The 53,295-nt window shown below is 62.6% G+C and carries 66 protein-coding genes (2 of these 66 running past the window's edge); 48 read left to right on the plus strand and 18 right to left on the minus strand.

Annotation, left to right across the window (positions count from 1 at the left end; all coding sequences use genetic code 11):
* From metC to ABDB84_RS16300, 21 genes are all read left to right on the plus strand, one after another.
* Positions 1-141 carry the 3' portion of a cystathionine beta-lyase gene (gene metC / locus ABDB84_RS16200; RefSeq protein WP_345920801.1) on the plus strand. It extends 1,056 nt beyond the left edge of the window, so the window shows 141 of its 1,197 coding nt (coding positions 1,057-1,197); its start codon lies beyond the left edge, outside the window; the stop codon is at positions 139-141.
* 8 nt (positions 142-149) lie between these two features.
* Entirely contained in the window at positions 150-1,646 is a 1,497-nt protein-coding gene (locus ABDB84_RS16205) for an aldehyde dehydrogenase family protein (RefSeq protein WP_345920802.1), read from the plus strand.
* 79 nt (positions 1,647-1,725) lie between these two features.
* Positions 1,726-3,066 carry an aromatic ring-hydroxylating dioxygenase subunit alpha gene (locus ABDB84_RS16210; protein ID WP_345920803.1) on the plus strand — a complete coding sequence of 447 codons (1,341 nt, stop codon included), beginning with the start codon at positions 1,726-1,728 and terminating at the stop codon, positions 3,064-3,066.
* A complete protein-coding gene (locus ABDB84_RS16215) occupies positions 3,066-4,505 on the plus strand; it encodes a glutamine synthetase family protein (RefSeq protein WP_345920804.1) in 1,440 nt (479 codons plus the stop codon). The genes ABDB84_RS16210 and ABDB84_RS16215 overlap by 1 nt, the downstream gene beginning before the upstream one ends.
* The gene (locus ABDB84_RS16220; RefSeq protein WP_345920805.1) at positions 4,505-4,834 is read left to right on the plus strand and encodes a 2Fe-2S iron-sulfur cluster-binding family protein; all 330 of its coding nucleotides are present in this window, start codon (positions 4,505-4,507) and stop codon (positions 4,832-4,834) included. The genes ABDB84_RS16215 and ABDB84_RS16220 overlap by 1 nt, the downstream gene beginning before the upstream one ends.
* 384 nt (positions 4,835-5,218) lie before the next feature.
* Positions 5,219-7,585 carry a TonB-dependent receptor gene (locus ABDB84_RS16225; RefSeq protein WP_345920806.1) on the plus strand — a complete coding sequence of 789 codons (2,367 nt, stop codon included), beginning with the start codon at positions 5,219-5,221 and terminating at the stop codon, positions 7,583-7,585.
* A 13-nt stretch (positions 7,586-7,598) separates the two neighbouring features.
* Positions 7,599-8,195, plus strand: coding sequence for a MotA/TolQ/ExbB proton channel family protein (locus tag ABDB84_RS16230; protein WP_345920807.1), 597 nt, complete (start codon positions 7,599-7,601; stop codon positions 8,193-8,195).
* Between the two features lie 16 nt (positions 8,196-8,211).
* Positions 8,212-8,622 (plus strand): ExbD/TolR family protein, encoded by a 411-nt coding sequence (locus tag ABDB84_RS16235; RefSeq protein ID WP_345920808.1) that lies wholly within the window; start codon positions 8,212-8,214, stop codon positions 8,620-8,622.
* Positions 8,619-9,314, plus strand: coding sequence for a TonB family protein (locus tag ABDB84_RS16240; RefSeq protein WP_345920809.1), 696 nt, complete (start codon positions 8,619-8,621; stop codon positions 9,312-9,314). The genes ABDB84_RS16235 and ABDB84_RS16240 overlap by 4 nt, the downstream gene beginning before the upstream one ends.
* The gene (locus tag ABDB84_RS16245; protein WP_345920810.1) at positions 9,311-10,165 is read left to right on the plus strand and encodes a putative hydro-lyase; all 855 of its coding nucleotides are present in this window, start codon (positions 9,311-9,313) and stop codon (positions 10,163-10,165) included. Before ABDB84_RS16240 ends, ABDB84_RS16245 begins: the two co-directional genes overlap by 4 nt.
* Positions 10,155-11,021: a phytanoyl-CoA dioxygenase family protein gene (locus ABDB84_RS16250; RefSeq protein WP_345920811.1), complete on the plus strand. Its 867-nt coding sequence runs from the start codon at positions 10,155-10,157 to the stop codon at positions 11,019-11,021. The genes ABDB84_RS16245 and ABDB84_RS16250 overlap by 11 nt, the downstream gene beginning before the upstream one ends.
* Before the next feature lie 14 nt (positions 11,022-11,035).
* Positions 11,036-11,818 carry an SDR family NAD(P)-dependent oxidoreductase gene (locus ABDB84_RS16255; protein WP_345920812.1) on the plus strand — a complete coding sequence of 261 codons (783 nt, stop codon included), beginning with the start codon at positions 11,036-11,038 and terminating at the stop codon, positions 11,816-11,818.
* Between the two features lie 165 nt (positions 11,819-11,983).
* Positions 11,984-12,766, plus strand: coding sequence for a sulfite exporter TauE/SafE family protein (locus ABDB84_RS16260; RefSeq protein WP_345920813.1), 783 nt, complete (start codon positions 11,984-11,986; stop codon positions 12,764-12,766).
* Between the two features lie 20 nt (positions 12,767-12,786).
* Positions 12,787-14,469, plus strand: coding sequence for a nitrite/sulfite reductase (locus tag ABDB84_RS16265; RefSeq protein ID WP_345920814.1), 1,683 nt, complete (start codon positions 12,787-12,789; stop codon positions 14,467-14,469).
* A 3-nt stretch (positions 14,470-14,472) separates the two neighbouring features.
* A complete protein-coding gene (locus ABDB84_RS16270; RefSeq protein ID WP_345920815.1) occupies positions 14,473-15,087 on the plus strand; it encodes a DUF934 domain-containing protein in 615 nt (204 codons plus the stop codon).
* Position 15,088: 1 nt separating this feature from the next.
* Complete coding sequence (locus tag ABDB84_RS16275) at positions 15,089-15,844, plus strand: phosphoadenylyl-sulfate reductase (protein ID WP_345920816.1); 756 nt, start codon at positions 15,089-15,091, stop codon at positions 15,842-15,844.
* Between the two features lie 276 nt (positions 15,845-16,120).
* Positions 16,121-17,056: a sulfate adenylyltransferase subunit CysD gene (gene cysD / locus ABDB84_RS16280; RefSeq protein WP_345920817.1), complete on the plus strand. Its 936-nt coding sequence runs from the start codon at positions 16,121-16,123 to the stop codon at positions 17,054-17,056.
* Positions 17,057-17,218: 162 nt separating this feature from the next.
* Entirely contained in the window at positions 17,219-18,505 is a 1,287-nt protein-coding gene (locus ABDB84_RS16285; RefSeq protein ID WP_345920818.1) for a sulfate adenylyltransferase subunit 1, read from the plus strand.
* A gap of 39 nt (positions 18,506-18,544) precedes the next feature.
* Positions 18,545-19,246 carry an FKBP-type peptidyl-prolyl cis-trans isomerase gene (locus tag ABDB84_RS16290; RefSeq protein WP_345920819.1) on the plus strand — a complete coding sequence of 234 codons (702 nt, stop codon included), beginning with the start codon at positions 18,545-18,547 and terminating at the stop codon, positions 19,244-19,246.
* A gap of 688 nt (positions 19,247-19,934) precedes the next feature.
* Positions 19,935-20,255 carry a BrnT family toxin gene (locus ABDB84_RS16295; protein ID WP_345920820.1) on the plus strand — a complete coding sequence of 107 codons (321 nt, stop codon included), beginning with the start codon at positions 19,935-19,937 and terminating at the stop codon, positions 20,253-20,255.
* Positions 20,227-20,730 (plus strand): hypothetical protein, encoded by a 504-nt coding sequence (locus tag ABDB84_RS16300; protein ID WP_345920821.1) that lies wholly within the window; start codon positions 20,227-20,229, stop codon positions 20,728-20,730. Before ABDB84_RS16295 ends, ABDB84_RS16300 begins: the two co-directional genes overlap by 29 nt.
* Before the next feature lie 267 nt (positions 20,731-20,997).
* On the opposite strand, the gene ABDB84_RS16305 is transcribed toward ABDB84_RS16300, so the two are convergent.
* The 8 genes from ABDB84_RS16305 to ABDB84_RS16340 all read right to left on the minus strand — a co-directional run bounded on the left by ABDB84_RS16305 (position 20,998) and on the right by ABDB84_RS16340 (position 28,167).
* Positions 20,998-21,297: a PAAR domain-containing protein gene (locus ABDB84_RS16305; protein WP_345920822.1), complete on the minus strand. Its 300-nt coding sequence runs from the start codon at positions 21,295-21,297 to the stop codon at positions 20,998-21,000.
* Positions 21,298-21,316: 19 nt separating this feature from the next.
* On the minus strand, positions 21,317-22,708 hold the full coding sequence (locus tag ABDB84_RS16310) for a phage late control D family protein (protein WP_345920823.1): 1,392 nt from the start codon (positions 22,706-22,708) through the stop codon (positions 21,317-21,319).
* A gap of 214 nt (positions 22,709-22,922) precedes the next feature.
* A complete protein-coding gene (locus ABDB84_RS16315; protein WP_345920824.1) occupies positions 22,923-23,417 on the minus strand; it encodes a hypothetical protein in 495 nt (164 codons plus the stop codon).
* A 138-nt stretch (positions 23,418-23,555) separates the two neighbouring features.
* Positions 23,556-23,765, minus strand: a complete 210-nt coding sequence (locus ABDB84_RS16320) for a DUF6587 family protein (RefSeq protein WP_345920825.1) — start codon at positions 23,763-23,765, stop codon at positions 23,556-23,558.
* A complete protein-coding gene (gene feoB / locus ABDB84_RS16325; RefSeq protein ID WP_345920826.1) occupies positions 23,762-25,600 on the minus strand; it encodes a ferrous iron transporter B in 1,839 nt (612 codons plus the stop codon). Before feoB ends, ABDB84_RS16320 begins: the two co-directional genes overlap by 4 nt.
* A gap of 8 nt (positions 25,601-25,608) precedes the next feature.
* Entirely contained in the window at positions 25,609-25,848 is a 240-nt protein-coding gene (locus ABDB84_RS16330) for a FeoA family protein (RefSeq protein ID WP_345920827.1), read from the minus strand.
* A 138-nt stretch (positions 25,849-25,986) separates the two neighbouring features.
* On the minus strand, positions 25,987-27,612 hold the full coding sequence (locus ABDB84_RS16335; RefSeq protein WP_345920828.1) for a methyl-accepting chemotaxis protein: 1,626 nt from the start codon (positions 27,610-27,612) through the stop codon (positions 25,987-25,989).
* A 153-nt stretch (positions 27,613-27,765) separates the two neighbouring features.
* Positions 27,766-28,167 (minus strand): SoxR reducing system RseC family protein, encoded by a 402-nt coding sequence (locus tag ABDB84_RS16340; protein ID WP_345920829.1) that lies wholly within the window; start codon positions 28,165-28,167, stop codon positions 27,766-27,768.
* A gap of 411 nt (positions 28,168-28,578) precedes the next feature.
* Between ABDB84_RS16340 and nifA the strand changes: the two genes are divergently transcribed.
* The 4 genes from nifA (at position 28,579) to ABDB84_RS16360 (ending at position 32,943) form a co-directional block, all read left to right on the plus strand.
* Complete coding sequence (nifA, locus tag ABDB84_RS16345) at positions 28,579-30,285, plus strand: nif-specific transcriptional activator NifA (RefSeq protein WP_345920830.1); 1,707 nt, start codon at positions 28,579-28,581, stop codon at positions 30,283-30,285.
* 161 nt (positions 30,286-30,446) lie between these two features.
* Entirely contained in the window at positions 30,447-31,793 is a 1,347-nt protein-coding gene (locus ABDB84_RS16350) for a (Fe-S)-binding protein (RefSeq protein ID WP_345920831.1), read from the plus strand.
* On the plus strand, positions 31,790-32,350 hold the full coding sequence (locus tag ABDB84_RS16355) for a GNAT family N-acetyltransferase (RefSeq protein WP_345920832.1): 561 nt from the start codon (positions 31,790-31,792) through the stop codon (positions 32,348-32,350). The genes ABDB84_RS16350 and ABDB84_RS16355 overlap by 4 nt, the downstream gene beginning before the upstream one ends.
* Positions 32,347-32,943: a DUF938 domain-containing protein gene (locus tag ABDB84_RS16360; RefSeq protein ID WP_345920833.1), complete on the plus strand. Its 597-nt coding sequence runs from the start codon at positions 32,347-32,349 to the stop codon at positions 32,941-32,943. The genes ABDB84_RS16355 and ABDB84_RS16360 overlap by 4 nt, the downstream gene beginning before the upstream one ends.
* On the opposite strand, the gene trxA is transcribed toward ABDB84_RS16360, so the two are convergent.
* Positions 32,944-33,327 (minus strand): thioredoxin, encoded by a 384-nt coding sequence (trxA, locus tag ABDB84_RS16365; protein WP_345920834.1) that lies wholly within the window; start codon positions 33,325-33,327, stop codon positions 32,944-32,946.
* A 108-nt stretch (positions 33,328-33,435) separates the two neighbouring features.
* Here trxA and ABDB84_RS16370 point away from each other — a divergent pair, with 108 nt between their 5' ends.
* Positions 33,436-33,801, plus strand: a complete 366-nt coding sequence (locus ABDB84_RS16370) for a hypothetical protein (RefSeq protein ID WP_345920835.1) — start codon at positions 33,436-33,438, stop codon at positions 33,799-33,801.
* A gap of 18 nt (positions 33,802-33,819) precedes the next feature.
* Here ABDB84_RS16370 and ABDB84_RS16375 read toward each other — a convergent pair whose 3' ends face one another.
* On the minus strand, positions 33,820-34,062 hold the full coding sequence (locus ABDB84_RS16375) for a hypothetical protein (protein WP_345920836.1): 243 nt from the start codon (positions 34,060-34,062) through the stop codon (positions 33,820-33,822).
* Positions 34,063-34,250: 188 nt separating this feature from the next.
* On the opposite strand from ABDB84_RS16375, the gene ABDB84_RS16380 reads away from it, so the two are divergent.
* Positions 34,251-34,766, plus strand: coding sequence for a hypothetical protein (locus tag ABDB84_RS16380; RefSeq protein ID WP_345920837.1), 516 nt, complete (start codon positions 34,251-34,253; stop codon positions 34,764-34,766).
* Positions 34,767-34,844: 78 nt separating this feature from the next.
* On the opposite strand, the gene ABDB84_RS16385 is transcribed toward ABDB84_RS16380, so the two are convergent.
* On the minus strand, positions 34,845-35,273 hold the full coding sequence (locus ABDB84_RS16385; protein ID WP_345920838.1) for an Ohr family peroxiredoxin: 429 nt from the start codon (positions 35,271-35,273) through the stop codon (positions 34,845-34,847).
* A gap of 46 nt (positions 35,274-35,319) precedes the next feature.
* The gene (locus ABDB84_RS16390; protein WP_345920839.1) at positions 35,320-36,849 is read right to left on the minus strand and encodes a protein adenylyltransferase SelO; all 1,530 of its coding nucleotides are present in this window, start codon (positions 36,847-36,849) and stop codon (positions 35,320-35,322) included.
* Between the two features lie 283 nt (positions 36,850-37,132).
* On the opposite strand from ABDB84_RS16390, the gene ABDB84_RS16395 reads away from it, so the two are divergent.
* The 20 genes from ABDB84_RS16395 to ABDB84_RS16490 all read left to right on the plus strand — a co-directional run bounded on the left by ABDB84_RS16395 (position 37,133) and on the right by ABDB84_RS16490 (position 50,191).
* The gene (locus tag ABDB84_RS16395) at positions 37,133-38,737 is read left to right on the plus strand and encodes a flavin monoamine oxidase family protein (RefSeq protein WP_345920840.1); all 1,605 of its coding nucleotides are present in this window, start codon (positions 37,133-37,135) and stop codon (positions 38,735-38,737) included.
* 294 nt (positions 38,738-39,031) lie between these two features.
* A complete protein-coding gene (nifB, locus tag ABDB84_RS16400; RefSeq protein WP_345920841.1) occupies positions 39,032-40,609 on the plus strand; it encodes a nitrogenase cofactor biosynthesis protein NifB in 1,578 nt (525 codons plus the stop codon).
* A 36-nt stretch (positions 40,610-40,645) separates the two neighbouring features.
* Complete coding sequence (locus ABDB84_RS16405) at positions 40,646-40,846, plus strand: YfhL family 4Fe-4S dicluster ferredoxin (protein ID WP_345920842.1); 201 nt, start codon at positions 40,646-40,648, stop codon at positions 40,844-40,846.
* Between the two features lie 58 nt (positions 40,847-40,904).
* Positions 40,905-41,306 (plus strand): HesB/IscA family protein, encoded by a 402-nt coding sequence (locus ABDB84_RS16410; protein ID WP_345920843.1) that lies wholly within the window; start codon positions 40,905-40,907, stop codon positions 41,304-41,306.
* Positions 41,307-41,340: 34 nt separating this feature from the next.
* Entirely contained in the window at positions 41,341-41,925 is a 585-nt protein-coding gene (locus tag ABDB84_RS16415; RefSeq protein WP_345920844.1) for a hypothetical protein, read from the plus strand.
* Positions 41,922-42,758, plus strand: a complete 837-nt coding sequence (locus tag ABDB84_RS16420) for a 4Fe4S-binding leucine-rich repeat protein (protein ID WP_345920845.1) — start codon at positions 41,922-41,924, stop codon at positions 42,756-42,758. Before ABDB84_RS16415 ends, ABDB84_RS16420 begins: the two co-directional genes overlap by 4 nt.
* Entirely contained in the window at positions 42,751-43,182 is a 432-nt protein-coding gene (locus tag ABDB84_RS16425) for a nitrogen fixation protein NifZ (protein ID WP_345920846.1), read from the plus strand. The genes ABDB84_RS16420 and ABDB84_RS16425 overlap by 8 nt, the downstream gene beginning before the upstream one ends.
* Positions 43,175-43,420: a nitrogen fixation protein NifZ gene (locus ABDB84_RS16430; RefSeq protein WP_345920847.1), complete on the plus strand. Its 246-nt coding sequence runs from the start codon at positions 43,175-43,177 to the stop codon at positions 43,418-43,420. Before ABDB84_RS16425 ends, ABDB84_RS16430 begins: the two co-directional genes overlap by 8 nt.
* Positions 43,421-43,436: 16 nt before the next feature.
* Complete coding sequence (locus tag ABDB84_RS16435; RefSeq protein WP_345920951.1) at positions 43,437-43,799, plus strand: DUF3024 domain-containing protein; 363 nt, start codon at positions 43,437-43,439, stop codon at positions 43,797-43,799.
* Complete coding sequence (locus tag ABDB84_RS16440) at positions 43,796-44,977, plus strand: cysteine desulfurase family protein (RefSeq protein WP_345920848.1); 1,182 nt, start codon at positions 43,796-43,798, stop codon at positions 44,975-44,977. The genes ABDB84_RS16435 and ABDB84_RS16440 overlap by 4 nt, the downstream gene beginning before the upstream one ends.
* Before the next feature lie 25 nt (positions 44,978-45,002).
* A complete protein-coding gene (nifT, locus tag ABDB84_RS16445) occupies positions 45,003-45,218 on the plus strand; it encodes a putative nitrogen fixation protein NifT (RefSeq protein ID WP_345920849.1) in 216 nt (71 codons plus the stop codon).
* A 1-nt stretch (position 45,219) separates the two neighbouring features.
* Positions 45,220-45,483 (plus strand): hypothetical protein, encoded by a 264-nt coding sequence (locus ABDB84_RS16450; RefSeq protein WP_345920850.1) that lies wholly within the window; start codon positions 45,220-45,222, stop codon positions 45,481-45,483.
* 129 nt (positions 45,484-45,612) lie between these two features.
* Entirely contained in the window at positions 45,613-46,770 is a 1,158-nt protein-coding gene (locus tag ABDB84_RS16455; RefSeq protein WP_345920851.1) for a DegT/DnrJ/EryC1/StrS family aminotransferase, read from the plus strand.
* A gap of 22 nt (positions 46,771-46,792) precedes the next feature.
* The gene (locus ABDB84_RS16460; protein ID WP_345920852.1) at positions 46,793-47,620 is read left to right on the plus strand and encodes an SIR2 family NAD-dependent protein deacylase; all 828 of its coding nucleotides are present in this window, start codon (positions 46,793-46,795) and stop codon (positions 47,618-47,620) included.
* A gap of 22 nt (positions 47,621-47,642) precedes the next feature.
* Positions 47,643-47,939 (plus strand): 2Fe-2S iron-sulfur cluster-binding protein, encoded by a 297-nt coding sequence (locus tag ABDB84_RS16465; RefSeq protein ID WP_345920853.1) that lies wholly within the window; start codon positions 47,643-47,645, stop codon positions 47,937-47,939.
* Positions 47,940-47,982: 43 nt separating this feature from the next.
* The gene (locus ABDB84_RS16470) at positions 47,983-48,219 is read left to right on the plus strand and encodes a hypothetical protein (protein WP_345920854.1); all 237 of its coding nucleotides are present in this window, start codon (positions 47,983-47,985) and stop codon (positions 48,217-48,219) included.
* Between the two features lie 81 nt (positions 48,220-48,300).
* On the plus strand, positions 48,301-48,654 hold the full coding sequence (locus tag ABDB84_RS16475; protein ID WP_345920855.1) for a ribonuclease HepT family protein: 354 nt from the start codon (positions 48,301-48,303) through the stop codon (positions 48,652-48,654).
* A gap of 205 nt (positions 48,655-48,859) precedes the next feature.
* On the plus strand, positions 48,860-49,156 hold the full coding sequence (locus tag ABDB84_RS16480) for a hypothetical protein (RefSeq protein ID WP_345920856.1): 297 nt from the start codon (positions 48,860-48,862) through the stop codon (positions 49,154-49,156).
* Positions 49,157-49,377: 221 nt separating this feature from the next.
* Entirely contained in the window at positions 49,378-49,734 is a 357-nt protein-coding gene (locus ABDB84_RS16485) for a hypothetical protein (RefSeq protein ID WP_345920857.1), read from the plus strand.
* Positions 49,735-49,741: 7 nt separating this feature from the next.
* Entirely contained in the window at positions 49,742-50,191 is a 450-nt protein-coding gene (locus tag ABDB84_RS16490; protein WP_345920858.1) for a hypothetical protein, read from the plus strand.
* 263 nt (positions 50,192-50,454) lie between these two features.
* Here the strand turns inward: ABDB84_RS16490 and ABDB84_RS16495 are convergent, their stop codons facing one another.
* From ABDB84_RS16495 to ABDB84_RS16505, 3 genes are read right to left on the minus strand one after another with little or no spacing between them, the layout of a single operon-like run.
* Entirely contained in the window at positions 50,455-50,850 is a 396-nt protein-coding gene (locus ABDB84_RS16495; RefSeq protein ID WP_345920859.1) for a hypothetical protein, read from the minus strand.
* Between the two features lie 55 nt (positions 50,851-50,905).
* On the minus strand, positions 50,906-51,523 hold the full coding sequence (locus tag ABDB84_RS16500) for a glutathione S-transferase family protein (RefSeq protein ID WP_345920860.1): 618 nt from the start codon (positions 51,521-51,523) through the stop codon (positions 50,906-50,908).
* Complete coding sequence (locus tag ABDB84_RS16505; protein ID WP_345920861.1) at positions 51,520-51,819, minus strand: DUF6156 family protein; 300 nt, start codon at positions 51,817-51,819, stop codon at positions 51,520-51,522. Before ABDB84_RS16505 ends, ABDB84_RS16500 begins: the two co-directional genes overlap by 4 nt.
* A gap of 41 nt (positions 51,820-51,860) precedes the next feature.
* Between ABDB84_RS16505 and ABDB84_RS16510 the strand changes: the two genes are divergently transcribed.
* Positions 51,861-52,028, plus strand: coding sequence for a hypothetical protein (locus ABDB84_RS16510; RefSeq protein WP_345920862.1), 168 nt, complete (start codon positions 51,861-51,863; stop codon positions 52,026-52,028).
* Positions 52,029-52,037: 9 nt separating this feature from the next.
* Here ABDB84_RS16510 and ABDB84_RS16515 read toward each other — a convergent pair whose 3' ends face one another.
* The 3 genes in view from ABDB84_RS16515 to ABDB84_RS16525 are tightly spaced (at most 5 nt apart) and all read right to left on the minus strand, a layout consistent with a single transcriptional unit that may run on beyond the window.
* Positions 52,038-52,469, minus strand: coding sequence for an ArsC/Spx/MgsR family protein (locus ABDB84_RS16515; RefSeq protein WP_345920863.1), 432 nt, complete (start codon positions 52,467-52,469; stop codon positions 52,038-52,040).
* Positions 52,469-53,260, minus strand: coding sequence for an ankyrin repeat domain-containing protein (locus ABDB84_RS16520; protein ID WP_345920864.1), 792 nt, complete (start codon positions 53,258-53,260; stop codon positions 52,469-52,471). Before ABDB84_RS16520 ends, ABDB84_RS16515 begins: the two co-directional genes overlap by 1 nt.
* A gap of 5 nt (positions 53,261-53,265) precedes the next feature.
* Positions 53,266-53,295: the final stretch of a SagB family peptide dehydrogenase gene (locus ABDB84_RS16525; protein ID WP_345920865.1), read on the minus strand. Its footprint extends 1,569 nt past the window's final position; only the last 30 of its 1,599 coding nucleotides appear in the window; the start codon falls outside the window, past its right edge; it ends in the stop codon at positions 53,266-53,268.

Raw genomic sequence — 53,295 nt, forward strand, 5'->3', positions numbered from 1 at the left:
CCGACCTGGCCGGCCACGCTGCGCAGCGCCAAGCCCTGGACCGAGCCGGGCCCGGCCTTGCGCATCCACGCCGGGCTGGAAGATCCGGATGATCTGATCCGCGATCTCGAACGCGGCTTTGCGCGCCTGGCCGGCGTCTGAGCGCGATCATGACGATCTCAGCTGAAACCCGCAGCGCCGTGCAGGCTTTTCTGGGCAAGTCGCCCAAGCGCTTGCTGATTGGTGGCGAATGGCGCGCCGCCGCTTCGGGCAAGACCTTCGAGACGCGCAATCCGGCGACCGGCGAACTGCTCGCCGAGGTGGCCGAGGGCGCCAGTGCCGACATCGATCTGGCCGTGGCCGCTGCGCGTGCCGCCTTCGAGGGGCCGTGGCGGCGCATGAAGCCGGGCGAACGGCAGCGCATCATGCTGCGTCTGGCCGATCTTGTCGAAGCGCATTTCGACGAGCTGGCCTTGCTCGACACCCTCGACATGGGCGCGCCGATCCGCCACACCCTGGGCAGCAAGCATCACCTGGTGAGCATGCTGCGCTATTACGCCGGCATTGCCACGGCGATCTACGGCCAGACCGCCGACACCTCGCTGTGTGGCGAGATGTTTGCCGCCACGCTGAAGGAGCCGGTCGGCGTCGTCGGCGCGATCATTCCGTGGAACGGGCCGATGTGGGCCACCATCTTCAAGACTGCGCCGGCCCTGGCGACCGGCTGCACGGTGGTGCTCAAGCCGGCCGAAGACGCACCGCTGTCGCCGCTGCGCTTTGCCGAGCTGGCGCTCGAAGCTGGCTTGCCGCCGGGCGTGCTCAACATCGTCACCGGCTTTGGCGGCGATGCGGGCGCGGCGCTGGCGGCGCACATGGATGTCGACAAGCTCTCCTTCACCGGTTCGAATGTCACCGGCCAGCAGATCGTGCGTGCCTCGGCGGGCAATCTCAAACGCTTGTCGCTGGAGCTGGGCGGCAAGTCGCCGAACATCCTCTTCAACGATGCCGATTTGTCGCGCGCAGCGCCCGCTGCCGCCATGGCGGTGTTCGCCAATTCCGGCCAGATCTGCACTGCCGGTACGCGTGTCTATGTCCAGCGCGGCATTCACGACGAGCTGGTGGCGGAAATGGCGCGCATCGGCGCAGCGCTGAAAATCGGCAATGGCGCTGATCCGGCGACCGATCTCGGCCCCCTGGTGTCGCAACGCCAGCTTGACCGCGTGCTCGGCTACCTCGACAGCGCGCCGGGCGAAGGTGCGCGCCTGGTCAGCGGCGGCGCGCGGCTCAGCGATGCCGAGCACGCCGCCGGCTTCTTCGTGCCGCCGACGGTGTTTGCCGGCGTTTCGGATCAGATGCGCATCGCACGCGAAGAGATCTTCGGCCCGGTCGCCTCGGTGATGCCTTTCGACGATGTCGACGAAGTGGTCGCACGCGCCAATGCCACGCCCTACGGGCTCGGCGCGGGCGTGTGGACGCGCGACATCGGCCGCGCCCATGCCATGGCCAAGCGCCTGCGCGCCGGCTCGGTGTGGGTCAACTGTTACAACGCGATGGACCCGTCCATGCCCTTCGGTGGTTACAAGATGAGCGGTTACGGCCGCGAGTCCGGCACCGCCCAGCTCGACGATTACATGAGCATAAAAGGTTTGTGGATTCAACACGATTGACCACCGGCTTTAATGATTGGCGCTGCACTTCGCGGCAGCGTCGATTCTCACGACACGTTTCAAGAAAGGAGCGTCTGGCATGATCAGCGCTGAACAGAACGATCGAATCACCCGCGTTGCTGCGGCCGACCCTTGCGGCAAGCTGTTGCGCCGCTACTGGCAACCGGTAGCGCTCGTCGACGAACTGGCTGGCCCGCGCCCGGTCAAGGCGGTACGCCTGATGGGGCAGGATTTTGTCCTGCTGCGTGACGAATCCGGCCAGCTGGGCATGATGGACCGCGACTGTCCGCACCGTGGTGCCGACCTCGCTTATGGTCGCCTCGAAAACGGTGGCTTGCGCTGCCCCTTCCACGGCTGGCTGTTCGACGTCAAAGGCAATTGCCTGGAGACGCCCGCCGAGCCCGAGGGCAGCAAGCTGTGCACGCGCATCAAGCAGCGCAGCTATCCGGTGGTGGAACGCAGTGGTGTGATCTTCGCCTACATCGGCAGCGGTGAGCCGCCGGCTTTCCCCGACTTCGACTGCTTCGTCGCACCCGACAGCCATACCTTCGCCTTCAAGGGCTTGTTTGAATGCAACTGGCTGCAGGCGCTGGAAGTGGGCATCGACCCGGCGCACGCCTCCTACCTGCACCGCTTCTTTCAGGACGAAGATACCTCGGGCAGTTACGGCAAGCAGTTCCGTGGTGCCTCGGCGGATTCGGACATGCCGATCACTCAGGTGCTGCGCGAATTCGGTCGCCCCGACATCAGCGTCGAATCGACCGACTACGGTTTGCGCCTGACCGCACTGCGCCGCCTCAACGAGACGCGCGAGCATGTGCGCGTGACCAATGTGGTGTTCCCGCAGGCCTTCGTGATTCCGATGAGTTCGGAGATGACCATCTCGCAATGGCATGTGCCGGTCGATGACACGCATTGCTACTGGTACGCCATCTTCACCAGCTTCACCGGGCCGGTGAACAAGCAGCAGATGCGTGAGCAGCGTCTGGCACTGTACGAATTGCCCGATTACATGCCGCGCCAGAACAAGCGCAACAACTACGGTTTCAATATCGAGGAACAGCGCAGCGAGACCTACACCGGCATGGGGCAGGACATCAATGTGCATGACCAGTGGGCGGTGGAGTCGCAAGGGCCGATCCAGGATCGCACGCGCGAACATCTGGGCACCACCGACAAGGGCATCCTCGCTTATCGCCGCCTGCTCACTGCTGCTATCGACGCCAACCTCGCGGGTGACCAAGTGCCGATGATGCTCAGCCCCGAAGCCGCTGCGGCCATGAGTGGCCCGGCCTCGATTGATGGCATCGGCGCTGCCGGTGATCCGCAAGCTTACTGGCGTGAAGCGGATGCCAAGCGCCGTCGCGAGTCGAGCTGGGCGGCGCCGCGCATGGCTGCACTGAGCGGACGAGACGCGTGATGGCAAGCTTCGTCGAACGTTTCGATCTGTGGTCGGACGAGCAGAAGTCTGCCGCGCGGACGCTTGAAGCGCGCCTGCAGGCGCGCGAGGTCGAAGTCGTGCGCTTCGTCTTTCCCGACCAGCACGGCGTGCTGCGCGGCAAGAGTCTGGTCGCCGAGGAAGCGCTGTCTGTTTTGCGTGATGGCGTAAAAATCACCTCGACCCTGCTCGCCAAGGACACCTCGCACAAGACCGTCTTCCCGGTGTTCACGCGCGGTGGTGGTTTCGAATTCGAGGGCATGCAGGGCGGTGCGGATTTCAGCATCATCCCTGATCCGCTGACTTTCAAAGTTCTGCCCTGGGCCGAGAAAACCGGCTGGCTGCTATGCGATCCGTACATGGCCAATGGCCAGCCTTCGCCGCTGGGCACGCGGCAGATTCTGCAGCGCGCGGTGGCCGAGCTGGCAGGTGAGGGCTTGGAGTTTGTCGCCGGCCTGGAAGTGGAGTTCTACGCCTTCCGCCTCGAAGATGTGCGCCGCGGCCTGCATGACTCCGGCCAGCCGGGCACGCCGCCCGAGGTCTCCCTGCTTACGCACGGCTACCAGTACCTTACCGAATTGCGCGACGATGCCGCCGCGCCGCTGATGGATCTGCTGCGCGTGCAATTGCAGGCTCTGGGCTTGCCGCTGCGCTCGCTCGAAGTCGAGTTCGGCCCCAGCCAGTTCGAGCTGACTTTCGGCCCGACCGTCGGCGTATTGCCCGCCGATACCATGGTGTTGCTGCGCAATGCAATCAAGCAGGTGTGCCAGCGTAACGGGTTCCACGCGAGTTTCATGTGCCGGCCGAAGATCCCGAATGTCATGTCCAGCGGCTGGCATCTGCATCAGTCGCTGCGGCGCATCAGCGACGGGCGGAACGCCTTCGTGCCGGACGACGGTGAGGAAGCGCTGAGTCCGACCGGCCAGCACTACCTCGGTGGCTTGCTCGAACACGCCTGTGGCGCGGCGATGCTGGCCTGCCCGACGATCAACGGCTATCGCCGCTATCGACCGATGTCGCTGGCGCCGGACCGCGCCATCTGGGCACGCGACAATCGCGGCGCCATGCTGCGCGTGATCGGCGGCGCTGGGCAAGCGGCCACACGTATCGAGAACCGCGTCGGTGAGCCGGCGGCGAATCCCTATCTGTACATGGCCTCGCAGATTTTCTCCGGGCTCGATGGCCTGCGCCGCCAGCTTGATCCCGGCCCTTCGGCCGACGCGCCGTATGAAACACAGGCGCCGGCCTTGCCGCGCTCGCTGCCCGACGCCTTGCAGGCGCTGCGTGCCGATACCTGGTTGAGCGAGCAGCTCGGCAAGGATTTTGTTAACTACCTGTGCCACATCAAGGAGGCCGAACTGGCCCGCTTCAATCTCGAAGTGACCGAGTGGGAACACAGGGAATACTTCGAGATGTTCTGATGCCCAAACTCTATTTCATTCTCAAGGATGACAGCGTACGCACGCTTGATGTCGCGCCCGAAGGCTCGGTGATGACCGCCGCGCTGCTTAACAATGTGCCGGGTGTTGAAGCCGAGTGTGGCGGCTGCTGTTCCTGCGCCACCTGTCACATCTATGTCGAGCCTGAGTACATCGAGCAGCTGCCGGCGGCAGATGAGGCCGAGAGCGAATTGCTCGACTTTGTGCATGCCCCGCGTCAGCCCGGCAGCCGGCTGGCCTGTCAGCTGGATCTGGCGGCGATACCGGATGGCCTGCGCGTGCGCGTACCGGTCACGCAACACGAGCCCTGAAGCTCGGCTTGCCGTTCGCCGATCAAGGCCGTCGCCCGTGCGACGGCCTTTTTCTTTGTGCCGCGTGGCGTGGCGTAGCGCTGGATGTTGTGCGTTTGGCTGTTGCCGTTTTGTTGCAGTGGTGATGCCCGAATCGTGTCGGCAAGCGCTTGCCAAGGGCTTGCGCGGCCAATTCCTGCGCGCTGAGGGGGAATTCGCGCCTTGGCGCTTGCAGGTGCTGTCAACGCAACAACTGCTCACGAAAAAAGCAATTCTTGCAACGCCGCCTTATCGCTAGATTACATCGCATACCAGTCGGCGATATCGAAGTTTCAAGACTCGCATACATAGAACGCGCAACGCTCTCTGGCTTCAGCCCCTTCAACCTTGATAGAGATCCTGCAGATGAAAACCGAACTTCTTGTTTCGTGCATCGTGGCCGCAGCAGCCATCCCGGGGACGGCGCTCGCTCAGACGACGCCGGAAAACCAAAAGACCGACATCGGTCGTGTCAATGCGTCTGGCGCGGCGGGCGATGGCGCTGCGAGTGCAGACAACACGCCAAGCGCGACGGGTGTGACGCGCAAGGAACTGGGCGGCGGCCTGATGGTGGATGAGAACGTCTCCAAGGCCAAAAGCTCGGTGACGCGCGACTTCATCCAGAAGCAACAACCGTCCTCCGATGTGTTCCAGCTGCTGAAGTTTTCTCCCGGTGCCAACTCGGCTGCGGGCGATGCCTGGGGCCTGAATCAGGGCATCATCGCCGTGCGCGGTCTGGAAGGTGGCCAGCTCGGTTTCAACTTCGAAGGCATGCCGCTGAGCGTGGCGTCCAACTGGTCGGTCTTCCCGGGTCAGTGGATCGACACCGAGAACACCGATGTGGTGACCCTCAATCAGGGCAGTGCCGATATCTCGTCGCCCAACGTCAACGCCACCGGCGGCAATGTCGACCTCTTCCTGCACACGCCGAGCAAGCAACGCGGCGGTCTGATCGGTCTCTCCTACGGCAGCGACAATGCACGTCGCATTTTCATCCGTGGCGAAACGGGCAATAGCGCTGACGGCACGGCGCGCGCTTTCGTTTCGTGGTCGCACATGGATGCGGACCACTTTCGTGGTCCCGGCAAGGATACCAAGGACATCTTCTCCTTCGGTGGCGTCAAGGACTGGGGGCAGGGTAGCCGCACCAAGATCGCCATGACCTACACCGAAGTCATGCGCGACACCTACAAGAACCCGACCAAGGCGCAGTGGAATGCCAGCGGTGTCGATGGTGATCAGAGCAACTACAGCAACAACTACGCAACGGGTGGCACCAACTACTACGGCTTGCTCAAAAACCCCTGGCGTAATCTGCTGCTGTCGGCGCCGAGCGATTTCAAGATCAATGATGCACTGAGCATCAATGTGACGCCGTATGTCTTCTACGGCTACGGTGCATCGGGTGCCGGTTCCGTGCTCAACGAGTCGTCGGTGGGCATGGGCAACACGCTCTCCGCGGTGGATCTCAATGGCAATGGCACCACCACGGACCGCAACGTTCTGGTCTACAGCCCGATCTTCGAAGACAACACGCGTATGGGCGCCACCACCAAGGCCACCTACACGATCGCCAACCACACCCTGGTCGGTGGCCTGTGGTACCAGTATTCGCGTGACCAGCTGTATCGCCGTTACGCGCAGGCCTCTACCGATGGCACGCCGATGGATGAGACCGGTGAAGAGTTCCTGATCCGCGATGCCTCCGGCACCGTGGTCAGGACCTGGGACCAGGATACGCGCGATGATTTCCGCGCCGTGTTCTTTGGCGACACCATCAACTTCATGGATGATCGTCTTGCCTTCGATATCGGTGGCAAGCAACTGTGGCTGACCCGTGAAGGCATCAACCGCGTGCCGAATGCTGTCGGCCGCACCGAAGCGAGCCACAACCCCTTCCTGCCGACCGGTGCGGTGCGCTTCAAGTTCAATGATCAGCACATGGTCTTTGTGAGCATCGCCAAGGGCTATCGCCTGCTGCCCGCCGGTGCCCTGTACCCGCGTTACAGCGCAACCACGGCAGCGCTGTCGACACGTGCCAATCCGGATCAGCCTTCCGAAACCTCGACCGGTGGCGAGCTCGGTTATCGCTATCAAGGCAAGATTTTCAGCCTCTCGACCTCCGTCTTCCACTACGACTTCAAGAATCGCCAGATCTCTGCAGTCGCCTGTGACGGCAACGCCTGTATCTCGCAACCGATCAATGGCGGCAAGCAACGCGCCCAGGGTCTGGATTTCGAAGCCGGCCTGCGTCCGTACAAGAACTTCCGCCCTTACGTCTCGTTCGAGCTGCTGAGCACCAAGCTGCAGAGCGACATTCCGGTCTCGGGTGACTATCTGCCGACGACGGGCAAGTCTGCCGTGCGGGCACCGAAGTTCACCGGCGCCATCGCAGTGGATTACGACAATGGCACGCTGTTCGGCAACTTCGGCTTCAAGCATGTCGGTTCGCAGTACGCCACCTTCATGAATGACGAGAAGATGCCCTCGTACAACACCTTCGATGCTGCGATTGGTTACCGCTTTGCCGGCAACGACACCTTCAAGAAACCCGAAGTGCGTCTGAACCTGCTCAACCTGACCAACAAGAAGTATCTCTCCGGCATCTACAGCCCCACCACCAATGCCACGGCAACCCGGGGTACCAACGGCACGACAGTCGCCGCCAGCGCTCCGAGCTACCTCATTGGCAACACCTTCTCGGCGATGGTCACCGTCGCTACCGCGTTCTAATCAAAGGTCCGTCATGTCGATCAGTCAAGAAACACTACACGCCGCTTCGATCAACCTGCTTTACGCCGGTGTCGTACTCCTGACATTTGTCATCATCGAGCGCTTCGTTTATTACGTGCATCTGAGCATGCGCAGCCGCAGCATCGCCAAGGCGATTGCCGCGGCGGTCAGTGCCGACTCCGCCCGGCCGCTGCCGCAGCTGGCGGCGGCGAGCGATGTGCTCACCATGTCGATGCAGGAATACGTCAGCGTGCAAAGCAAGGGTGGCGTGTCGCGGGAACGCATCGAGGACTTGTCCTCGGCGCTGTTCCTGCGGGTCGACAGCAAGGTCAATCGCGGCTTGTGGATTCTCGACACCATCGTCACGGCGGCGCCGCTGCTGGGGCTGCTGGGGACCATCCTGGGCATCATGGATACCTTCCATGCGCTGTCCGCCGGTGGTATCTCGGACCCCGGCGCGGTCAGTCGTGGCATCGGTTCAGCGCTGTTCGCGACGGCCATCGGTATCGGCACCGCGCTCTACGGTCTGATCGGCCACAACGTGCTGCACCGCCTCGGTGAGCGCCTGACCGACGACTTCAAGAGCTTCCTGCTCGAAACCACGGTCTGAAGCGCCGGAGTCCGCAATGAGAAACTTCCCGCAACGCCGTGAGCGCAAGGCGCGCATCGAGATCATTCCGATGATCGATGTGATGATGTTCCTGCTCGTCTTCTTCGTGCTGATCAGCACCAATGTGCTGCCGGCACTGGGCATGAAGGTCGCGCTGCCTGGTTCCTCCCAGCCCAGCGCGCTGAAAGACGAGCCGCTGCGCATCACGGTCACGGTCGATCATGAAGGCAAGGTTTATGTCGATGGCGTGGCAACGCCGCTGTTGGAGCTGGCGACGCGTCTGAAGAGCATCGCCGGCGAGCGCAAGCCGATGATCATCATCGCCGGCGATTCACAGTCGAATCTGCAAAGCCTTGTCGACGTCCTCGATCAACTGAAGATTGCGGGCATGCCTGCCGCATCCATCATTACCAAGCGCAATCCGTGAGCACTCTAGCTATCACTGTTGATCCGGCAGAGCGTGGCAGCTTGGTGACGGCCGCAGTCGGCACCGCCCTGGCGGTGCTGCTGATGGTCCTGACGCCCAAGAGCGTCGAGCCACCGCCACCGCAATTGCCGGTTGATGACGCGCCCATCGTGGCGCTGACCGAACCGCCCGAGCCCAAGCCGGTCAAGCCGGAGCCGCCCAAGCCGGTCACCCCGCCACCGAAAGCGGTGGCCTTGCCCAAGCCGGTAGCGACGCCCACACCGCCGCCGCCCGCGCCTTCACCGGTGCCCTCGCCAGTGCCGGTGCCGCCACCGCCGCCGCCGGTTGCAGCGCCGGTGACGCCGCCGACACCGACGCCACCCCCACCGCCCGCAGCACCGGCGCAGAACGCCAGCGTGGAGAACAGCTACGTCGCCAAGCTGCGCGCCTACATCCGCTCGATTACGGAATATCCGACTTCGGGTGATGCGCGTCGCTTGCGGCCTGAGGGTTCGACCATCGTGCGCTTCGTGCTGTCGCGCGCCGGTGCGGTGTCGGATGTGCAGGTCGAGCGCTCGGCCGGTTCGCCGATTCTCGACAAGAAGGCGGTGTCCATCGTCGCCGGTGGCAGCTATCCGGCGATGCCGGCGGACGCCTGGGTCGGCGCGGCCGAGCATGTGTTCACCGTCACCGTGCAGTTCATCGCGCCATGACCGAGACCTTGCCTGCCCTCGATCTGGCCACGCCGCCTGCGGTGCGTGCGGCGATCCGCAGTGGCGCCTACCGTGGCTTCACCAATCTGCTGGCACGCGACTACGTGCAGGGCAATCTGATGGTCGTGCCGCAGGCGCAGGCCGATGATTTTGCCGAGTTCTGCGCACGCAATGCGCAGGCCTTGCCCCTGCTCGGACGCTCCGCGCCCGGTGCGGTCGGCATTCCGGCGCTCGCGGCGGATCTTGATCTGCGCAGCGATGTCGGCGGTTACATGGTGTTCCGTGATGGCGTGCTGTGCGCCACGCCGCAGGACGTGCGCAGCGAGTGGCGTGAGGATCTGGTCGCCTTCGTGCTCGGCTGCTCGTTCTCTTTCGAGCGCCTGCTGCTCCAGCACGGCATCCGCCTGCGTCATCTCGATGAAGGCAATGTCTCGGCGATGTATGTCACCACGCTGCAGACGCGCAGCGCCGGCCCGTTCAAGGGGCCGCTGGTGGTGTCGATGCGTGCGCTGCGCGCGGCGGATGTTGAGCGTGCGGCCGAGGTGTCGGCGCGCTACCCGATGTTTCACGGCGCGCCGGTGCATATCGGTGATCCGGCGGCAATCGGCATTACTGACCTGTCGCAGTCCTACGGCGGGCATGGGCTTACGCAGTTACAGGACGACGAAGTTCCGGTTTTCTGGGCGTGTGGTGCAACCGCCCAGCTCGCAGCGCTGCATGCAGGTCTGCCGCTGTGCATTACGCATCACCAGGCACACATGGTGGTGACCGACCTGCAGATTGAAGCGCTGGCGTCGCGGACGCACGCTCAACACAGCCAACAACAAGGAAAGCAGCAGAATGGACATTGAACAGTTATTCGAGCAATACCAGCGTGACGGCTACGTCATCCTGCCCGCCGCACTGGACGCGGACGAGATCGCCGCGCTGCGCGCCACCACCGACCGCATCAGCGAACAGGCGCGTGGCCTCAGCGAAGAGAACGCGGTGTTCGACTTCGAGAGCGGCCACACGCCCGAGGCGCCGCTGATCCAGCGCATCAAGAAGCCGCATCGCGTCGATCCCTACTATTTCGCGCTGGCCCGCCACCCCAAGATCATGCCCCTGGTGCAGCGCCTGTGCGGCGAGAACCTGCGCCTGAGCCACAGCAAGATCAACATGAAGTCGGCGCTGGCTGGTTCGCCGCTGCAATGGCACCAGGACTGGGCTTTTGCGCCGCACACCAATATGTCGACCTGCGTGGTCTCGGTGATGCTCGACGAGACGCGTGAAGGCAATGGCGCCATGCAGGTGATTCCCGGCAGCCATCTGGGCCCGCTGTACGAGCACCATGATCCGGAGCTGGGCTTTGTCGGCGCCATCGATGTCGAGAAGACCGGGCTGGATCTGAGCCCGGCCGTGTCCCTGGTCGGCGGTCCCGGCACCATCTCCTTCCACCACCCGATGACCATCCACGGCTCGGGCGCCAATCGCTCCAGCGCACCGCGCCGCATCCTGTTCCTCGAATACGCCGCGACCGATGCTTACCCGTTGTTCTACTCGGTCGATTGGGACGAATACAACTCGCGCATCGTCCATGGCGAGCCGAGCAGTCATGCGCGTGTCGAGGTCAATCCGGTCAAGCTGCCTTTCCCCTCCAGTGCCGGCAGCTCGATCTACAAGACCCAGGCCAAGGTCAAATCCCCGTTTTTTGTGCCCGTGGCATAAGGAAGAACTTCATCATGAACAAGCAGATTGCTCTGGTCACCGGCGCCAGCAGCGGCACCGGCCGACATATCGCCATCGCCCTGGCGCAGGACGGTTGCGATGTGGCCATCCTCGGTCGGCGCTCGCAGGAGCTGGAAGAAACCGCCCGCCAGATCACCCAGGCCGGCGCGCGGGTCTTGATCCTCAATGCCGATCTGCGTGATGAAGCGGCGGTCAAGCAGGCCATGGCAAGCTTGCTGGAGTGGTCCGGCCAGCGTGTGGACATCCTGGTCAACGCCGCCGGCATCCCCGGCCCGCTGGGCGACCCGATTGGCGAGCTGGGCGTGGAGGACTTCGATTCGGTGATGTCCACCAATCTGCGTGGCCCCTTTCTGACCATGTCCTATCTGCTGCCGGTGATGTGTCGCCATGGTCGTGGCCGCGTCATCAACATCGGTGGCACCCACGGCATGCGCGGCCGCGCAGGGCGCGCCAGCTATGCCACCTCGAAGTGGGCACTGCGGGGTCTGACGCGCAGCGCCGCGCTTGAGGTCGGCGAATACGGCGTCACCGCCAATCTGATCGCGCCCGGCCCGATTGCGGTTGATCGCATGCGCAAGCGCTGGGCGGCGCAGGCGCTGGATCAGGGCGTCAGCGAAGATGTGATCCTCGAGCGCTACATTGCCGACATGGGCACGGCGCTCAAGCGCCCCAATGAAACCGGCGACATCGTCGAGATGGTGCGCTTCCTCGCCGGCGAGGGCGGGCGCAACATCACCGGGCAGGAGCTGGTGGTCGATGGCGGCGTGATCGTCTAAGGCGCCCCAGCCGGCGTTTGCGGCAGCCCGGCGGCGTTTGCTCCGGGCGCCGCAGCGCGCCGTGTATTACTTTTTCTTCTATTGGTGTAAGCGGCAGGCGGGTGCCGGTTTGCCAAGCGGGCGGCTATGATCCATGCTTCCCGGCTTGTCCTGCTTGTACCAATCATGAATATCCTCTATCCGGTTGCCGGCTTTACCGTGGGCACCATCGTCGGTTTGACCGGCGTGGGCGGCGGTTCGCTGATGACGCCGCTGCTGGTGCTGCTGTTCGGCGTCAGCCCTGCTGTAGCGGTTGGCACCGATCTGCTCTACGCCTCGATCACCAAGGCCGGCGGCACCCTGGCGCACAGTCTCAAGGGCACGGTGGATTGGGCCATCGCGCGTTCGCTGGCCTGCGGTTCGCTGCCGGCGGCAGCGCTGACCCTGTGGGCGATGCAGACCTTTTTCCCCGGTGGTCTGGGTGATGCCAAGGGCTTGATCTCCCTGTCGCTGGGCATTGCCTTGTTGCTCACCGCCGTCTCGCTGATCTTCCGTCAGCGCATCCAGGCCTTTGCCCAGCGCCACGCGCCGGCCAAGCCCAATCCGCGTCGTACCTTCTGGCTGACCGTGTTCACCGGCGCCCTGCTTGGCGTACTGGTGACCATTTCCTCGGTGGGCGCGGGGGCACTGGGAGTGACAGCTTTGTTCTTCCTGTATCCGCACCTGCCGGCACACCGCATCGTCGGTTCGGACATCGCCCATGCGGTGCCGCTGACCATGGTGGCGGGCTTTGGCCACTGGCTGCTGGGCGGTATCGACTGGATTTTGCTGGGTAGTCTGCTGATCGGCTCCCTGCCCGGCATCTGGATCGGCAGCCATATTTCGGCCAAGGTGCCGGAAAAAGTATTGCGCCCCATTCTTGCTGGCATGCTGGTGCTGATCGGCGCCAAGCTCATTGCGGCGCACTGAATTCGCGAAAGAGAGTTGTCATGTACAAATACGATGCCTTTGACCAGCAGCTTGTGCGCGAGCGTGTCGCACAGTTTCGTGACCAGACCCGGCGCTTCCTCGCCGGCGAGCTGAGCGGCGACGAGTTCAAGCCGCTGCGCCTGCAGAACGGCCTCTACATCCAGCGCTATGCGCCGATGCTGCGCGTGGCCGTGCCGTACGGCATGCTCAATTCGACGCAGATCCGCAAGCTGGCGCACATCGCCCGCACTTACGACAAGGGTTATGCCCACGTCTCGACGCGGCAGAATTTCCAGTTCAACTGGCCCGAGCTCGCCCGCGTGCCTGACATCCTCGAAGAGCTGGCCGAGGTCGAGATGCACGCCATCCAGACCTCGGGCAATTGCATCCGCAACGTAACCACCGACCAATTCGCCGGCATCGCGCCTGACGAGGTGGTCGATCCGCGCCCGCTGGCCGAAATCATCCGCCAGTGGAGCACCTTCCACCCCGAATTCGCGCTGCTGCCGCGCAAGTTCAAGTTCGCCGTCAGCGGTTCGAGCAATGACCGCGCCGTGGTGCAGATGCACGACATCGGTCTGGAGTTCTATCGTGACGCCGCGGGCGCGCTGCTGATCAAGGTGTGGGTTGGCGGCGGTCTGGGCCGCACGCCCATCCTTGGCGAAGTCATCGAGGAAGCGCTGCCCTGGCAGCATCTGCTGACCTATTGCGACGCCATCATTCGCGTCTATAACCGCTGGGGCCGCCGCGACAACATCTACAAGGCGCGCATCAAGATCCTCGTCAAGGCGCTGGGTCTGGCCGAGTTCAAGCGCCAGGTCGAAGCCGAATGGGCGTTCCACAAGGATGGCCCGAACACCATTACGCAAGCCGAGTTCGACCGCGTCGCGCAGTTCTTCACCGCGCCGGCCTATGAAACCCTGCCCGCCAGCGATGCCGGCTTCGACGCCAAGCTGGCCGAAGACAAGGCCTTCGCCAACTGGGTCAAGCGCAATGTGCATGCGCACAAGGTCGCCGGCTATCGCGCCGTGACCCTGTCGCTGAAGACCACCGGTATCGCGCCGGGTGACATCACCGACAAGCAGCTCGATCTGGTGGCTGATCTGGCCGACCAGTACAGCTTCGGCGAACTGCGCAACTCGCATGAGCAGAACATCATCCTCGCCGACGTCAAGCTCGGCGATCTCTACGCGCTGTGGCAAACGGCCAAGGCGGCGGGGCTGGCGACGCCGAACATCGGCCTGATCACCGACATCATTTGCTGCCCGGGCGGCGATTTCTGCGATCTGGCCAACGCCAAGAGCATCCCGATTGCCGAGGCCGTGCAGCGCCAGTTCGACGATCTCGATTACCAGCACGACATCGGCGAGCTGGAGCTGAACATCTCCGGCTGCATGAATTCCTGCGGTCATCACCATGTCGGCCACATCGGCATCCTCGGCGTCGACAAGGGCGATAGTGAGTGGTATCAGGTTTCCATCGGTGGCAAGCAGGGCAATGACGCCAGCCTGGGCGACGTGATCGGCCCGTCTTTTGCCGCCCATGAAGTGGCCGGCGTGGTGCAGCGCCTGATCGACGTGTATGTCGACAACCGCACGCCGGAAGAGCGCTTCATCGACACCGTGCGCCGCATCGGCGCGGCACCGTTCAAAGACCGCGTCTATGCTGACCGCCAGCCGGGCAAGCAGAAAGTGGAGGCTTAAAGCATGAGCAATCTGATCAAACTGCAGGGCGCGGACGCCCACATCGTCAGCGCGGACAGCTGGCAGCTGGTGCGCCTGCCTGCCGCGCAGGAAGAGGTGAAGAAGCAGGCCGGCAAGGTCGTGCTGTTCAAGCTGACCGGCGTGGCCAGTGCCAGCGCCGAGCAGATCGCCGCGACCGAGCTGCCGGCCGGCCAGATCGTGCTGCCGCTGCCGGTCTTCCTGGCGCGCCGCGAAGACCTCGCGGCACGCATCGCCGCCGGCGAGATCGGCGTCTGGCTGGAGAGTCACGAGCTGGTCGAAGACCTGGCCGCCGCACAGGCGGATCTGTCGGCGCTGCCGCTGATCGTCATCCACATCGAGCGCTTTGCCGACGGCCGTGCTTACTCCAGCGCTGCGCTGCTGCGCAGCCGTTTCGGCTTCAAGGGCGAGCTGCGCGCCATCGGCGATGTGCTGCGCGACCAGCTGTTCTTCCTCAAGCGCTGCGGTTTTGATGCCTTCGAAATCCGCGCTGACCGCTCGGCGGCCGATGCGCTGGCCTCGCTCAAGGACTTCAGCGAGCCCTACCAGGGCGCGACGGTGATTGATCAACCGCTGTGGCGTCGCCACGCGCGAGGCTGATATGGCAGAGACAGTCTCCTTCCTCAAGCCGCGCGCGGCCAATCCGGCGACCAGCCCGGAGCTGAGCGACGCGCTGCGCGCCACCGTCGCCATCAAGCGCACCCAGGTTGCCGAGTTGCTGCATGCGGCCGCCGCCCTGCACGGCGCGGTGACCTTTGCCAACAGCTTCGGCGCCGAAGACATGGTGCTGACCGACATCATCCTCAAGGAAAACCTGCCGATCGAGATCTTCTCGCTCGACACGGGCCGCCTGCCGGCCGAGACCTACACCTTGATGGGGGAGGTCGAGCAGCAGTACGCGACCAAGCTGAAGGTCTTCTTCCCGCAAAGCGGTGCTGTCGAGCAGTACGTGCGTACGCACGGCATCAATGCCTTCTACGACTCGGTCGAGCTTCGCAAAGCCTGCTGTCAGGTGCGCAAGGTCGAGCCGCTGCGCCGTGCGCTGGCCGGCAAGGGCGCCTGGGTGACCGGCATGCGCGCCGCCCAGAGCATGACCCGCGCCGACCTGCCGGTGCGTCAATTTGACGATGGCAACGGCCTGGAGAAGTACAATCCGCTCTCGGACTGGAGCGAGCAGGAGGTGTGGGCGTATCTCCGCATCCATGGCGTGCCGTACAACGCCCTGCATGACCAGTTCTATCCCAGCATCGGTTGTGCGCCCTGTACGCGGGCGATTGCTGTCGGCGAAGACGTCCGCGCCGGCCGCTGGTGGTGGGAAAACCCGGACAGCAAGGAATGCGGGCTTCATGCCAAATGAAGCGCGCAGTCCGCAGTTGGCCGGGGTTCGGCGGAACAAGGCAACATTGCAAAGCGCTTTGTGGAGCCAAGATCCGACTCTGAAAGAGTGCGGTTTGCACGTGAAAAAGTGAATTGCTGGCAAGCCCTTCACCGCCCAGGCGTGAAGGGATGCAAAGGGCCGCAAAGCTGTTCTGCGGCGCTGATCAGGCTGTTTGTATGGATGGTTTGAAGGATTTGCCGGGCTTCTTTGCGGCCCTTTGCGTGTCCTTTGCGCCTTTGCGGTGACGATGAATTTATGACGACTTTGACCAAACAAACCCTCTCCCACCTCGACTGGCTTGAAGCCGAGGCGATCCACATCATGCGCGAGGTGGCCGGCCAGTGCGAACGTCCGGTGCTGCTGTTCTCGGGCGGCAAGGATTCGATCTGCATGCTGCGCGTGGCCGAAAAGGCCTTCCGCCCGGGCAAGTTTCCCTTCCCGCTGATGCACATCGACACCGGCCACAACTACAAGGAAGTCGTCGAGTTCCGCGACAAGCGCGCGGCCGAGCTGGGCGAGCGCCTGATCGTGCGTTCGGTCGAAGACTCGATGAAGCGCGGCACCGTGGTGCTCAAGTCGCCGGATGAGTCGCGCAACAAGCATCAGGCGGTGACCCTGCTCGAAGCGATTGCCGAATTCGAGTTCGATGCCTGTATCGGCGGTGCGCGTCGCGACGAAGAGAAGGCGCGTGCCAAAGAACGCGTGATGAGCTTCCGCGACGAGTTCGGTTCCTGGGACCCGAAGAACCAGCGTCCCGAGCTGTGGAGCCTCTACAACGCCCGCGTGCACAAGGGCGAAAACATTCGCGCCTTCCCGATCAGCAACTGGACCGAGATGGACGTGTGGCAATACATCGAGCGCGAAAAGCTCGAACTGCCCTCGATCTACTTTGCTCACACGCGTCCGGTGGTGATGCGTCAGGGCGCGATCATGCCGGTCAATGTTGAACTGGCCAGCGGTGAAGTGCTCAACCAGCCGAAAGCGGGCGAAGAGATCATCAATATGGAAGTACGCTTCCGCACGGTGGGCGACATTCCCTGCACGGCGCCGGTGCCCTCGGATGCCGACACGGTTGAGAAGATCGTCGTCGAAACTGCCACCACCACGATTACTGAACGCGGCGCCACGCGCCTCGACGATCAGACTTCCGAAGCCTCGATGGAGCAACGGAAGAAAGAAGGGTATTTCTGAACTCCTTCACCGCACAGGCGCGAAGGGATGTAAAGGGCCGCAAAGGTTTTGTGCGGATCGAGAGTAGGAATGAATTGAAAATAGGTGCTGAGGTCAAACCAGAGGGATTCTTTGCGGCCCTTCGCGTTTCCTCCGCGCCTTTGCGGTGAAAAGGTTTTAAAAATGTCTGCACACGAAAACATTCAAGACAACGGCTTGCTGCGCTTCATGACCTGCGGCAGCGTGGACGATGGCAAGAGCACCCTGATCGGGCGCCTGCTCTACGACACCAAGACCATCCTCGCTGACACGCTCAACGCCATCGAGAAGACCTCGGCCAAGCGCGGCATGGAAGCGGTCGACCTGTCCCTGCTCACCGACGGTCTGCAGGCCGAGCGCGAGCAGGGCATCACCATCGACGTGGCCTATCGCTACTTCAGCACCGGTACGCGCAAGTACATCATCGCTGACGCACCGGGCCACGAGCAGTACACGCGCAACATGGTTACGGCGGCTTCGACGGCCGATCTGGCGATCATCCTCATCGATGCGCGCAAGGGCGTGCTGACGCAGACCCGTCGCCACAGCTATCTGGCGCATCTGGTGAACATCCCCCACGTCGTGGTGGCGGTGAACAAGATGGACCTGATCGACCACGACCAAGCCAAGTTCGATGCCATCGTTGCCGACTACAAGGCTTTCATCGCCAAGATGGGGCTGTTCAACGACGGTCGCGACATCCAGTTCATCCCGATGTCGGCACTCAATGGCGACAACCTCGTTGATCGTTCGGAGACCATGAGCTGGTACCAGGGCCCGACCCTGCTGGAGCTGCTCGAAGCTGCGCCGGCCGCTCACGCCCAGGGTTCCGAAGCGTTCCGCTTCCCGGTGCAGTACGTCTGTCGTCCGCAGGATTCGGCCAATCCTGAGCTGCATGATTACCGTGGCTTCCAGGGCCGTGTCGAATCCGGCTCGGTGAAGGTCGGTGATCTGCTCACTGCGCTGCCCAATGGCCGCGAAAGCCGCGTCAAGGCGGTGCAGATCGGTGGCGTCGATATTGCCGAAGGCCTGGCCGAGCAGTCGATCACCCTTCTGCTCGAAGACGAGATCGACATCTCGCGCGGCGATATGCTGGTCAAGAGCAGCGATGTGCCGGCCCAGCAAAAGGAGATCAATGCGATGGTCTGCTGGCTGTCGGAGACGCCGCTGTCACCGGCGCGCACCTACCTGATCCGCCACACTACGCGCAGCACCAAGGCCAAGCTCACCGGCATCGCCTACAAGATCGACGTGAACTCGCAAGAGCATGTCGATGCCACGGCGCTGGCCATGAACGACATCGCCCGCGTCGGCTGGAAACTGGCACAGCCGGTCTTTGCCGACCCCTATGCGGCAAACCGTGCGACGGGCGCTTTCATTATCATTGACGAGTCGAGCAACAACACGGTCGGTGCAGGCATGATCCTGTAGCATTGCTGCTCGCTTATCACCCCTCTTACTAGGAAACCCATGAACAAGACTCTCGTAGTGCTGCTGTCCGTCTTCACGCTGTCCTCTGCCATGGCAGCCGAGATGACCGAAGACCAGAAGACGCTTTACGCTGCCGGCCTGTTGCTCGGCCAGCAGCTGTCGGCGTTCTCGCCCACGGCAGCGGAGCTGGAGATCGTCAAGAAAGGCATCAGCGATTCGATCGCCGGCAACAAGCCTGCCGTCGAGCTCGAAACCTACGGCCCGAAGATCCAGCAACTGGCCCAGTCGCGCCGTGCCGCGCTGGCCGGCAAGCAAGCGGCTGCTGGCAAGGCCTTTGTCGACAAGGCTGCCAAGGAACCGGGCGCCGTCAAGACTGCATCCGGCCTGATCTACTTCTCGCTCAAGGAAGGCACCGGCCCCAATCCCGCAGCCAGCGATACCGTCAAGGTCAACTACCGTGGCACCCTCATCGATGGCAAGGAGTTCGACAGCTCCTACAAGCGCGGCGAGCCGATCGAATTCCCGCTCAGCGGCGTGATCAAGTGCTGGGGTGAAGGCGTGCAGAAGATGAAGGTCGGTGGCAAGGCTCGCCTGGTCTGCCCGGCATCCATCGCCTACGGCGACAACGGCGCTGGCGCAGTGATCCCCCCGGGCGCGACGCTCAACTTCGAAGTCGAACTGCTGGCCATCAACAAGCCGGCACCGGCTCCGGCAGCAGCACCGGAAGCGGGCAAGAAGTAAGACGACGCATTAAAAGGCGTTGTGCCTGTTGCGTGTAAAGCGCCTCAACTAGCGCCGACGTGACAGCCTGCTAATCGGCTACAGAGCAATCTGTGGCCGATTTTCTTTTGTAGGCCATGGCTTTGAATGAAGCGCACATCGGGATGAATGTCTTGAATTGAGGTTCGCGATGGAGGAATGCATTTGGCATTGTTGTGTGATAGCAGTAGGGCGGAACTCCACCGGAGGTTCCGCCCGCCGCCCGCAGGGCGGCAATCGGCATCAGGCTACGCGGAGTGGATTGGCAGAGCTGCTTTGCGTTCCGCCCTTGTGGGGAAGTGTTCCGTAGTACGCAGTGAAGATGTAGCCTGGATGTAGCGCAGCGGAATCCGGGCGATTTTCACCCTCACACCCCCCGGATTCCGGCTTCGCCTGCATCCAGGCTACTTGCTTGGCCGGCGTATGCCATGGAAATCCATCATTCGGGCCGTGACAGCAGTAGGTCGGAAAAGCGAAGCGCCTTCCGACGTTCGGGAGCTCTTGATGAGTAAAGGCTTGAATTAAAAGGCGAAAACGTCGGAAGGCGCCTGCGGCTTTTCCGACCTCCGTACATTCAATCATTCCGACTTACGGCCTTGTGTTCCGGGGTACGCGGTGCCATGACGTTATCCTTATAGTTCAGTTGCGACTCCACGCTCAGCAAGCGACAATGGCATCACAACGACAAGGGCTTTCAGTCATGGATGTGGAGTGGGACGAGGAAAAGAACAGCCAGAACAAAGAGAAGCACAAGCTTAGCTTTGAGACAGCTCAGGGCATCTTCAACGACAAAAGAAGAATTGAGCGCCTAGATAAAGCAGATGACGAGGACAGAATTGTAACGATCGGCATGATTGGTGGCGTTTGCGTGCTTGCCTGCTACACTATAAGAGAGTATGAAACCCATGAACGCTATAGACTTATTTCAGCCCGAAAGGCAGACAAGCAGGAACGAAAAAGCTATGAAGCACAGCGTTTCCTCCGCACTTGACGAGTTGCGCGCTCTGGCAGACATGCCGGACGAAGACATCAACTACGACGACATCCCACAGCAGTCTGCCGAGCAGATCGCTGCGATGACGCCATCTCCGCGCAAAAATATGGCGCCGTTTCAATACACAAATGAGGCGCTAAGGGCTCTGTATGAAGCAAAGACTCCTGATGGTCACATTAAGGTAGTCATTAGTTGCGACCCCACCAAGACGACGGCTAAATATTTCTTAGATAAACTACCTCTAGTTAAAGGCGCTCTGCAGCACTTTCGACAGGCGGCGTTTGAGGTTCCCTCATTTGAAATTCGCGAATACGAGTGGGGCACGCTACAATTTTCAAGCAAGTCGACAGTCGCCTCCGTAACGGGCGAAGAGCTTAAAAAGCTCGCGCAAGATTTCGAGACGAACTACCCACCTGGAGGCCGTCATGCGCCTCTAAAAGCTAAGAGCAAGGCGCCTCGAAAGACGCGATGAAAAAATGGGGCTAACAAGCCCCTTTCTTTTAGCCTGGGTTCCACCTCGCGCTCGACAGCCTCCAACATGGTCGAGCGCATGTTCTCTCCGTAGGTCGTTTCGCCCAGCCCGTTGGGTGCAATAAGCGTTAGCGCATTGCACCGGATATTGGCGTGGTTACCCGCGTGCGAGTTTGTTTCCCGTAACTTGTCGGTGCAATGCCCTTCGGCTATTGCACCTGCGCCTTGAGCGTCGGATGAAGGCTCTATGCGCGAATGCTTTATGCGTTTACCCGCCAATCATCACCGTAGGCAAGCCCAGCACGATGGTGCCGCCATGAGCCGTGGTGTCGCCCATGCGCGCGGCGGGTTTGCCGCAGATCATGACGGTGGCGGATCCCTTCACGATGCTGTCGGGTGGGCCGACGCAGACGCACATGTCACCCAGCACGGCGGCGGGCAGACTCCCGATGAGAACGGTGGGCGCACCTGGGCCCACTACCGGACCGCCCACGTGCGGGATGGGCGGCAGGCCAGGGGTCACCATCGGGCAGGTGTGCATGTCGGTGAGGCGCGCGGCGGCTGGCATGTGTGTCGGTCTCTGTTCGTCAGTTGATCATGACCATCGCGCCCTTGATGGTGGTCTGGCCGCTGGCCGAGAGTTCGGCGGTGGCCGATCCTTTGGCGGTCAATGCTATATCGGCGTTGAGATTCAGGTTGAGGCCGTGCGCGGAAAAATCCTGTGTCGATTTCAGATCGAGCTTGCCGGTGGCCTCCAGCGTGATCGAGCCCTTAGCCTGTATGTTGATGTTTTGCTGGCTGTTGAGCGAGATTCCGCTGCTGCCCAGCTCAACCGTGTTGCCGTTCTGGTCCTTAAGCAGGATGGATTTGCCCTCGTCGCTGATGGCGATGGAGTTCCCGCCGGGCGTCGCAAGACTCAGGATTTTCTTTTCGTCGTCGAACTCGATCTTGAGCTGGCTCTTCGAGACAATCGCATCGCCGATCTGCAGGCCGCTCACGCTGCTTGTGGTGCTTGATGCGGGCGGCGCTGTCTTTGAGTGGTGCTCGGTGAAGCATTTCAGATCCATTCCGAAGCTCGCTTCGCTTATCCAGTTTCCGTCGCGGATCTCATGGCGCACTCCGGTGACAAGCACCGTTCCGTTAAAGCGCTTGCCGACGCCTGCCAGCAGTAGCGTGGTGCCGGTCTTTGCCAGAGCGCAGCCCTGGAACTTGACGCGTCCCCGCAGGCTGGACAGCTCAGCCTTCAACTGCGTGGCCTTGGTCCAGGCTTCCTGCTCCGCAGCGTCCAGACCGGCAGGGATTTTCAGATGAGCCAAGCGCTCGCCCGGCAGCTCGGTTAGCTCGGCTTTGAATTCCATGATGTCGGTGCCGTAGATGACCTGCAGAGGCGGGGTTGCGGAGGTATCGGGAGCCTTTACCGTCACCGTTGTGCCTTCGACCAGCACGAGCAGCCCGCTCTGCTCGGCGCGTGCCACCATGAAATCCCAATCGCTAGCGTTGTACTGCAGCCGCTCCCGGTGCCTGATTACGGTGGCGTCGACATCGGCGGTGAGACTGTACTTGTTCAGCAAGGCTGTGATTGCCTCGCCGTCGGTCTCATTGTGGTGGTGGGCGTAATGTCGGCTGACCGTCATCGCCAAAGCTGTGCTGCTGCATTCGAGTTCCAGCAACGTATGGTTTGTGCTGTCAATCGACAAGCCGTGGCGGACCACGATCCCTTCGAAAATGGTGGCTGCTTCTGCTCCGTAGCCAGCTTGTAGGACAATGGATTTGCCGGGTTTGAAGACATCCGAGTCGCTGACAGCAAACTCCTCTTGTGACGCATCACCGTCCATGATTGAAATCAGGCAGCGGGGGATGCGGTTGTAGCCCGTGATGATTTCCACCGACATGAAAGAGAGGTCTGGAATCACTTGCCCGTCGCTTGTCACGATCAGCTTGACGAGTCCGCTGCTGGAGAGGGTGGGAGATACTGGCATTGTGTCTTCTCGATTTCGCAAAGAGGGAGCAGGGCGGCGCTGGCATCAGGCTGCGTAAGCCCGGCTGAAGGATACCGTTTTCTGCGTAATAAAATGCTGGGTGTTCTGAGCGAAGCGCACCACACCGCATGTTTCATTGCGCGCAAAACAAAATCGGCCACAGAGCGATCTGTGACCGATCATCAAGCAGACTCCAATGTAGACTTTTGGCTGCTCAGCGATGGTGATGCAAAGTGCCGTTCTTGAGCGTCGGGTGGCGCGTATGGAAGTCGATCCACACGATGTCGGCGGCGGTCTCCGGCTTGCTGCTGTGGCTGTCTTCAAGACGTGCTGCGAGGAACAGGCGGCCGAGCATGGTGTGGCGCCAGACTTCGCCCCCGAAGAGGGCGTAGAAACGCGTGCGCTCCAGGCGCGCGGCGGCCAGGAGGGGAATTGCCTGGCGCGGGGGCAGGGCCACGACCGAGGCGAGCGAGAGACGGTTGATGACCTCGGTGTCCAGCGCTTCGTAGAAGGCCAGGGTTTGATCCGGGCTGAGCGACTGATAGTGCTGGAACCATTCGTCGTGGCGCAGCAAGAGACAGTCCGTTTCCGGCTTGGACAGCCAGTACAGGTTCCAGGCCTGGGTATCACCGCGCTCCTGCATGATGCGAAAGACGCAACGCTGCGTACCCGGAATCGCGTAGTACTCGGGGGTGAGCGGGGCATACATGGGACAACCGTTCCACAAGACCATTTTGCCGATCCTTCAGAGTGCGGCATCAAGCGGCCGCGTGTATCTGTTTTATCGGATTTCTGGCGCGGAGCTTGAGCGAAAGCTGCTGTCAGACGCAGGCTGACGCGCGCCCGTTCAGGGCTTGCGGTGGAGGTGTACGGTGCTCTGCGTGGGGCCGCTGCTGCAGTTGCCGCAGCCGCTGCCACAGCTGCCACAGGCGGCGGCTGCACTGCGCCCGCTGAGCTTGAGCCACAGGCGTGGCGCCTGCTTGCGCAGGACCACCAGGGCACAGGCAATCACGGCAGCGCCGACGATCAGCGGTTCCAGCGTGGCGTAGAGGCTCATGACAGCAGAATCCCGATGCGATTGGCGATGAAAGCGGCCAGCCAGGCCAGGCCGAACAGGTAGACCAGAGCAATGCCGACCGGGCGCCAGGAGCCCGTTTCACGGCGCATCACGGCCAGGGTGGAGAGACACTGCGGTGCGTAGATGTACCAGGCCATCAAGGCCAGCGCTGTGCCCAGCGACCACTGGCTGGCAATCAGCGGTGCCAGAGCTGCTTCGGCGTCCGCTGTGCTGCCGATGGCATACACCGTCGCCAGGCCGCTGACAGCCACTTCACGTGCGGCCAGACCGGGAATCAGCGCCACGCAGATCTGCCAGTTGAAACCCACCGGCGCAAAGATTACCTGCATGGCGCGGCCGATATGGCCGGCAAAGCTGTATTCGATGGCGGTGCCATGCCAGTCGGCCGGCGGTGCCGGGAAGCTGGCGAGGAACCACAGCAGCACCGACAGCGCGAGGATGATGCCGCCGACGCGCTTGAGGAAGATGCTGGCGCGCTCCATCAGGCCGATGCCGATATCGCGCCAGTTTGGCAGGCGCCAGGACGGCAGCTCCATCAGCAGGGCGACATCCGCATGGCCGCTGCCAAAGCGTTTGACGACCCAGGCCACCGCCAGCGCGGTGACGATGCCGGCCATGTAGAGGCCGAACAGCACCAAGCCTTGCAGACCGAACACGCCCAGCACGGTGCGATCCGGCACAAAGGCGCCGATCAGCAGCGCATACACCGGCAGACGTGCCGAGCAGGTCATCAGCGGCGCGACCATGATGGTCAGCAGGCGATCGCGCGGATGCTGAATGCTGCGCGTGGCCATGATGCCGGGAATGGCGCAGGCAAAGCTCGACAGCAGCGGAATGAAGGCGCGCCCGGAGAGCCCGGAGGCGAGCATCAGGCGGTCGAGCAGGAAGGCCGCACGCGGCAGGTAGCCGGACTCTTCGAGGCAGAGGATGAACAGGAACAGCAGCAGGATCTGCGGCAGGAACACCAGCACGCTGCCGACGCCGGCAATCACGCCATCGACCAGCAGGCTCTTGAGCATGCCATCGGGCAGCAGATCACCCACCAGCGTGCCGCTGGCCGCCACGGCCGCTTCAATGCCATCCTGGAAGGGGCCAGCCCAGCTGAACACGGCCTGGAACATGAGGAACATCACTGCCGCCAGGATCAGCATGCCGATTACCGGGTGCAGGGTCCAGCGGTCCAGCGCGTCGTCGATCTCGGCGGTGCGGCGCGGCACGCTCACCGCAGCGTTGAGCAGGCCTTGCACCGCTTCGTGCAGATCGGCATCGGCGGGCAGGGCCTGTGGTGCAGGCGGCCACTGGCCATCGAGTGCGGCGAGCAGGCCGGCAGCGCCGTCCTTGCGCACGGCGATGGTTTCCACCACCGGCATGCCCAGCAGGCTTTGCAGCTTTTCGCGGTCGATGCGGATGCCGCGTTTTTGCGCCGCATCCATCATGTTCAGCGAGACCAGCATCGGCAGGCCCAGGCGTGCCAGTTCGAGGACGAAACGCAGGTGCAGGCGCAGATTGGTGGCGTCCACCACGCAGATCAGCAGATCCGGGCGTGCCTCATCGCTGCGTGCGCCCATCACCACATCGCGGGTGACGGCCTCGTCGGGGCTGGTCGCAGTGAGACTGTAGGCGCCGGGCAGATCGAGCAGGCGCAGACTGCGGCCCGAGGGCAGTTGCAGCTGGCCTTCCTTGCGCTCGACGGTGACGCCGGCGTAATTGGCCACTTTCTGGCGGCTGCCGGTGAGGCGATTGAACAGTGCGGTTTTGCCGCAATTGGGATTGCCCAGCAGGGCCGCGTGCAAAACCGGATTGGCAGTACTCATGCGGGTCTTCAGGCAGCGAGTGAAACACGTACGCGGGCTGCCTCACTGCGGCGCAGAGCAAAGCGCGTGAAACCGACTTGTACGGCAATGGTCTCCGCCCCCAGCGGGCCGAAAGCGACCACCGTGACCGGCTCACCACGCACGAAACCGAGCTCGCGCAAGCGGCGGGCAATAGCGTCGTTGGCGTGCAGGCCTTCGACGCTGTCGACGATGGCGCGCGCTCCGCGCTTGAGAATAGAGAGGTTCATGATGTGAGCCGTGAGCGAATCAATAAAATGCGAACTATTCGCATTTATATACTTTTAGCCGGGCCCAGGCAAGCAAACGCGGCGCGAGTTTGTGTGTGTTTGTAATACGTCAACCCGCGCCGTTTGGTTGCTCCGTACTTAGAGCCGGAAATGATTGATCGTCCCCAGCATTTCGTTGGCGATGTGGTTCAGCTGTTGTGAGGCATTGCTGGTTGAGCCGCTGTTGTGGCTGATTTCCTCGGCACGCCGTGCTATCTGCTCGACCTTGCCGGCGACATCGTTCGAGGCGGCCGACTGTTCGCGCAGGCCTTCGGCGATACCGCTGACCAGATCAGAGACATGGCTGGCGATGCCGCGCAATTCCTTGATCGCTTCGCCGGCACTCTGGGCCAGGGCCACGCCCTGATCAACCGAGCTGACGCCATCGCGGATTCCGCTCACGGCTTCGCGGGTCGACACCTGGATGGTGCCGATCATCTGGCTGATTTCAGCCGTCGAGTGCGAGGTGCGCTCGGCCAGCTTGCGTACCTCGTCGGCCACCACTGCGAAGCCGCGTCCCTGTTCGCCCGCACGCGCCGCTTCGATAGCGGCATTGAGCGCCAGCAGATTGGTCTGGTCGGCGATTTCGCGGATCACCACGACGATATTGGAAATGCGTGCCGATTGCTCTTCCAGGGCGCTGATGTGGCTGGCCGAGGCATTGACCACCTCGGCGAGGCGGCGGATTTCGTCCACCACGCGGCTGATCGAGCTGGCGCCCGTGGCGGCCTGGCGATCAGCATCGGCGGCCAGCGTGCTGGCCTCGGCGGTATTGTCGGACACCTGGGCGATGGAGGTGGTCAGCTCTTCCACATTGGCCGCGATGGCCGAGGCGGCGGCACTCTGCGCGTGGCTGTTGTGCTCCATGTCGCCGACATTGCCACTGAGCAGCTTGGCGGCCTCGCTGACTGCATGGGCCTGTTGGCGGGTGTCGGAGACGGCTTTGCGCAGCGAGTCACGCATTTGCAGCATGGCGGCATTGAGGGTGCCGATCTCGTCCTTGCTGGGGGCGCCCAGCTGCGCGTTGAGGTCGCCTTCGGCGATGCGCTGGGTGGCGCTGACCGCTGCCGAGAGCCGCTGCGAGATGCGTCGCGCAAACCAGATCGAGAAGCCCAGTGCGATTACGCTGGAGATCAGCAGCGCCAGCCAGGCGCTGGTCCGGGCTGCGGCACCGGAGGCGTAAGCCTGATCCGTGCGTTCGCGGGCTTCACCCTGTTTGAATTTTTCAAGCGCGTCGGTGGCATCACGCGTGGCATTGGCGAGCTTGACCCATTCGCTCTTTTGCAGGGTGACAGCGCCAGCGCGGTCACCTGTCTTGAGCAGGGCGACGGCTTTCTCGACGCTGTCGCGATAGGCGGCGGAAGACTTTTCGACGGCGTCGACAAAGGGTTTGTCCTGGTCATCATCGATCAGTTTGCGCTGCGTCGCAATCTCGTCTTTGAGCTGGCCGTCGAGCTCGTTCATCGAGCGGCTGAGCTTGTCACGCTCGGCGTCGGATTCTGCCAGCATCAATTCAAGGCTGCGCACCCGGTAGCGCAGACGCAATTGCGAAATCAGCGAGGCCGAGCGCAGGGATGCCACAGAGTTTTCCTTGATGACACCGAGCTGGGTGTGAATCGTGCCGATCTGGATCGCGGCGAACACGAGCGCCAGCAGCAAGGTGCCACTGCCGACCACGAAGTTCAGCGCCAGCTTGCTGCCAAAGCGCAGTTGATCAAACCACATACTGTTTCTCCCATTGAATCGATGCAGTCTGAAGACGGCGGATTTGGCATGAACGCGCGGTTTTCAAGACTTAACACTGCTAACGGGGGAATTTATTTATTACTTTAGTTGCATGCGCAAACTAAAAAGCTCAGCCGGGACGCCGGTTTCGCCTTACAGAATGCGGATCTCCGGGTTTGCCTGTAAGTTGGCCAAGCGACTGGCCAGTCGCGTTACGACGAAGCCGGCGGCCAGGCCCAGCGCGCCGCTGGCCAGGCTTTGCCCATCGCTGGCCGAAGCCAGGCTGGAGAGCAGGATGCCCAGCATGAAACCGGCAATCGGCGGCGCGTAGATCAGGGTCACCAGGCGCAGGGTGAGGCCGGTCGGCATCTGGATTTCTACCTGATCGCCCACTTGCAGGCGCGAGAGCAGCGGCGTGTCGACCGGCACCTCGCGCGTGGTGCCTACGCCGCAGGCGGATTTGCTGCGGCAGCCGCCGCAGGCCGATTGTTCGGCGACACTGACCTTGACCGAATGGGCCTCGATTGAAACGACGCGTGCCTGTGCTGTGCTCATGTCCTGATCCACCTGGGAGATGTTTGTGATCAAACCAGCAAATGCCATGCCGTGGCATTTTGCGGAGTGGTGGGCGCCCGCAGTGATTCAAAAATGGGCAAATTTGTGTCACATGGCACGAGGATGCGTCAGCTTTGTAAGAAGTGTGACGTCGTCGTGCCGGTCTTGTGTCGTTCTGTACGGCTAGCCAGCATGCAGGAAGGATGCTGCGAGTACGCCGCGAACTATGCTGCTGTGCAGAATTTTCCTTGCGGATGACATCTCTTGGGGCGCAATGCTGTCGACGGTACGTAGCTTGCTTGCTAAGAGTATGGATGAGGGTTTTCCCCTCACGCGGTACCCCCGGCTTCCAAAAATAAAACTAATAGGGCAGTGAAAGGGTTCGTGTTGTGTCACGCGGAGGTACGCGTCATGGCTGCGAATGGTATTGATGTGAATGCACGTGCAAACCTCGATCTCGTCACGGTCTACGAGATCAGCAAGATCCTCAGCTCGTCCTTGGATATTTCCAAGACCTTACGTGAGGCCCTCAACGTCCTGGCCCATCACCTCGATTTCCGCCGCGGCATGATCGTGCTGGAAGAAGAGGATGGCGAGACCCTGACCCTGCATGCCGCCGTCGGTCTGACCGCGGTGGAATGGCTCGGCGGCCGTTACCATGCGGGCGAGGGCATCATCGGCCGCGTATTCTCTTCGGGCAGCCCGATCGTGGTGCCGGATATTTCCAACGAGCCGCTGTTCCTCAACCGCACCGGTTCGGTCGACGAACCGCATACCGAGCCCATCGGCTTTGTCGGCGTGCCGATCCGCGGCGGCAACGAAACCATCGGCGTGCTCAGCATCGACCGTGTCGCCGGGCGTTCCGGTGGCTTTGGCAACGATGTGCGCCTGCTGTCGATGGTGGCCAACCTGGTCGGTCAGTCGGTTGCCCTGCGGCGTGTCGTCAGCGATGAGCACGAGCGTCTGCTGACCCAGGCCAAGCGGGTGCGCAAGGAGACGCGCACGCGCTTCAAGCTCGATAATGTCGTCGGCAATAGCCGCAGCATGCAGGAGGTATTCTCCGAGGTGCATCAGGTTGCGCCCTCGCGCGCCACCGTGTTGCTGCGTGGCGAGAGCGGCACCGGCAAGGAAGTGATTGCCCGTTCGATCCACGAATTGTCGACGCGCAAGGGCGGCCCCTTCATCAAGCTCAACTGTGCGGCGCTTTCCGAGTCCCTGCTCGAATCGGAACTGTTCGGCCATGAAAAAGGCTCCTTCACGGGCGCTACCGGTGACCGCAAGGGGCGCTTCGAGCTGGCCGATGGCGGCACCTTGTTCCTCGATGAAATCGGTGACATCTCGCCAGCCTTCCAGACCAAGCTGCTGCGCGTGCTGCAGGAGCGCGAATTCGAACGCGTGGGCGGCAGCAAGGCGATCAAGGTCGATGTGCGCCTGGTCTGCGCGACCAATCGCAACCTCGAAAAAATGGTGGCAGCGGGTACCTTCCGCGCCGACCTGTATTTCCGCATCAATGTGGTCAGCATCTTCCTGCCCGCGCTGCGCGACCGGCGTGACGACATCCCGGCGCTGGCCAAGCACTTCCTGGATCGCTTCAACCGCGAGAACGGGCGCCAAATGGAGCTTTCGCCCAGCGGTGAAGATGTGATCCTGCATTGTTACTGGCCGGGCAATGTGCGCGAGCTGGAAAACTGTATCGAGCGCACCGCGACGATGGCGCATCACGATGCCATCGAGCACTCGGATTTCCCCTGTTCGGCCAATCGCTGTCTGACCCAGGTCCTGCACTTCATGAAAAAGGACGACGCCGTCGCCCCGGTGCTTGGCCATGTTGAAACGCATCCGCCCACCGTCGGCGCTGGGAGTAGCGGCAGTGGCGGCGCTGCCATTGCGTCGGAAGAGGACAGCAGCGTGGCTGTGGCGGCAGCCGCTGGCACTGCTGAGGTCGCGCCCTCGCGTCAATTTGGCGGTGATAAGCCGCAGGGCGAGAAGGAGCGCCTGATCTGGGCCATGGAGCAATGTGGCTGGGTGCAGGCCAAGGCTGCACGCCTGCTCAACATCACGCCACGCCAGATGGGCTACGCGCTGCAGAAGTACAACATCGAGGTGCGCCGCTTCTGAGTGCCGGCGGCGCAGGCGCCTCAGGTGCTATTGTCGACATCCCGACATGTCAAACCTCAGGCTGGCCCTGAGTGCTGACGGGCAAGCCTTGCCTGACAAGGCTTTAGCGCATTTGGCATCAGTCTTGCGCCAGCCTGCTTTTCCTCCCAGGAACGTGCAGCGTGAAACTACGGCTTGATTGGTCGGCTTACGATGGCTACGGCGCGGGTGACGCCTACGCGGCACTGCCAGCGAGTGGTGAGGGCTTTGGCAAGGCGGCTGCGGTGTGCATTGGCAATCGGCAATGCCAGCGCGATGAAAAAGGCGTGATGTGCCCCAGCTATCGCGTCACCCACGACGTGCAGCACTCCACCCAGCATCGCGCCGCGCAGCTCAAGGCCGCACTCAATGGTGAGCTCGGCGAGCAGCCTTTCCTGAGTCCTCAACTCGAAGCTGCGATGGCGCTCTGCGTCGGCTGCAAGGGCTGCAAGCGCGAATGTCCCAATGGCACCGACATGGCCTTGCTGCGTGCCGAGACACGGGCGCAAAAGTGGCAGGCGGGCGCCGCTGTGCCGCTGCGCGAGCGCCTGCTGGCGAGTGTGCCGGACTGGCTGCCGCGTTTGCATCTTGTCGCCGCTTTGATGCGTTTGCGCGCGCGCTGGCCGGCCCTGGCGCGCCTGATGCAGGGCCTGACCGGCATCGCCGCCCAGCGCTCGCTGCCGCTGCCCGCGCCGCGCAGTTTTCTGGACAGCGTGGCGGGCGAGGTGTTCGGGCCAGCCGAGGGGCGCCCGGTCGCCTTGTTCGTCGACAGCTTTTCCAATTATCTTGATCCGGCCAATGCGCAGGCCGCACTGGAGCTGCTGGTCGCAGCCGGCTACCGCGTGCATCTGCTGTGCGCGGCGGCGGGTGAGCGCGCGCTGTGCTGTGGCCGCACCTGGTTCTCGGCGGGCTTGATTGATGCTGCTCGCGAGGAGGCGCAGCGCATGGTGGAGGCGATCTGGCCCTGCGTCGAGCAGGGCATGCCGGTGATTGGTCTGGAGCCTTCTTGCCTGTTGATGCTGCGCGACGAGTACCATAGCCTGGGTCTGGGTGAGCGTATCGACAAGATCAGCAAGGTGGCGTTGCTGCTCGAAGAGTTTCTGGCGCGCGAGCATGAGGGTAAGCGCCTGACTCTGAGCTTTGCTGTGCCGCCGGATACGCGTGTGGTGGTGCATGGGCACTGCCACCAGAAAGCCTTTGGCGCGATGAAAGCGATGCGCAAGGTATTGAGCTGGGTGAATGGTTTGCAAGTGGAATTCATTGAATCGAGTTGCTGCGGCATGGCCGGCGGCTTTGGCTTTGAGGCGGAACACTTTGCTGTGTCGATGCGCATGGCGGAGCTGTCTTTGCTGCCCGCCTTGCGTGCCGAGCCGGCGAGCACGCGCATCATTGCCAATGGCATGAGCTGCCGCCACCAGATTCTTGACGGCGTGCAGCGTGACAGCGTGCATTTGGCGCGTCTGCTGCGCGAGGCCATGGTCTGCGCATGAGCTGGCCGCCCCAGCGCATTGCAACGCCGCGCCTGTATCTGCGCCCCTTGCTGCCCTACGATGCCGAGCCGCTGTTCAGCGGCCTCTGTGCAGATGCCGAGGTGACGCGCTACCTCGGCTGGCGCACCCACAGCATGCTGGCGCAGACCCGCGAGCTGATCAGTTACGAGACGCATCGCTGGACGCGCGGTGCCGCCTGGACCTGGGTCCTGTGTCAGGCCGAGGGCAGCGAGCAGGGCAATGCGCTGGGGCTGATCCAGTTGTTGCCGCAGAGCGAGTTCTGTCTGCGCCTGGGTTTTCTGTTGCGGCGTGCAAGCTGGGGGCAAGGCCTGATGCAGGAGGCGGCGACTCCTTTGATCGAGCAGGCGCTGGCGCGGCCGGGCGTGTATCGCATCGAGGCACATTGCGATGTCGATAATGCTGCCTCGGCCCGCGTGCTGGAAAAGCTCGGCATGCAGCTGGAGGGCCGCTTGCAGCGCGTGATCCTGCACCCGAACATCGCCGCTTCGCCACGCGACGCCTGGCTCTACGCACGCACGCGCGAGGTCGCCACATGATGCCCGGCTTGCCTGATGCGCCCGCCTGTGCGCGCAATCGCGAGGTGATTCTTGCTGTCTTGCGCGAGCATCTGCCGGAGCGCGCACGCGTGCTGGAAATTGCCAGCGGCACCGGCCAGCATGCGGTCTATTTCGCGCAGGCCATGCCGGGCTGGATCTGGCAGTGCTCTGATCTGGCAGGCAATCTGCTGGGCATTGCGGCCTGGTTGGCGCACGCGCAGCTGCCCAATACGCCAGCGCCCTGGATCCTGGATGTCACGGCGCCCTGGCCGGCGGGCCGCTTCGATGCGGTGTTCTCGGCCAACAGCTTGCACATCATGCCCTGGTCGGCCGTCGAGTGCTTGTTCGCGGCCCTGCCGCAGGTGCTGGCGCCGGCAGCGCGCCTGCTGATCTATGGCCCCTTCAATTACGGCGGCGCCTTCAGCAGCGCCAGCAATGCCGCGTTCGATGCCTCGCTCAAGGCGCGCGATGCAGCGCAGGGCATCCGCGACTTCGAGGCGGTCGAGGCGCTGGCGAGCGCAGCCGGTCTGCGCTTGCTGGAAGACCGCGCGATGCCGGCCAATAACCGTTGTCTGGTGTGGGTGCGGCGCTGATCAGCCCGGAGCGTCCGGGTCGCCTTCTTCCTGGGCGAGGATGTCGGCGCGCACTTCGTCCATGTCGAGTGCGCGGATCTGCGTGATCAGCTGCTCGAACGGCCCGGCAGGCATGGCGCCGGATTCGCGATAGACCATGATCTTGTCGCGGATCACCATCAGCGTCGGGATCGAGCGAATGCCAAAGGCATTGGCGAGGCTCTGCTCGGCGTCGGTATCGATCTTGCCGAAGACAATGTCGGTATGGCGCTCGGAGGCGGCTTCGAACACCGGGGCAAAGTTCTTGCATGGGCCGCACCAGCTGGCCCAGAAGTCGAGGATCACGATGGGATTGCTCTCCAGTGTCTCGTTGAAGTTTGCTTCGGTGATTACGGTGCTTGCCATCGGCTTCTCCCACATGAGGGAATTGAAAAGGAACCTGCGTGCGCGCATCATGCCGCCAGCAGTATCTTGCCCGCACTCGGGCGAGTCGTCTATCAGAACGAGGACGCTGTGCACAACATTTACGCTGCCGGCCTGCTGGCCAATTTCTTCGAGTCGGGCTGGGCGATCCAGGTCCTGATCGGCGACATGGATCGCGCGCAATACTTCGCCTCGCGGCTGACCCGCGCGGAAATCAAACGTCATCTACGCATCATGGTCGACATGGCCGTTGCGCTGCCCGAGGAGGTCAGCGCGCAGATGCCGCTGGTGAACTGGCAGGCCTGGCGCGAGCTGGATGCGGCCTTGCCCTGTCTGTCACGTGCGCAGAAAGACGTGGTGTGGTTCACGCTCGAAACCCTGGTGCCGGTGACCGGCTACCATCTGCGCCAGTACAAGGCCAAACTGCCGGAGCTGTTCAGCTTCAGCCTGGCCTGAGCGCCGGCAGGCTCGTGCTTACCACTCGTTCTTCATGCCCCAGGGCATCGAGCCGGCGACCAGTTCGGCCTTGATGCCTTTCTTTTCGAGATCGTCGAGCGATTTATAGAAGGTCGCCTCGTGCATCAGGGTACCCTTCTCGGTGTACAGCGCGACGTACTTGGCGACGGGGTCGACATCAACGACGAATCCGCCGCCCGCATCTTCGGTGCGTCGTGCTTTGCCGTTCCAGTCAATGAAGAAGCCGGGGATGACAGCCATGGTGATCTCCTGTTGAAGGGTGATGGGTTCGCAACTTGCTTTGCAAGAATGGAACCAGTTGTGTCGAACAAGGCTGGGCGCGGCTTGCGGCGGATTTTGTCGATCGCAGCGGGCGTCTTGTCGTGGCGACTGTCGCAATTCCTTCAATGTCGTGTCGCAGCTGCGGCCGACGCACCACGAGGTAGACCATGAATACACTTGCCACCCGCCTTGCCAGTGTGCAGGTCGTCGAAACACCGCTGGGTATCACGCTGTTCGGTTTCGATGACGATGAAGCCTGTGTCATGTCACGCCAGGGTCTGGAAGACGATGCCGTTGGCAGCCTGCACGCCACGGTCGAAGCGGCGCTCAATGGCGAGCTGGCGTGCAACACCAGCGCTGCCGAATCTGCCGCGCTCTATGATTTGCTCACCGCAGGCGAGGAGGGCTGGGAGGTGATCGTCGAGCACGATGGCGACCAGTTCTTCGCCTACGAAGAGGACATGGGTCGCGTCGCATTGCGCATTCTCGGCGGCGGCTATGTGCTGGGCCTGCTGCACCTGAAAGCCGAAGGCAACTGGTTCGAGCACGCTGGCGAGGGCAGCATCTGGCAATACGTGTTCCGCAGCCCGATCGAGGCGGAAGCCGCGCTCGACGAACTCGGCCAGGACTGCGAGATTCACTCCGTCGCCGATCTACTGGCGCGAGGCTGTGTGTTGGTTTAGTCGCGAGTGGGGAGTTCGGCTTTCGCGCCTGCAGGTGTTGGCGCTTCTGTCCGCCGGCCTCCCCACGCATTCAAAGAATCATTGCGGCGCTTCCAGTACGGCTACTGCCTTGACCGTGACATTGGTCTTGGTCGCGTCGGTGTAGGGGCAGACTTTCAGCGCGCGCTCGACCAGCGAGTCGGCAGTGGCCTGGTCGATGCCGTGCATGATCGCCGCGAAGGACAGCGAGAAGCGATAAGCCTCTTCGAAGTTCTTGTAGAGCGAGATTTCCGCTTCGACCATACAGCCCTTCACCGGCAGGCGTTCGCTGCGGATGATGTGGCGCACGGAGTTTTCGAAGCAGGCGGCATAGGCAGCAGCGAACAATTGCTCGGGATTGACGCCCGGCTTGGTGCCGCCCATTTCGGCCGGCTGCGCCAGATCGACTTTCAGCAAACCGTCTTCGCTTTGCACGCGTCCGTTGCGGCCGCCCTGGCTGAAAACGCGTGTCTTGTAGATGAGATCCATGGTGCTTTCCTTCTGGCTGTGGCGATGATCGGTGAGTGCAGCGTCCTCAGCTGGAACAGCTGATGGACAAGCCGGCGGCCCAGTCTGGCGGCAACGCGGCGAGGTCATCAAACTCGGCTTGTTCGTCGAAGGGGCGCTGCAGGCAAGCCAGCACCCGCGCCACTTCGCTGAAATCGCCGGCCTGCGCCTTGCGGATCGCCGCCTCGGCGATCCAGTTGCGCAGGATGTATTTGGGATTGCAGGCGCGCATGGCAGCCTGCCGCCTTGCATCGTCTCGCCCTTCGCGGGCCAGACGCGCGCGCCAGGAGAGCAGCCAGGCATCGCCCTCGTCACGGTCGATGAATTGGTCGCGCAGCGGCGCATCGCAGTGCGCGCGCGATTCGCGCGAGGGATTGCCCGGCAGCGCGCTGAGCGCACGGAAGAACTGGGTGTGATCGAGATGCTGGCGCTGCATCAAGCCGTAGGTTTCGCCGAGAAAATCGGCATCACCCGCCTCGACACCCGCGAAGCCGAGCTTGGCGGTGGCCAGGGCGAGGAACTTGCGGTCGTAGTGTTCGACATAGCTGCGGTCGACAATCTCGCGGATCTTGTCCGGATGACCGATCAAGGATTGCAGCGCATCGCCTAGCGCGTAAAGATTCCAGTGGCCGATGCGTGGCTGCATGCGGAAGGCATAGCGCCCGCTGTGGTCGGAGTGATTGCAGATATGGCTGGCGTTATAGGCTTCCATGAAACCGAAGGGGCCGTAGTCGAGCGTGAGGCCCAGAATGCTCATATTGTCGGTGTTCATCACGCCGTGCATGAAGCCGACGGCCTGCCAGTGCGCGATCAGCTCTGCGGTGCGGGCGGCCACATCGGCCAGCAGTGCGGCATACGGTTCTGGCGTTTCGCGCAGCTGCGGCCGGAATTCGTCGATGATGTAGTCGGCCAGTGTGCGCAGCTCGGCCTCGCGATCCAGAGCAGACCAATGTTCGAAGGAGCCGAAGCGCACAAAGCTCGGCGCCATGCGTGTCACCACCGCGGCCGTCTCGACCGTCTCCCGAATCACTGGCTCGGGCGAGCCGATCACGCACAGCGCGCGCGTTGTCGGAATGCCCAGCGCATGCATGGCTTCGGAACAGAGGAATTCGCGGATCGACGAACGCAGCACCGCACGTCCGTCCGAAAAGCGCGAATAAGGTGTTGGCCCGGCGCCCTTCAGTTGCAGCTCGACCATGCCATCCGCTGTGCGCACGCCGCCGAGCAGGTGCGCGCGCCCGTCGCCAAGCTGGCCTGACCAGCTGCCGAACTGATGCCCGGAATACACCGCCGCCAGCGGCTCGCTGCCCGTGAGCAGGCGGTTGCCGGCAAAGACTTCGGCAAACTCGGCACGCAAACCTTCCTCAGCGGCCAGACCGATGGACGCCGCCGCATTGGCGCTGAAGCCGACCAGGCTTACGGCAGGCAGCGGGCGCGGCGCCAGGCGCGTGTAGAAGGCAGCAGGCAGTTGCGCGAAACGATTGTCGAAGCACAGCGTTTCGAGCGCGCCAAGGGGCGCGCGGGCGGGCGAGGGAGCGGCGGGGAGGCGGGCATTCATGGCGCGGGATTCATTTCTTGCCGTGTTGCTGCAAGGCGTAGCAAGAATCGCGCAGAAGCTTGTCTGCAAAGGCTCTGCCGGCTTTATGGCAGCGCGCTGCGCGGGGCGCCTGATGGCGCTGTACGGATTGCGACAAAGTCGACGTGGGAGGCTGTCCGCCGCGCTCGTCGAGCAGGTGCGAAGCCTTGTCGCACGCGGCTTGGCGCTTGATCGATGAGCCGTGGAACGATGTTTGCTGCACAGCTGCGAAAAGGCATCAGCAATCAACAGAGAGGAATGCGTCATGCTCGATACGCTCGTCGTCGGCGCAGGGCTGTGCGGGCTCAGTCTCGCCAGCAAGCTGCAGTTTGCAGGTCGCGATTACCTCCTGGTCGAGGCGCGCACGCGCCTGGGAGGCCGCATCGAAACCTTTCGTAGTGCATCCGGTCAGGCGCTGGATCTGGGGCCTGGCTGGTTCTGGCCCGAGACGCAGCCGCGCATCACGCGTCTGCTCTCCGACCTGGGTTTGAGCAGCTTCGCGCAGCACGACAGCGGGACCAATTTGCACCTTGCGAGTGGTGACGGCAGCCCCGAGGCCCTGCAGCAGCGCGGCGTGCACAATGGCGCGCAACGCGTGACGGGAGGCATGCGCACCCTGGTTGATGCGCTGGCACAGCGTCTGGCTGTAGAGCGGATGCGGATGGGATACGAGCTGACGCGCCTGGTCGATCACGGTGACTTCATCGAAGCGCATTGCTGGACCGGCGCCGAGACCGTGGTGCTGTCGGCGCGCCATGTGGTGCTGGCGATGCCGCCACGGCTGGTCGATGAGCGCATTGCCTTTGTGCCGGCGCTCGCTGCCGGCCTGACTGAAACGCTGCGCGCGACGCCGACCTGGATGTCGGCCCAGGCCAAGGCGCTGGCGGCGTTTGACAGCGCGTTCTGGCGTGACGCCGGCTTGTCCGGCAATGCCTTCGTCACCCATGCGCAGGCAGTGCTGGGCGAGATCTTCGATGCCTCACCGGTGGCGGGTGAGGGCGGCGCGTTGGGTGGCTTTTTCTGTCTGCCGCCCTCGGTGCGCAAAGCCTACAAAGCCGTGTTGCCGATGATGGCAAGCAGCCAGTTCGCCCAGCTATATGGCCCGGCGGCGGCAGATGATGCCGAGCTGCATTTGCGTGACTGGGCCGATGAAGGCTTTACCTGCAGTGCGCTTGATGCGGCCGGCCGCAACGAGCATCCCGAGGATGCTGTCGCGGCCCTGGCTGAGCCCTATTGGGACGGCAAGCTGCATCTGGCGGGCAGCGAGACAGCGAGCCTGGGCGCGGGCTATCTCGAAGGCGCGCTGGATGCGGCAGCCCGCGTCTGGCAACAACTGGCGGGTGAGCGGCCGCTGGGCGACAAGGTGCTGACGATCATGCATACGAGCAATAACGAGCAATGCCTGAATCAATTTGCAACCTGGGTGGCGGCGCAGCGTGAGGCGGCGATTGCCGCTTACAAGCAGGGCCTGACGCGTGCGCTGTCGACCCAGCAATACGAGCAGATCACCCAGCGCGTGGTCATCGACGTGGTCGAGAAACTCTACGCGACTGCGCTGCAGCAGCTCGCCGGCTTGCCCTTCGAGACGCGCGAGGTGGCTGTTGAAAAAGGCCGCTCGGCGCTGACGCCTGCGCTGCTGCAGAGCTTTGTCGGCTTCAGCGATGCCTTGCTGACGGCGGCGGTGACGCACAACGCCACCTCCTGTGCGATCTCCAATTTCCCGGCTGAGCACGACCCCGATGCCGAGTATCTGCAAGGCATACGCCGTGATCTGGCGGCGGCCTGGCGCGAGTTTGCATTGGCGGTCAATGAACGCATGTTGTCTGACACGGCGTTCTCTGCGCCGGCTTTGAAGACAGCCCTGAGCTGAACGATTTCCGTAAGTGAGTGCGGATGGCGATCCTGCGCAAGCGGATCGCCATTTTTTTGATCTGGATCAGGCAAAGATCAGATTTTCCGGCTCGCCATTGTCGGATTTGTGGCGGAAGTGCAGTGCGTCATTGTTTGTGTGGATTGTCGCAAGCGTAGGTTTTATGCCTTCCGGAAAAGATCCTGGAAAGACTCGCAAGTTAATGAAAAATATAAGAAAACAGATTTGGCACGGAACTCGCTAATTACCTTGCGCCAGCCCCCGCAGAGCCCCAAGAAGATCAAGGAGTACGTCATGCAAAGTGCAACAGCGAGCTACGTCAGCATTGCCGATCTGAAATCCAGTCACAACGCGCTGGCCACCCCCATCGAAACGCCGGCGCCGGGTGGCGGCTGTGGCACACATGGCGGTGAAGGCAAGGCAAGTTGCGGTTCCTCGGGTGGTCCCGATGATATGCCGCAAGAAATCTGGGACAAGGTCAAGAACCACCCCTGTTACTCCGAGGAGGCTCACCACCACTATGCACGCATGCATGTGGCGGTGGCGCCGGCCTGCAACATCCAGTGCAATTACTGCAATCGCAAGTACGACTGCTCCAATGAATCGCGCCCCGGTGTCGTGTCGCAAAAGCTCACGCCCGAACAAGCGGTGAAGAAGGTCGTCGCGGTCGCCAGCGAAATCCCGCAAATGACGGTGCTCGGCATCGCCGGCCCCGGCGATTCGCTGGCCAGCCCGACCAAGACCTTCGCGACCTTCAAGATGCTGCAAGAGCAGGCTCCGGACATCAAGCTGTGCTTGTCGACCAATGGTCTGGCGCTGCCCGAACTGGTCGATGAAATCTGCAAGTACAACATCGACCACGTGACCATCACCATCAACATGGTGGACCCGGCGGTGGGCGAGAAGATCTATCCGTGGATCTTCTGGAACCACAAGCGTGTCACCGGCTACGAAGCCGCTAAGATCCTGCACGAACAGCAGATGAAGGGTCTGGAAATGCTCACCGCACGCGGTGTGCTGACCAAGATCAACTCGGTGCTGATCCCCGGCATCAATGACGAACACATGATCGAGGTGAACAAGGCGGTCAAGGCACGTGGTGCATTCCTGCACAACATCATGCCGCTGATCTCCGAGCCCGAGCATGGCACCTACTTCGGCCTCAACGGCCAGCGTGGCCCGACCGCGCAAGAGCTCAAGGCTGTGCAGGACGCCTGCATGGGCGGCGCCAACCTGATGCGTCACTGCCGTCAATGCCGCGCAGATGCCGTCGGCCTGCTCGGTGAAGATCGCAGCAAGGAATTCACGCTCGACAAGATCGAAGAGATGGAAGTGGTCTACGACCTTGACCGTCGCCGCAGCTACCAGGACAAGGTCGAAGCCGAACGTCAGGCGCAGCACGATGCCAAGGTCGAAGCCCTGGCCTCGCAAGCGAAGATTGAGCTCGACGAAAACATCAAGGTGCTGGTTGCCGTGGCCACCAAGGGTGGCGGCCGCGTCAATGAACACTTCGGCCACGTCACCGAATTCCAGATCTTTGAAGTGTCGTCTAAGGAAGCGCTGTTCGTCGGTCACCGTCGGGTCGACCAGTACTGTCAGGGCGGCTTTGGCGACGATGAGCAACTGCCCTCGGTGGTGCGCGCGATCAATGACTGCCATGCCGTACTGGTAGCCAAGATCGGTGCCTGCCCGAAGGACGAACTCAAATCGGCGGGCATCGAACCGATCGATGGCTATGTCGATGAGTTCATCGAGAAGGCAGCGCTGTCCTGGTTTGCCGACTATGCATCACGCATCGCCAGCGGTGAAATCGTCCATGTGGCCCGCGGCGACGCTGCCATCCGTCAAGGTGCCTACACTGCCGCGGCCTGAGCCGCGGCGGTTTTTTCCTGATCCGAGGAGAACATCATGTCCCTGACCATTGTTGCCGATCTCTGTACGGGCTGCTCGGCTTGCGAACCCGAGTGCCCCAACGACGCCATCAGCGAAAAGAAGAACATTTTCGTGATCGACCCTGAGCTCTGTACCGAGTGCGAAGGCCACTACGACGATCCGCAGTGTCTGGCGGTCTGTCCGGTGGATGACTGCATCGTCCCGCTCGCTGCCTGATCCTCGTCGCAATCAAGACGAGGGCGGGCAGGGAGATACCACCCACACCGAGGAAATCATGACCAACCTTACGCTTACCGCTGCTGCAAACAAATTCATCTCGCGCATGGTGCGCTTCTCCGGCCAGCCCGAAGGCGCCGGCTTCCGCCTGCAGGTGAGCGCAGGTGGCTGCTCCGGCTTCAACTCCGAGTTCACGGTTGAAGCCGCACCGCTGCCCGGCGATTCCGTGGTCGAGGTCAGCGGTGTGAAGCTGTTCCTCACTGCCGAATCGCGTCTGCTGCTCGAAGGCGTGACGATTGATTTCACCGAAACGCCGACCAAGAGCGGGCTGAGCTTCATCAACCCGAACCAGGCGCCCTGCGCCTGCAGCAGCAGCGGCCCGTCCGATTCGCACGGCCACTCGCATGCCGCACCGCCAGCCGTTGCGACCGTGTCGATCGACGCCTTGCGCCGTCACTGATTCACCGCCAAGCCAGAGCAGAGAGAGGCATGTCATGTCAGCCAGCCGTTCAGTCGAGCACGATGTCAGTGCTGTTGCAGATTTCGACACGGCCGTGCTGGGCGGCGGGCTGCCTGCCGCTGCAGAAGCGCTGATCAAGCAGGCCGGTCTGATCCGCCAGCAGGTGCCCGAAGCGCTGGCCCTGCTGGAGCAGGCGTGTCGAGTGGCGCCGGGGCATCCGGCCACGCTGATTGCGCTCTACCGCTTCCATTTCTATGGCAATCGCCTGGCCGAGGCACGCGAAGTCGCCGTGCGTGCGCTGGACATGGCGCTCGCCGCGCTCAGCTTGCCAGCGCGCTGGCAGGACGTCGCGCCGGACCCGCGCTTCACTGTGCTGGAGCCGTTGCCGCGCTTCCTGCTCTTTACCCTCAAGGGCTATGCCTACCTGAGCCTGCGCCTGGGTGAGCTGGATCTTGGCCGCGCCGCGATTGCCAAGCTCGATGAGCTGGACCCCAGGGATGAAGTCGGCTATCGCGTGCTGCACACCGTGCTGGCACGCATGGGGCGCGATGACATTGGCTATGAAGATTGTCCGGACATCGCCCAGGCGGCACCCGTGATGGCAGAGGCCGCATCATGATGCTCGGCAGCGCGTCCGCCGAGCAGGACATCCCCCTCGTCGACTGGCTGGGGAATGATCTCGACTGCGAAAGCTGTCCGACGCGCAGTGAGACCGTACGCTGCGAGCTGGGCCATGCCTGCGTGCAGGACCGATATGCCAAACGCGTGGATCGCTTCTTCAAGTGGAATCCACACCTGGGCAACGATTACCTCAGCCACGATTACTTCGAAGTGCGTGCGATTGCCTGCCGCCATGCGGATGTATTCCGCCTGCAGCATCTGATCCACGACGAGGATGAAACGGTGCGTCTGTCGGTCGCGGTGCGCCTGCCGCTCGCGCAGACCGCACGCCTGCGCAACGACCCGCACCGCGAAGTGCGCATCCGTGTCGCCATGCGCCTTGAAGGCAGCGAGCTGCTGGCGATGAAGGATGACGAGGACTACTACGTGCGCAAGCTGGTGGCGCGACGCGTCCCCGAGAGCATGTTGTCGCGCGTGATGCACGACAAGGAATGGGAAGTGCGCATGGAAGTGGCCAAGCGCTTGTCGATGCCCTTGTTGCTGAACATGGCTGATGACAGCGAGGTAGCGGTGCGCCGTCTCGTCGCCCAGCGCTTGCCCGTGGCTTTGCTGCCACGCATGGCCGACGATCCTTCCTGGGAAGTGCGCTGGGAGCTTGTTCAGCGCGCCGATCAGGCCCTGGCCAGCCAGATGGCGGAGCGCGATGCCGAGGAGGAGGTCCGCCTCGCCGCGCAGCAACGCCTCGAACAATTGAACAGCGAAAGCCATGCGTTGCAGGACAGCGACGCACAGACCCACCAACACGCAGAGCAGGGAGTCGATCATGGGTGACATCAGTCGTGACAGCGATACCGTCGAACTCACCGCACCGCCGCAGTTCAAGTATGGCGAGCGCGTGGTCACGCGCTACACCATCCGCAACGACGGCACCTATTGCGGCAAGGACATCGGCGAAGTGCTGGCGCGCAAGGGCGACATCGGCTTCGTCACCTCGATTGGTTCCTTCCTGCAGCAGTACTACATCTACGCAGTCGAGTTCCTCGATACCGGCAATCGCGTCGGCATGCGCGGCCGTGAGCTGGTCTCGCTCGACCAGTTGCCGGATCACGTGATCGAGGCGCTGGGGCCAGAAAAGCTCGCCCAGCTGGCGACCATCAAGCTGGGCAACAAGGTGGGCGAGAGCGCGCCGCCGATTATCGACAGCAATGTGGGGATCAGCGGGCAACGTGTCGAAGAGGGAGAAAACCATGTTTGAGATGCGCACACCGAAGTATCAGTGGGGTCAGCGCGTGGCCGCGCAGATCGACCTGTTCAACGACGGCAGCTATCCGGAAATGCCTGAGGATGCGCTGCTGGTCGCGCTGGGCACGCCGGGCGAGATCGTGCAGATCGGTCACCACGAGGAGGCCAATCTGCCGATCTACATGGTCGAGTTCAGCACCGAGCGGCCCTGCGTGGTCGGGGTGATGGAAGAGGAAATCGCGCCGCTCTGAGCGCGCCTTGATCGACATGAACGCCATGCGCACGCTCAGCCAGCTTCCTACGCAAACAGCCGTGCTCGTTGGTGAGCTGGAGCTGACGCGTCGCCGCATCAGGCGGGCGCTGAAAAAGCGCGAGCGCTATCGCTACGTCGAACCCGAGGTGCTGATCGTCGACGGCGCCCTGCAGATCGCCAGCCCGTGCTGCTCGCGCAATGTCGATCCGGCCGGCGGCGTCATCGACATCGCGCGCATTGAAAAGCTCGGTGCGATCTGGTCGCTCTATTCACGCGAGCACGAAGCCGGGCAATGGTTGCTGCACGACGAATACGCCGATCTGGATGTACTGCTGCAGGTGCTGTGTGCAGACCCGGCACGGGTGTTCTGGCCATGAGCAGCGAGGGAGAAAAAGCGATGATCTATCTCGATAACAATGCCACCACACGCCCGCTGCCCGATGTCGTCGCAGCGATGAGCGAAGCGATGCAGCTGTGCTGGGGCAACCCCTCGTCCAAACACGCACTGGGGCAGGACGCCAAGCGCGTGCTCGCTGCGGCGCGTGCCGATGTCGCCGCCCTGCTGGGCGCGCAGCCGGTGGAAATCGTGTTCACCAGCGGCGCTACCGAGTCCAATCACCACGTTCTGCACGGTGCCTTGCATCGCCCGGCAATGCCGCGTCGCATCATCCTCTCGGCCATCGAGCACTCGGGCTACATGAAGAGTGCGCTGCGCCTGCGGCAGGAAGGTGTCGAGGTGGTTCTGGTGCCGGTCGACGCGGCTGGCCGCATCGATCTCGATGCCTTGCGTGAATCCTTGCAGCAGGACGCTGCGCTGATCTCGGTGATGGCGGCCAATAATGAAACCGGCGTGCTGCAGCCGATTCCTGAAATCGCTGCGATGGCGCGCGAGCGCGGCATTCCGGTGCACGTCGACGCGACCCAGATGGTCGGCAAGCTGCCGATCAGCTTTGCCGAGTGGGGCGTTGATCTGCTGTCGCTGTCGGCCCACAAATTCCATGGGCCCAAAGGCGTGGGCGCTTTGCTGATCCGCAAGGGCCTCAGCTGGCCGACCTTGATGAGCGGGCAGCAGGAGCGCGCGCGCCGCGGCGGTACCGAAAACCTGCCGGGCATTGTCGGCATGGCGGCAGCGGCCCGCCATGCGCGCAGCTGCCTGGCCGACGAGGCGTTGCGCGAGACCGCCTTGCGCGAATCGCTGGAAGCCAGCCTGCTCGACCAGGTACCTGGCGTGACGATTTACGGGCAGGACGCCGAGCGCCTGCCCAATACCGTGTGCCTGAGCATTGCAGGTTTTTCCAGCGACAAGATTCTCGACCGGCTTGAGCGCAAGGGCATCTGCGCCTCCTCCGGCGCGGCCTGTTCGTCCGGTGGTTCCGACCCCTCGCATGTCCTGCTCGCCATGGGCGTGCCGGGCAGCGTCGCGCTCGGTGCCATCCGCCTGTCTCTCGGACTTGATACGCATGCCACCGATATTGCAGCCGTCGTGAATGTGCTGCAGGAACTCTGTCGGCCGGAAGCGCCGTTACAGAACCCTGCCGCCGTGCATGCCAATTGATTTACTCACCGGGAGCCAGCCCAAAATGAAAGTGATGATTCGCAAGGACGGTAAAGGACAGCTGTCGCTGTACGTACCCAAGAAGGACCTCGAAGAGCCCATCGTGTCGATGGAAAACCCCGGCATGTGGGGCGGCATGGTCAAGCTCGGCAATGGCTGGGACATGGCCCTGCCGGCGATGCCCGAGGGCACCAAGCTGCCGATTACGGTGGAAGCCAAGCGTGTGGGTGGAGACGACTGAGATGGCCATCAATGCGGAACAACTCACCCAGGTCGCGCGCATCACCTTGTCAGCGGTGACGCTCAAGGATGCGATCAGCGAAGTGCGTCAGATTCTGCCGGGGATCCGTGCGTCGGCTGTGGATGCATTCGACATGCGTAACGAGACGCCGGTGCTGCGCATCGGTGACCGTGACCTGTTCCTGATGCAGAGCGATGGCCACTGCTGGTCGGTGACGGCAGACCCCGGCAGTGCCGTGGGTCTGGTGCTCACCCAGCGCATGTAAGGAACCCAGCATGGCCAGCAGCTTTCACCCGCAATCACAGCGCGGCGCAATGCGTTGCGGTCTGGCCTGTCCGGTACAGGCATGCAGCGCTGGCCGTGCTGCCATCAGCACAACACAGGCAGGAGCCAGATGATGGACAGCGACTGGATTGCATTGTCGGAAGCCGATGTCGATGAACGTGAGTCGCAGCTGCTGGCGCACGTCCTGCAGTCGGGGCGGCTGTCGAGCGGTCCGATGGTCGAAGCCTTCGAATCGGTGTTCGCCGATTTTCATGAACGCAAGTACGCCATCGCCGTTTCCAGCGGCATGACCGGTAGCTGGCTGGCGCTGCGTGCGCTGGGTATCGGGCCGGGCGATGAGGTGATTGCCAGTGCCTACAGCTGGCACCACATTGCCCACGCCATCGTGCATGTCGGTGCGACGCCGGTGTTTGCCGATATCGATTACTGGTCAGGTTCGATTGCGCCGAAGTCGGTTGAAGAACGCATCACGCCGAAGACCCGCGCGATCATCGCCGCCAACTGCAATGGCCATCCGGCGGCATGGAAGGAGTTGCGTGAGATTGCCACGCGCCACGGCCTGCGCCTGATCGAGGACTCCACCGAAGCCATCGCCTCGCGCTATGGCGAGGACCTGGTCGGCAGCTTTGGCGACATGTCGATCTTCGACCTTTCGCAACCGCTGGCAGTCTCCTGCGGCGAGGGCGGCATGGTGCTCACCGATGATGCCGATCTGGCGTCCGAGCTGCGCTACCTGCGCTCACATTCGCTGGGTGATCGCATGTCGGTGTCGGTCGGTAGCCGGGTGCCGATGCAGGCCTGCATGAGCGATCTGGCTGCTGCGGTCGGCATCGCGCAGATGGAGCGCATTTACGAAATCCTCGCGCGGCGCAAGAAAGTCGAGACCTGGTATCACGAAGTCATGCAGACCTTCGAGGGCATCAAACCGCCCTATATCGCCGATGAGGTGACCGAGGTGCACTGGATGCTCTACGTGGTGCATCTGGGCAAGCGCTTTACTGCCAGCGCGCGCGAAAAGCTGATCGAAGACCTCGACGACGAAGCCATCGAAGTCGCTGCCTATTCGCGCCCCTTGCACCAGCAGTTTCATTACACCCACTACGGCTATCGCAAGGGCGTGGGGGGGCTGTCGAACACCGAGCGGATCGCCGACCGCTCCCTCGCCTTGCCCTTCCATGGCTTCATCGACGAGGACGAAGTGCGTTTCGTCGTCGGCACCTTGAAGGACGCGGCGACCAATGTGGGCGCCGGCGTCCCGATTTATTGAGCCATCCAACAAGGAAAATGTCATGACCCTGCCAGCCGAACTCGAAGCCAGCCTGCGTGCCGGCACCCTCATTCCCTATCTGGGCGCGCATGTACTCTCGCTCGCGCCCGATTATCCCGTTCCCGCTTCGCCGGAGGCGCTGGTGGCCTTGCTGACGGCCAAGGTGACGGTGCCGCACAAGATTCGTAACCGCCTCACCCAGGCTGCGCAGTTCATCGAGAACTTCAAGCACCGCAAGACCCTGGTCGACCAGATGAATGCCGCGTTTGCCGCCGCGCCGGTGCCGGGTGCCTTGCACGCCTGGCTGGCCTCGCTGCATCTGCCGCTGATCGTCGATTCCTGGTATGACGAGGCGATGGCTGCCGCCTTGCAGGCAGAAGGCATCAAGTGGGGTGAGGTGCAGGGTCTGTCGCAGTCCGAACATTTCGGCACCTGGACCGGCTGGTACGACGGCAATGGCAATCCGGTGCCTGACCGTGCGCCCGACTGGCAGACCATCCTCTACAAGCCCATCGGCTGCAGTAGTCCGGCGGCCAATTATCTGGTCTCGGATACCGACTACGTCGAAGTGCTGACCGAAATCGACATCCAGACGCCGATTCCGGCCGAGATCCAGAGCCTGCGCACGGGCAAGAATTTCCTGTTCATCGGCTGTCGTTTCAATGACCAGCTCACGCGTACTTTCGCGCGCCAGATCATGAAGCGCTCCAGCGACAAGCATTGGGCGATCCTGCCCGATGAGCCGACGCGCATGGAAGCGAAGTTCCTCAGCGAGCAATCGATAACCCGCATCGACATGCCTCTTGCCGACTTTGTCGCCGAGATCACGTCAATGTCTCAACCCGCATGAAGCCAGCAAAGGAGATTTGATCATGCCCATCCTCACCCTCGTGCCCTCCGGCATCAAGACTGAAGTTGCACCCGGTACCAACTTGCTTGCAGCGATCCTCGCTGCCGGCGAAAAGCTCGTCAGCAAGTGCGGCGGCGAAGCCAAGTGCGGCGCCTGCCACGTGTATGTCAATGAAGGTCGCAAGAGCTTGTCGAAAGCGACCAAGCCCGAGCACGCCAAGCTCGACGAGATCGTCGGCGTCAGCTCCAAGTCGCGTCTGGCCTGCCAGGCCCAGATGGGCGAAGAGGACGTGACTGTCGAGATCCTCAGCTTCGTATAAACGCAGTGCCATAAATTCAATACCCAACAAGAGAGATCACATCATGAGTTACGACGCCATCAAGGCTGACCGCAGCCTCTGTACCGGTTACCGCAAGGGCCTCGCCGGCAAATGCAATGGACAACTGTATCGCTGCGAGTGCGGCGCGGTCGGTTGCCGTCAGACTTACGACGACAACTGCTCCGAGCAGCTCTTCAACGTCAACTGGAAGTGCAACAAGTGTGGTGCGGTGGCCAAGTACGAAGGCCCGCTCAACTTCGTCAATCGCATCGGCGCTTGATGTCGTGCCACGCAGGCTGGCTGCAGGGCCGCAAGTCCTGCAGCGGGCCACTTTGCAAATGAATACCACCGGACACGCCGCATGTTCAGCGCAGCCGTATTGCATACGATAGAAGAAGCCGGCGCCGGCATCCTGATTCTCACCGAGGGTCTGGAGCGCGATGAATTCCTGCGCTCGCGATTGACCCGCGCCGAGGTTAGTCGCCAGCTGCTGACCCTGGGGAGCAGCCTTGCCCAGTTGCCGCCCGAGGCACATACGGCGATGCCGGAAATCGGTTGGGACGGCTGGCGGACCTCTGTGCGCATCCTCGCTGCGCCGGGGCCGGAACAGGATGAAACCCTGTGGTTTGCCGTCACCTCCCTGGTGCCGGCAACGATGATGTGGCTGCGCGTCTATCGCGAAAGCCAGCCGGGCATGTTCAGTTTCTCTGCCTGATTTCACCGCGCGCAAGCCCGCTGTATGGCATGCGCGTAGCGCTGCTGTCAGCGCTGCAATGCCCCCAATTCCGGTGTTTGACACAGGTCAATCAGCACGGCAATCCCTACTTGCCGGCAGGCCTGTCGTTTCCTAATCTGGATGCGCAGCTCATGCTGTACGCCCTTGAGGGGTGATCGTTCTTTCACACAACAGGAGATTCAAGATGGTTAGAGAGTTCTTCTACGGCGGTGACCGTTTCCGCGCCACATTGCATGGCCATGCTGGCAAGGAAGAGGTTTTCATCGTACAGATGCTCGAAGATGATGAAGAAGGTCCGGAAATTTCCCTGGACCGTTTCGAAGACCCGGCCAACGATCCGAGTGCCAGCATCGAGAGCGTGCTCACCATGCTCGTCGACCGCATGCGCTGCGAACAAGGTCTGCTCTCCAGCAACCAGGACGGTTTCGCATGGTCCGAAGGTCGCGTGCTGGCCAAGGTTCATAGCGGCGTCCAGCACTGATCATCACTTGATTGCAGGCCACCGGGGCCATACGAAGATCAATAACCCGGCCTGCTGAATCTCCTGCCAGTGCATTCACAGCACTGCATGTCTTTCCCGCGCATTTCTTTCCTGCACATTTCTCTCCTGCAACGCTCTCCTGCATTTGTCAGCCCCATCCCACTCCTTTGTCCGGCACCGTTCTTGCACTGAGCCTTTCACCGAGTCGAGGAGGCCTGCAAATGTCGCGTTCCTGTCGCATCCGTATTCAATCCGACGCATTGCCGGCGCCCGCCGCCTTGCAAGCCGCCATCAAGGCTCTGGGTTTCAAGCTTGATCTGGAAGGTCTCGACGTCGCATCCGCCAGCGGCTTTCAAGGCTGCGTGCTCGATGGCGAAGACGCAGGCTTCACGATCACCGCTGAAGAAGATGGCCTGAGCCTGCGCTGGTCGGGAGATGCGCGCGAGCAATGCGCAGCCTTGATGCTGGCCGCTGCGCTGCAATCGCTGCTTGGCGCCGAGGTCAGCGTTGCTGCGGGCGCGCCCGTCGATGCCGCCGGGCTCAAGGCGCGCGTCAGCGAACTGCTTGAAGAAATGTGAGGCGGCGATGAGTGATACACGCGAACTGCTGCAGGCCAATCGCCTGATCCTTTGCCACTTCGACAGCTACAGCACGGCGCTGGTGTTTGCGCGCTGGCCCGATGGTTCGCTGCTCGCGCCAGCACCGCTGCCGGCCACGGCGAGCCTGGTCGAGGCGCCGGCCGAGCTGGCGTCTGTGCATGCCGCGCAGCCGGTGTGTGCTGCAGGCATCGCACAGCTTGCGCTGGACGAGGCCGAGCTTGTCTACGTGGGTGATTTCGATGCCTGGGCGGCGAGTGAGGAAGGGCTGATCCGCATCCATCTGCTGCGCTTTACCAACTTCGAAGCACCGGCGCATCGCATCGAAGGCGCGGGTGGCGTGTTCCGTCCGATCAGTGCCCTGCGCGGCGCGGCGGCCATCGAGCTACCCCTGGTGCGCAAGGTCTTCGATCTGATCATGGGTGGTGGCGGGCGTTAGGGCGTGCTCACAGTAGGCGAGGGGATTGCGTTGAGGACTATGGCTTGCGGGACAAGGCGTGCGACGCGGTGCGGGGTGGCTCCCACGCACAAGGAGCGCAACGCAGTAGCGCAGGCCATAGTCCTCAACCCGAAGGGCTCGGACGAAATGGGCGCATGGCTGCGTTGCGGCGACTCGCCAGGAGACTACCCTGCCAGCGTCGCCGCGCCTTGCCCTGCACCCATTGCGTGCGAGCGCAACCCCTCGCCTACTGTGAACACGCCCTAGGCCCTCATCTCACGCATGAAGTCTTCCGCCCAGCGCTCCGCGCGTGGCAGGCAGAGCAGCAGGCGCGCTTGGTACTCGGGGATTGCGAAATACTCCGGGTCGTGCAGATAGGGGTTGTGCATCAGGCCGACATCGCGAGCGTCGTGACTGAGGTCGATGATGCGCCCGCCGATGCGGTTGAACTGATGCGCGTAGTGTCCTTCGATGCTGCCACCGAACACCCGGCCGACAAACAGCGAGCCATATTTGCAGGCGCCGGAAAGATCTTCAGGCGCGGCGATCTGCCGTTCCAGCGCCAGCTCGCACCACATGCGGAAGACAAAGTCCTTGGCCAGTGCGAAGTTGAGATTGGTGTAGGGCATTTGCGCCTCACGCAGTGCGATGAGATTCATGCTGAGGCTCCGCTCGATGTGTGGTGTGGCAGGCAACTGGAAGGCGCTGCGCTGATCAGTTGCGATAGCCTTCTTCGATAAGCACGCGCTGTACCACAGGCCGGCTGCGCATCAGCGCGTAGTGTGCTTGCAAGCGCGGCGGCAGGGGAATGCCCAGCTTGTCGGCCCAGAATTCGACATAGAACAGCGCCGGGTCAGCAATCGTGAAAGTGCCAATGGCATAAGCGCCATCGGTCACTTGTGCGTCCAGAATGCTGAAGGCCTTGTCGACGATCTCGCGACCACGAAGTTTGATGGCCGCGTGATCGGTGGCACTGGTGCTGAAGGCATCGGTGGTGAAGATGCGCGCAAAGCCCTGTCCGTGCAGCACCGAGCTGACGTAAGAGATGATCTCCATGACGCGTGCGGCGGCATCGGCCTCCTCAGGCAGCAGCTTGGCGCGTGGATAGCTGCGCGCGAGCCAGAACGAGATCGCAAGATAGTCGCTCAGTGGCGTGCCGTCATTGCGCACCAGTGTAGGAATCGTGCTCTTCGGATTGATTGCGACATAGTCGGCCCGGAGGTGATCGCCCGCAGGCAGATTGATGATCCAGGCCTCGAAGGGCAGTTCGAGCTCTTCGAGCAGGATGTGTATGCCGGTCGTGCACGAGCCGGGCGCCATATAGAGTTTCATGTGCTGCTTTCTCCGAACTGGATGATCTGCGCATCTTCGTCTTCGTCCGGCCCCTGGATGCGTGCTTCGAGCAGGGTGCCGGCGGCGCTCCAGCGATAGTCGTGGCGCATCTCGACTTCGCCGTACACCAGCTTTTCGCAGCTGATCATGCGTCCGGCCTCGTCGTAGCAGGCGCGGAACCAGGTGTTGCGGTTGCGCAGCGCATCGGCCGGCAGCTCTTCGAGCAGCTGCAAAGGCAGCTTGATGCCGCTGTAGCTGAGGAAGTAGCGCTCGCGGCTCGCGGTGGTGGTACTCATGTTGCTTGGTCTCCCTGTGTTCTTGTCGTGGAGCAGTGGTGATGAATGTTCAACAACTGATCAAGGCGCTGCGTGAATTGCCGCCCGGCGCGACGGTCCTGCTCGAAGGCGATGCCGGTTACTCGCCGCTGGGCGGCATCAGTTTGCAAGAGGGCGAAGGCGGCATGCCCGATGAAGTGATCCTGCTACCGGACATGACGCCTGACTGATAGCGGCGCTCAGCCCGGCGTGCACTGGCTGCTGCCCATGTTGGCGGCGCAGCCTTCGGCCTGCTTGGCGGGACGTGCCGCATCCTGTGCGCTGAGTCCGATCCAGGCGTCGACCGCTGCCGGATCAAAGCCGACCCGACGTGTCTCGCCGACCTGCATCAGCGGGCGGCGGATCAGCAGCGGCTCGTCCAGCAGCGCCTGTAAGGCGGCGTCGGCATCGAGCTGTTCCGGCACGACCTCGCCGGACTTCACGCGTGGCGCCGCACGATTGAACCACTCGACCACCGGCAGGCCGCCGAGGAAGGCGAGCAGACTCTCGCGGCTCCATGGCCAGCTCAGCAGATCGCGCACCTCGAGGGTGTGGCCGGCGCTTTGCAGCCAGGCTTTTTGCTTGGCGTTGCCGCCGCAACCGGGTTTTTCCCAGAACAGGATGTGGCTCATCAGGCGCTCCTTTGTTGCTTGGTGGCCGCCCGCAGCAGTTCCAGGCATTCCAGGCTTGCCGCCATGTCCAGCGCGCTGAAATCGTCCTGCGTCTGGATCAAGGGATCGGCTCCGAGCTCAAGCAAGACAGCGACGATGGCCGGCTTGCTCGACGAGGCGGCGTACATCAGGCTGGTGGCGCCGGTGAGATTGACGTGATCCAGATTCGCGCCGGCGGCGGCGATGCGTTTGACGATGGCCGGATCATTGCTCACGCAGGCCAGCCACAGCGCGGTATTGCCGTCATTGTTGACGGCCGCGACGCTGGCACCGGCCGCCAGCAGGGCATCGACAATCGCGGCGTCGCCTTTCCATGCTGCATGCATCAGCGCTGTATTGCCGTGCGCGGCGGGGCTGTGGATGTCGGCAAAGCCATTGCTGGCAAGCCAGCTTTGCAGCGCTTCGCTGAGCGCTGCCGGGGCGGGCGCCAGCGCTTTCTGCAAGGCCTCCCAGCCGCCGATGAGATCGGCCACGTTCTTGAAACCGAAATCGGCGAACTGCTGGGCGTAGGTCTGGCTGGCATTGCCGCGATAGCAGTAGATGAACACCGGCCGCGTCTTCGGCGTCTGGAAGATCAGCGCTTCGTGGTTGCGGCCATCGAGGCGGATGCTGGTCTCGATGTTGCCGGCGGCAAAGGCGCCGGGGTCGCGTGCGTCGAGAATCAGCGGGTCGGGATGGGCATTGAGCCAGGCACCCAGCTGATCGATGCTGATGCGGCTGAAATTGCGTTCATTGTTCTCTCTGTCGGACATTTTATTTACTCCTCTGCACTGCGTGCGGGGTAGGG

This window comes from Uliginosibacterium sediminicola, assembly GCF_039631295.1.
GTDB classification, from domain to species: domain Bacteria; phylum Pseudomonadota; class Gammaproteobacteria; order Burkholderiales; family Rhodocyclaceae; genus Viridibacterium; species Viridibacterium sediminicola.

Coding starts and splice junctions, on each gene's coding strand:
- ABDB84_RS16205 (WP_345920802.1), top strand. CDS start 150: ATGACGATCTCAGCTGAAACCCGCAGCGCCGTGCAGGCTTTTCTGGGC.
- ABDB84_RS16210 (WP_345920803.1), top strand. CDS start 1,726: ATGATCAGCGCTGAACAGAACGATCGAATCACCCGCGTTGCTGCGGCC.
- ABDB84_RS16215 (WP_345920804.1), top strand. CDS start 3,066: ATGGCAAGCTTCGTCGAACGTTTCGATCTGTGGTCGGACGAGCAGAAG.
- ABDB84_RS16220 (WP_345920805.1), top strand. CDS start 4,505: ATGCCCAAACTCTATTTCATTCTCAAGGATGACAGCGTACGCACGCTT.
- ABDB84_RS16225 (WP_345920806.1), top strand. CDS start 5,219: ATGAAAACCGAACTTCTTGTTTCGTGCATCGTGGCCGCAGCAGCCATC.
- ABDB84_RS16230 (WP_345920807.1), top strand. CDS start 7,599: ATGTCGATCAGTCAAGAAACACTACACGCCGCTTCGATCAACCTGCTT.
- ABDB84_RS16235 (WP_345920808.1), top strand. CDS start 8,212: ATGAGAAACTTCCCGCAACGCCGTGAGCGCAAGGCGCGCATCGAGATC.
- ABDB84_RS16245 (WP_345920810.1), top strand. CDS start 9,311: ATGACCGAGACCTTGCCTGCCCTCGATCTGGCCACGCCGCCTGCGGTG.
- ABDB84_RS16250 (WP_345920811.1), top strand. CDS start 10,155: ATGGACATTGAACAGTTATTCGAGCAATACCAGCGTGACGGCTACGTC.
- ABDB84_RS16255 (WP_345920812.1), top strand. CDS start 11,036: ATGAACAAGCAGATTGCTCTGGTCACCGGCGCCAGCAGCGGCACCGGC.
- ABDB84_RS16260 (WP_345920813.1), top strand. CDS start 11,984: ATGAATATCCTCTATCCGGTTGCCGGCTTTACCGTGGGCACCATCGTC.
- ABDB84_RS16265 (WP_345920814.1), top strand. CDS start 12,787: ATGTACAAATACGATGCCTTTGACCAGCAGCTTGTGCGCGAGCGTGTC.
- ABDB84_RS16270 (WP_345920815.1), top strand. CDS start 14,473: ATGAGCAATCTGATCAAACTGCAGGGCGCGGACGCCCACATCGTCAGC.
- ABDB84_RS16275 (WP_345920816.1), top strand. CDS start 15,089: ATGGCAGAGACAGTCTCCTTCCTCAAGCCGCGCGCGGCCAATCCGGCG.
- cysD (WP_345920817.1), top strand. CDS start 16,121: ATGACGACTTTGACCAAACAAACCCTCTCCCACCTCGACTGGCTTGAA.
- ABDB84_RS16285 (WP_345920818.1), top strand. CDS start 17,219: ATGTCTGCACACGAAAACATTCAAGACAACGGCTTGCTGCGCTTCATG.
- ABDB84_RS16290 (WP_345920819.1), top strand. CDS start 18,545: ATGAACAAGACTCTCGTAGTGCTGCTGTCCGTCTTCACGCTGTCCTCT.
- ABDB84_RS16295 (WP_345920820.1), top strand. CDS start 19,935: ATGGCATCACAACGACAAGGGCTTTCAGTCATGGATGTGGAGTGGGAC.
- ABDB84_RS16300 (WP_345920821.1), top strand. CDS start 20,227: ATGAAGCACAGCGTTTCCTCCGCACTTGACGAGTTGCGCGCTCTGGCA.
- ABDB84_RS16305 (WP_345920822.1), bottom strand. CDS start 21,297: ATGCCAGCCGCCGCGCGCCTCACCGACATGCACACCTGCCCGATGGTG.
- ABDB84_RS16310 (WP_345920823.1), bottom strand. CDS start 22,708: ATGCCAGTATCTCCCACCCTCTCCAGCAGCGGACTCGTCAAGCTGATC.
- ABDB84_RS16315 (WP_345920824.1), bottom strand. CDS start 23,417: ATGTATGCCCCGCTCACCCCCGAGTACTACGCGATTCCGGGTACGCAG.
- ABDB84_RS16320 (WP_345920825.1), bottom strand. CDS start 23,765: ATGAGCCTCTACGCCACGCTGGAACCGCTGATCGTCGGCGCTGCCGTG.
- feoB (WP_345920826.1), bottom strand. CDS start 25,600: ATGAGTACTGCCAATCCGGTTTTGCACGCGGCCCTGCTGGGCAATCCC.
- ABDB84_RS16330 (WP_345920827.1), bottom strand. CDS start 25,848: ATGAACCTCTCTATTCTCAAGCGCGGAGCGCGCGCCATCGTCGACAGC.
- ABDB84_RS16335 (WP_345920828.1), bottom strand. CDS start 27,612: ATGTGGTTTGATCAACTGCGCTTTGGCAGCAAGCTGGCGCTGAACTTC.
- ABDB84_RS16340 (WP_345920829.1), bottom strand. CDS start 28,167: ATGAGCACAGCACAGGCACGCGTCGTTTCAATCGAGGCCCATTCGGTC.
- nifA (WP_345920830.1), top strand. CDS start 28,579: ATGGCTGCGAATGGTATTGATGTGAATGCACGTGCAAACCTCGATCTC.
- ABDB84_RS16355 (WP_345920832.1), top strand. CDS start 31,790: ATGAGCTGGCCGCCCCAGCGCATTGCAACGCCGCGCCTGTATCTGCGC.
- ABDB84_RS16360 (WP_345920833.1), top strand. CDS start 32,347: ATGATGCCCGGCTTGCCTGATGCGCCCGCCTGTGCGCGCAATCGCGAG.
- trxA (WP_345920834.1), bottom strand. CDS start 33,327: ATGGCAAGCACCGTAATCACCGAAGCAAACTTCAACGAGACACTGGAG.
- ABDB84_RS16375 (WP_345920836.1), bottom strand. CDS start 34,062: ATGGCTGTCATCCCCGGCTTCTTCATTGACTGGAACGGCAAAGCACGA.
- ABDB84_RS16380 (WP_345920837.1), top strand. CDS start 34,251: ATGAATACACTTGCCACCCGCCTTGCCAGTGTGCAGGTCGTCGAAACA.
- ABDB84_RS16385 (WP_345920838.1), bottom strand. CDS start 35,273: ATGGATCTCATCTACAAGACACGCGTTTTCAGCCAGGGCGGCCGCAAC.
- ABDB84_RS16390 (WP_345920839.1), bottom strand. CDS start 36,849: ATGAATGCCCGCCTCCCCGCCGCTCCCTCGCCCGCCCGCGCGCCCCTT.
- ABDB84_RS16395 (WP_345920840.1), top strand. CDS start 37,133: ATGCTCGATACGCTCGTCGTCGGCGCAGGGCTGTGCGGGCTCAGTCTC.
- nifB (WP_345920841.1), top strand. CDS start 39,032: ATGCAAAGTGCAACAGCGAGCTACGTCAGCATTGCCGATCTGAAATCC.
- ABDB84_RS16405 (WP_345920842.1), top strand. CDS start 40,646: ATGTCCCTGACCATTGTTGCCGATCTCTGTACGGGCTGCTCGGCTTGC.
- ABDB84_RS16410 (WP_345920843.1), top strand. CDS start 40,905: ATGACCAACCTTACGCTTACCGCTGCTGCAAACAAATTCATCTCGCGC.
- ABDB84_RS16415 (WP_345920844.1), top strand. CDS start 41,341: ATGTCAGCCAGCCGTTCAGTCGAGCACGATGTCAGTGCTGTTGCAGAT.
- ABDB84_RS16420 (WP_345920845.1), top strand. CDS start 41,922: ATGATGCTCGGCAGCGCGTCCGCCGAGCAGGACATCCCCCTCGTCGAC.
- ABDB84_RS16425 (WP_345920846.1), top strand. CDS start 42,751: ATGGGTGACATCAGTCGTGACAGCGATACCGTCGAACTCACCGCACCG.
- ABDB84_RS16430 (WP_345920847.1), top strand. CDS start 43,175: ATGTTTGAGATGCGCACACCGAAGTATCAGTGGGGTCAGCGCGTGGCC.
- ABDB84_RS16435 (WP_345920951.1), top strand. CDS start 43,437: ATGAACGCCATGCGCACGCTCAGCCAGCTTCCTACGCAAACAGCCGTG.
- ABDB84_RS16440 (WP_345920848.1), top strand. CDS start 43,796: ATGAGCAGCGAGGGAGAAAAAGCGATGATCTATCTCGATAACAATGCC.
- nifT (WP_345920849.1), top strand. CDS start 45,003: ATGAAAGTGATGATTCGCAAGGACGGTAAAGGACAGCTGTCGCTGTAC.
- ABDB84_RS16450 (WP_345920850.1), top strand. CDS start 45,220: ATGGCCATCAATGCGGAACAACTCACCCAGGTCGCGCGCATCACCTTG.
- ABDB84_RS16455 (WP_345920851.1), top strand. CDS start 45,613: ATGATGGACAGCGACTGGATTGCATTGTCGGAAGCCGATGTCGATGAA.
- ABDB84_RS16460 (WP_345920852.1), top strand. CDS start 46,793: ATGACCCTGCCAGCCGAACTCGAAGCCAGCCTGCGTGCCGGCACCCTC.
- ABDB84_RS16465 (WP_345920853.1), top strand. CDS start 47,643: ATGCCCATCCTCACCCTCGTGCCCTCCGGCATCAAGACTGAAGTTGCA.
- ABDB84_RS16470 (WP_345920854.1), top strand. CDS start 47,983: ATGAGTTACGACGCCATCAAGGCTGACCGCAGCCTCTGTACCGGTTAC.
- ABDB84_RS16475 (WP_345920855.1), top strand. CDS start 48,301: ATGTTCAGCGCAGCCGTATTGCATACGATAGAAGAAGCCGGCGCCGGC.
- ABDB84_RS16480 (WP_345920856.1), top strand. CDS start 48,860: ATGGTTAGAGAGTTCTTCTACGGCGGTGACCGTTTCCGCGCCACATTG.
- ABDB84_RS16485 (WP_345920857.1), top strand. CDS start 49,378: ATGTCGCGTTCCTGTCGCATCCGTATTCAATCCGACGCATTGCCGGCG.
- ABDB84_RS16490 (WP_345920858.1), top strand. CDS start 49,742: ATGAGTGATACACGCGAACTGCTGCAGGCCAATCGCCTGATCCTTTGC.
- ABDB84_RS16495 (WP_345920859.1), bottom strand. CDS start 50,850: ATGAATCTCATCGCACTGCGTGAGGCGCAAATGCCCTACACCAATCTC.
- ABDB84_RS16500 (WP_345920860.1), bottom strand. CDS start 51,523: ATGAAACTCTATATGGCGCCCGGCTCGTGCACGACCGGCATACACATC.
- ABDB84_RS16505 (WP_345920861.1), bottom strand. CDS start 51,819: ATGAGTACCACCACCGCGAGCCGCGAGCGCTACTTCCTCAGCTACAGC.
- ABDB84_RS16510 (WP_345920862.1), top strand. CDS start 51,861: ATGAATGTTCAACAACTGATCAAGGCGCTGCGTGAATTGCCGCCCGGC.
- ABDB84_RS16515 (WP_345920863.1), bottom strand. CDS start 52,469: ATGAGCCACATCCTGTTCTGGGAAAAACCCGGTTGCGGCGGCAACGCC.
- ABDB84_RS16520 (WP_345920864.1), bottom strand. CDS start 53,260: ATGTCCGACAGAGAGAACAATGAACGCAATTTCAGCCGCATCAGCATC.